This window comes from Lysobacter sp. HA35, from assembly GCF_054061195.1.
The window spans coordinates 3,150,711-3,207,710 of sequence record NZ_JBSSDY010000001.1; the positions used below are offsets into that span (position 1 = coordinate 3,150,711).

The window sequence follows — 57,000 nt, forward strand, 5'->3', positions numbered from 1 at the left end:
GGACCGTGCGGCGCCCTCTGCTAACGTACGGCCGTTGCGGCTTCGACCGGTCCCGCGTGTCCGATTCCGTCCCGAGCACCGCTGCGATCGACCCCACCCGGGCACGCCCGCCGCGGCCGCTCTTGCCGACGGTCGTCCATATCCTCGCGCTGGCCGCGATCTACGCGCCGCTGGCCTTCGTCAGCCTGCGCTGGGGCATGACCCGCGGCGTCGCCTCGCCGATCTGGCCGGCCGCGGGCGTCGCGCTCGCGGTGCTCGTCCTGCGCGGACGGTATCTCTGGCCGGGCGTGATGCTCGGCTACCTCGGCGGCGCGATGCTCAACCACTCACCGAGCGCGTGGTGGGTGTTGCTGATCGTCGCGGGCGGCAACGCGCTGGCGACTTACAGCGGGCAGGTCGCGCTGGAGCGCTCGCGCTTCAATGCATCCTTCGAATCGTTCCGCGACTTCCTTCTGTTCGCGGTGGTCGCGGCATCGATTGCCGCCATCTCATCGACTGTCGGCTCGCTCGCGATAGCCGCGCCGCTGCACCTCGGCGCCGATCGCATCTGGCTGATGTGGAGCCACTGGTACCTGGGCGACGTCACCGGCGTGCTGATCGTCGGCACGATGGTGCTCGCCTGGGCACGTGGCACGTGGCCGCGCACAGCGCGCTGGTGGAGCGAGTTCGCGGCCTGCCTCGTGATATCGGCCGCGATCGCCGCCTTCGTCTTCATGCGCCACGGCGAGCGCATGTACACGTTCATCGCGTACTGCCCACTGATCTGGGCTGCGCTCTCGTTGCGACTGCGCGGTGCGAGCGCCGCCTGCTTCCTGATTTCGATGATCGCGGTCGTCGGCACCACGTTTGGTTACGGCCCGTTCGCCACGCTCGACGTGCACGCACGCTACGTCGACCTGCAGATCTTCCTCGCGGTGATGGCCGCATCGGCACTGGTACTCGCCGTCGTTGCCGACGAGCGACGCGCGCAGCAGGCACTGCGCCTGAGCGAGACACGCCTGCGACTTGCGCTCGAAGCCTCCGACACCGGGCTGTGGAAGATCGACCTGCAGACTGGCGCAATGGCGTTCTCACCCGAATGCGCGCGCATCACCGGCATCGCCGAGAACGCGATCGAGCACACGCGTGCGGGCGCGGCCACGTTGCTGCACGAGGAAGATCTGCCACGCGTTCGCGCCACGCTGGCCTATGCGGTCGAGCATCACACCTTGTTCGAAAGCCAGTTCCGCGTGAATCGCCCGGACGGCAGCGAGCTGTGGGTCGAAGCACGCGGGCGTGCGGTCTACGAGGACGACGTGCCCGTGTCGGTGCTCGGCACCATCAATGACATCACCGAGCAGCGTCGCAACGCGCGTCGCCTCGCCGAACAGGCGAGCCTGCTCGACCTCACCAGCGACGCCATCCTGATCCGCGACCTCGATGGCCGCATCACGTACTGGAACGACAGCTCCGCACGGCTCTACGGTTTTTCGCAGGACGAAGCGATCGGCCGCATTGCACGCGATCTGCTGCGCACCGAGTTCCCGCTAGCGCTTGGCGAGATTGGCCGCATGCTGCTCGAACACGGGCGCTGGGAGGGCGAGGTCGTGCATCACCGCAAGGACGGGGCGCCGAGAATCATCCACGCGCGCTGGGTGCTCACGCGCGATGCGATGGGCCAGCCGCAGTCGGTGATGCAAACGCATACCGACATCACCGATCGCAAGCGTGCCGATGTCACCGCCGCGTTCCTCGCCGAGCTCGACAAGCGCATCGGCCAGACCTTGAACGTCGACGAGGTCGCGGACATCGGCCTGCAGTTGCTCGGCGAACATCTGCGACTCGTTCGCTGCACATTATCGGATATCGATATCGAGCACGGTCGCGTTCGCGTGCTGCACGAGTGGACGCAGGACGTGCCGCGCCTCTCGGAGAGTTACGACGCGCGTGCGTTCTTCACCAGCGAACTCGGCATCACGCTCGCGTCCGGCGATGCGGTCGCCATCTCGGACGTGCGACGCGATCCGATGACCGCGCCGTTCGCCGTGAACTTCGTGCCGCACGGCACCGTCGCGCTTGCGGCCGCGTCGTATGTCATCGAAGGACGCCTGGTCGGCACGCTGATGGTCGCCGCGGCGGACGCACGCGACTGGCGCAGCGACGAGAAGCAGTTGGTGCGCGAAGTCATCGCGCGACTGTGGCCGGCGATCGAACGCGCGAAGGCGCTGTCGGCACTGCGCGAATCGGAGGCGCGCTTCCGCCAGCTCGCCGACACCGCGCCGATCATGATCTGGGTCGCAGAAGCCGATGGCCGCTGCAGTTACGTGAGCCGGCGCTGGACCGAGTTCACCGGTCGCCTCTACGAAGCCGAACTCGACTTCGGCTGGAAGGCGATGATCCATCCCGACGACCTCGAAGGCTATTCCATCGCGTTCGAGGAAGCCGCGCGCGAGCACCGTGCGTTCTCCGACGAATACCGCGCGTTACGCTGGGATGGCGCGTATCGCTGGCTGCACGTCACCGCGCGTCCGCGCTTCGGTGCGGGCAGCGAATTCCTCGGCTACATCGGCGCGGTGATGGACGTGACCGAACGTCGGGAAGCCGAAGAATCGCTGCGCGAGGCCGACCGTCGAAAGGACGAATTCCTCGCCACGCTCGCGCACGAACTGCGCAATCCGCTGTCGCCAATCCGCACCGGCTTGCAGGTGCTCAACCTCACCGACGATGCGGACACCGCGCGTCGCACGCGGCAGATGATGGAGCGCCAGCTCGGGCACATGGTGCGCTTGATCGACGACCTGCTCGACGTCTCGCGCATCACCAGCGGCAAGGTCGTCCTGCAGCGCGATCGCATTTCGCTGCAGGACGCCGCGCTCGCCGCGATCGAATCGGCACGGCCGTTGATCGAAGGCGCACGCCATCGTCTGCATCTCGACCTGCCGGGCACGCCACTGTGGATCGACGCCGACCCCACGCGCATCGCGCAGGTCATGGGCAACCTGCTCACCAACGCCGCGAAGTACACGCCGGACGGCGGCGACATCACGCTGCGCGTCTACGACTGCGACGACACCGCGTGCGTATCGGTATCGGACACCGGCCTCGGCATTCCGCCGGATTCGCTGGGTGCCGTGTTCGGCATGTTCGCGCAGGTGAACCGCACGCTCGAACGCGCGCAGGGTGGACTCGGCATCGGGCTGGCGCTCGCGCGTCGCCTCGTCGACATGCACGGCGGTACGGTCACGGCGCACAGCGATGGCTTGGGTCGCGGCAGTACGTTCACCGTCTGCCTGCCTCTCGCGCCGGATCTGCCGGATTTCGCCGCGCCGCGTGCAACAGCGATCGATGCGCAGCCGAGACGTCGCGTGCTGGTCGTCGACGACAACCAGGACGCCGCGGAAACGCTGGGCATGATGCTCGAGCTCGATGGCCACGCGACCTGCGTCGCGTACTCGGCGATCGACGGCCTGCGACTGGTCGACGAATTCCAGCCGGAGATCGCCTTCCTCGACATCGGCATGCCGGTGATGAACGGCTACGAGCTTGCACGTCGCCTGCGCGGCCGCGCCGATGGCGAGTCGATCACGCTCGTCGCGGTGAGTGGGTGGGGTGGCGAGGCCGACAAGTTGCAGGCCGCGGCCGCGGGGTTCGATCTGCATCTCACCAAGCCGGTCAGCGTGGATGCGGTGCAGGCCGCGGTTGGTCGTGTGCGTCGATTTGCTTCGGACGACGCCTGATTCCCGCCGCTCGCAATGACTTCGAGCGCGAGTCGTCGCGGTCGATACCGTTGCGTATCGTCGTCGGTGCGCCGACTCCGCTGACCCCAACCTCGAGGACGATGACTGCGAGTCCGCGGCGCACCAGGTCATTGAACGCACTCGTGAAGGTCAGCGCCTAGTGCCAGCGCGCATGCGTCGCCGGCCTCAGTGAAGACATGACCCTGCAGTCGGACCGCGACCGGGCGCACTCCGCCGCCCGCGAAACTCGGTATACACTCGGGACTGTGCGCGCCGTCACGGTCCGCGTCGGCATGCGACGAAACAGTCGAACGCGCCGTCATGCGCTTCGCGCCAGCCAGGAGTCGATGTGACGTCCCAACTGCTCCAGACCGCGGTGGATGCGACCGAGGGCAGCGACCAGGACCCGGCGGGTCGGGTCGATCGGGAAATCATTTGTCAGGTCGATCTGGATCGCGCCACGGCGCTGATCGAACGTCGCAGCGCATCGGGACTGCTCGATGAAATCGCCGCGATCGTGCAGGCACTGGAAGTCGCGGATCCACGCACCGTTCCGCGCCGCGGCACGATCGTCGGCCGACTGCTTGGGCGTGACTTGTCCTCGCAGGCGCGTGCACGCCAGGCGCACGAACACATCCGCATCCGCCTGCAACTCGCCGAGCGTCGCGCGCTCGATGTGCTCACCCACGTACGTGAACTCGACGACGCGGCTGCACACATCTCACGCCAACGTGCGCGCCTCGCCGAGATCGCCGAACGTGGCCGTGAGGCCTACGACGCCTTCGCGGTCGAGGCCGGTACGCGGCCCGATGCAATGGGCCGTCGCCTCGATCACCTGACCATGCTGCTGAGTTCGTGGGACGTGGCGATGGCGCACATGCGGCTCGTGCGCCAGTACGACGAACTGCTGCTTGCGCGCTATGCGCACGTGCGCGACGTCGTGGTGCCGCAGTGGCTGCGTCGTGCCGATGCCGCGCTTGCCGCCGACGAGCACGACGGCCCGCCGCCCGGCGAACTGCTGCGCGAGGCGCTCGAAGTCTTGCTGCAGGTGACGGCGCCCGAGCCCGCGGTGTTCCCGCGCGCGGAAGACGTGCGCGTCTGATTCAACGCATCGGGCGGTCGAGTTCGTCGCGTGATTCGCGCGGACCGCGCGGCTGTCGATTGCCTTCCAGCGTCACGTCCGTCGCGACCGGGGGCGGCACGTCCACCGCGCCCGGCGACCCCTTCTTCCACGCCTGCGTTTCGTAAGCACCGAGCCCGACCACGCCCGGCATCAGGTCGAGCAGTGATGGCGCGTCCGCGCTGCGCGGCAACGGCATCGTGCGACTGCCCAGCGCTGCGACCGTCGCCGCCGCGAGCAGGCCCCACATCATCAGCGTTCGCGTATTGCGGACCATGCGGAAGGCCTCGTCGCGCGGGAGCCTGCAGCGTTGCACGCCGCGACTGCACGCGATGTCGACGTGTTCGGGCCGTGGAAGGTCGTGTTTATCGACGATGCGGCTGGATGATGGACGCGTGACCCGGCAACGCCACCGGCGGCGACCGAAGCGGCTGTAACCCCAGCCCGTCCTCGGGTACGTTCTAGCCGGGGACATTCAACGGATTCACGCCATGCGATCGCCCATCGCCGCACTCGTCTGCGCCTTTTTCGCCTTGCCGTGCGCCGTGTACGCGCAGCGCGACCTAACTGCACCGCCGCTGGTGTCGACCGCCGAGCGCGACACGCCGGTGCGGCTGGAACGCGCAGCGATGTCGGTCGACCAGGCTGGCGGCACCGTCCGCACCACGCTCGACATGACCTTCCGCAATCCGTCGTCGCGCGTCCTCGAAGGGAGCCTCGACTTCCCGTTGCAGCCCGGCCAGCAGGTGGTCGGGTTCGCGCTGGATATCGGTGGCCACATGCGCGCGGCGGTGCCGGTCGAAAAGGAGCGGGGCCGCCAGGTGCTGGAGGCAATCGAGCGTCGTGGCGCGGACCCAGGCCTGCTCGAGCAAGCGCAGGGCGAGCATTTCCGGCTGCGCATCTACCCGTTTGCCCCACAGGGCACGCGAAGCGTCCGGATCGTGTTGTCGCAGGCCTTGCCGGCGAATTCGACATCCGTACCGCTGCCGACCGCGTTCGCCGCAGGCCTCGACACGTTGCCACTTGTTGTGCACGCCGCGGGCGTTCCGCATATCGACGGCGCGCTTCATGACCCGGTATTCCAGCGCGGTGCGCATGGGCGTTACCAGACGACGCTGCACACCGGTGACGTCGCCAAGGGCCGCAGCATCCGCCTAGTGTTTCCTGCGGTGGCGACGCCGGTTGCGCAGGTGCAGACCTGGCACGGCGAACGGTACTTCGTCGCGGATGTCCCGGTCGCGCTGAAACCGGAACGCCGTGCCCCGCCGTCCAAGATGGTTCTCCTCTGGGACAGCTCGGCCTCCGGCGCCAAGCGCGCGCACGACCTGGAGTTCGCGTTGCTGGATGCGTATTTCCAGTCGACGCGATCGATCGACGTCGACCTCGTGCGCTTCCGCGACACCACGGAACCTGCGGTGCACTTCAGCATCCGTACCGGCGACTGGAGCGCATTGCGCAAGGCGCTCGAAACCACTGTCTACGACGGTGCCACGACGCTACGTGGCTGGACCCTTCCAACCGATGCCGGCGAGACGCTGCTCTTCGGCGATGGGCTGTTCAACTACGGCGGCGCGACGTTCCCGGCCTTCGACACGCGCCAGCGGCTTTACACCGTGCGTGCGGGCGTCGCAGGCGATTCGGCACGACTCGCTGCGCTAGCCGACGCGCGCAACGGTGCGTCGATCAATCTCGACTCGATGAGCGACCTTGCCGCGGCACGCGACCTTCTGCTGTTCGATCTGCCGAGGATCGTCGGCATCGATGCGGTCGGCGCAAGCGACGTGGTCGCCGAGTCGAACATTGCACGTAACGGTTTCGTACGCGTCGCCGGCCGCATGCTGGATGCCGAGCCGCGCGTCGCGCTGAACGTCGCGCGCGGCACCGAACGCACGCGCATCGACGTGCCGTTGAACGGCGCAGTCGAAAGCGACGCCGCCGCGCCGATGTGGGCGCAGTACAGCGTCGCCCGCCTGATGGACGCGCCGGAGCGCAACCGCGCCGCAATCGCACGCATGGGCAGCGACTTCAGCATCGTCACGCCGGGCAGTTCGCTGATCGTCCTCGAAAACGTCGACGACTACGTCCGCTATTCGATCGCGCCGCCCGATGAATTGCGCGACGAGTACGCGCGACGCGCCGCCGCCGTTGCCGCCGAACGCGACGAAGCGCGCAGCAAGCAGCTCGATGCCGTGCGGTCGCAGTGGAAGGAACGCATCGAGTGGTGGTCGACCGCCTTCCCGAAGGGCGCGCCGCCGAAGCCCAAGAATGAGGACGTGCGCGGCGCTGTCGCCTATGCGCCTCCACCTGCACCCTCACCGATGTCGGTCGAGGAGGCGCCGATGCTGGCCGAACGTGCGGCGGGCGATGCGGCTGCGGCGAGCGCGACGGCCAACGCCGAGCAGGCGCAGCGTCGTGCGCAATCGCTCGACAGCGTGCAGGTGACCGGAAGCCGTATCAGCGATGCCGAACGCGCCGAAGGTGCAGCCGAGATCGGTGTGCAACTGCAGCCGTGGACGCCCGATTCCCCGTTCGCGCGTCGCCTGCGTGGCCTGGACGCGGACGCGGCCTACGCGGCGTATCTCGACGAGCGCGCCCGCGCCGAACCGGGCACTGCGTTCTATCTCGACGTCGCCGACGTGTTGTTCGACCGCAAGCGCGATGACCTCGCTCTGCGTGTGCTGTCGAACGTCGCGGAGATGGATCTCGACAATCGCCACGTGCTGCGCGTGCTCGGCTATCGGCTGATGCAGGCGGGACGCGCGGAGCTCGCGGTGCCCGTGCTCGAGCAGGTGCTCGCGATGAGCGACGACGAGCCGCAGAGCTATCGCGATCTCGCGCTGGCCCACGCTGCGCTCGGTGATCGTCAGAAGGCGGTCGACCTGCTCTACGAAGTCGTGGCCGGCACGTGGGACGATCGCTTCCCAGGCATCGAGGTCACCGCGCTTGCGGAACTGAATGCCCTCGTCGCGACATCGCCGACGCCGCTCGACACGCATCGCATTCCCGCCGACCTCATCCGCAACATGCCGCTCGACCTGCGCGCGGTGCTCAGCTGGGACGCCGACAACAGCGACATGGACCTGTGGGTGACGGACCCCAACGGCGAGAAGGCCTATTACGGGCATCGCCTCACGTACCAGGGCGGGCAAATGTCCCGCGACTTCACGGGCGGCTACGGGCCGGAAGAATTCGCGCTGCGCACGGCGAAGCCGGGCCGCTACAAGGTCGAGGCCAATTACTTCGGCGATCGCCAGCAGATCGTCACCGGCGCCACGACGCTGCAGCTTTGGCTGAGCACGCACTTCGGCACGCCGCGCCAGAAGGACCAGCGGATCACCCTGCGCTTGCGCGACAAGAAGGAAACGATCTTCGTCGGCGAGTTCGAGGTGAAGTAGCGAGTCGGGTGCGGCCGGAATATGTCGCGACGGATCCGAGCGGCTGATCGCTTCGAATCCGTCGCTGCAGGATCGTCAGCGGATCGCAAGCGCGAATGCGCCGACCAGGTTCGCGAGCGCGACCATGATCCCGAGCGTCGTCAGCAGGGCGGTGCGATTGCGGCGAGCACGGTAGCTCGTCATGAGGACTCTCCGACGTCACCCGACGTCGCGTCGCGCGTCGCGACCACTGGCGTCTTTCGGTGTCCGCTATCGCGGCACTGGGTGACAACGATCCTCGCCTTCGCCGGCCACGGCCGCTATCCGGCGACGCCGCGCTGGCGGGTAGGAATAGTCCTAAGCAACGGTCCGCGCGGCGCTTCCTGCCGGGCGATAAGGCGGCACCGCGTGGCCGCGTGGATCGCGACGGCAGATGCCCATCGCGATGGGCACGCATCACGCGGGGCGGGCAGGGCCGTGGCGGGAAATCGCTAGTGATACATCGGATTCTCAAGCAGCAACGACCGTGGCACCCGCTGGCGCTTCACCCACATCAGTGCGTCGACCGAATCCTCGAAGACATGCGTCTGCAGGCCTAGGCGGGTGGCCATGATCTGACCGATGCGATCGGGATCGAGCATTTCCTCGCGTGCGGCGATCGCGAGCGTGAAGGGTTCGGGCGCCGCATCGGCCCATTCGCGCACGATCTCGAAGCGCTCGGCCAGCGTGGGAAGCGGCGAGATCGTTGCGTCGGTGAAGTCCAGCAGCAGGCGCTGCAGTTCGTAGGCGCGTGCCTCGGCAATGGCGTCGAGCGCGATCGCGCGGGCGTTGGTCAGCGGCAGTTCGCCGATCGGGTGCACGATCAGGCAGTTGTCGTCGAGGTGGCGGGCGAGTTCCATGCGTGACCTCACGTGTGCGCAGCGGTGGACGACTTGCGCAGCCAGCGTTCGGCTGACGCGCGGTCGGTGAATGCATGCGCATCCAGGCCAAGTCGCGACGCGACGTATAGTCCGGCGCGGTCGTTATGCAAAAGCTCCTCGCGCGCCGCGAGTGCGAGCGAAAACCCGTCGGGCGCCGCTTCGGCCCATTCCTGCACGATGTCGATGCGTTGCACGAGCGCCGGCACCGGCTCGACGCGGGCATCGAGCAAGTCCAGCAAAAGGCGATGCAGTCCGCTGTCGCGGCAGGCGAGTACCGCGTCCAGCGCCGCGGCGCGCAGTTCCGCAAGCGTCGCCGTGCCGATGACGCGTAGCACGAAGGTAGCGCCGTCGACGCGGACATCCGTATTCATGTCGGCCTCCGACCTCGATCGTAGGAGCCCGATAAATGCGTGGAACGACCGCTGGTCGTGGATTCCCCTTGGGGCAATGCGGCAGTGCGCCTATGCATCGTCACGACGCGCGTTCCGAGTGCAACACATCGGCCGATCAGCCAGACGATCAGCTCAGGTAGCGGCAATTAGCTGCAACGGAGTGCATGCGGCTATAGAAGACCGCGTCGACGGTACCGTGCGCATTCGCCGCTGCGGCGTCACGCGTGCAGCGTCACGTCAAACATAAGCGCTGCTCGCAGCCCACTTCACCTGCGCGATCACTTCCTTCACGCGACCGCGCTCGATGAGTTCGGCCGGCGATTCGTCGCCGCGTCGCGCGCACAACCATCGCGCCAGCGCCGCCTCGTCGTTCTTCCAGAAATCCAGCAGCAAGGCGGCAAGTTCGGGGCAGCGCGCCTGCACCAGCGTCCATACGCGCATCTCGCTTGCGCGGAGCGCACCCTGCGCACGCTGGAGCGACTCCAGCTCGAGGGACAATTCGTCGTGGGCACGCTCGCGACCGGTCATGCCGAATGCTCGCACGGTGATTTGGTCGCGCTGCTGAACTTTCGGCAACAACGAGCGCTGGCGCACGCGAAGCCATTGCCGAGGCCGCTCTCGCGCTTTTTGTCCCGACGAATGGTCGCCTCGCATACCGCGTGGTCGTATTGCATAGCAGCAATTACCGGGCGTTCGATGCGGCCGTTCTCGCGCGTGCCGCGCCGCTACGCATGTGGGGCGACCCATGGGATCTGCGCATGTTCGCCACGCTCGACGACATCGACGCGCGTTACCGCTACCGCCTTCGGCTCTGGATCGCGCGCGCGTTCGCCGTGCAGCTCGTAGTCGTTGGCGCGTTGAACGTGCGCGTGGGGCGCGGCAACGCGGCCATTCTGGACGCCGCATGGATCGCGTGCCTGATCGGCGTCCTTGTCGCGATACACGTGGCCCGCTCGCGCCCGTGGCCCGGCGACGCGCTGGTGCTGGTCAATGCCATCTTCGCGTCCGTCAACATGCACGTGGTCGGACTCAACGGCCTGGGTTGGGTGTTTCCGATCATCGTCACGTCGTTCGCGATCAGTGCGACGCCTGCAGCATTGGTCGTGTCACTCACCATGCTGCTCAACGCATTCGTGTTGACGCCGCGGTTCGCGCCGCTGGATGCGACTGTCGCCTTTGCATTGTCCGGCGCGTTGATCACCCTGTTGTCGTACGTGGTCGCCCGACACGTGGAGCGGCTTCGAAGCCTGCTCGGCCGTCTCGCGTTGCGTGATCCTCTTACCGAGGCCGGCAACCGGCGTGCGATGGACGACGCCGTGCGACGTGCCGCACATTCACACGCGCCGGCGGTGCTCGCGGTGATCGACCTCGATCATTTCAAGAGCATCAACGATGCGTACGGTCACGCGGTCGGCGATCGCGTGCTTCGAGAAACCGCCGCGGTCATTCGCGACCACGTCCTCGATGCGGGCGATCTCTACCGGCTCGGCGGCGAGGAATTCGTCGTGCTGCTCGGCGACGAGAGTCGCAGCGCCGCAAGCGAACGCCTGCACGCGCTCGCCGGCAGCATCCGTCGCGACGTGCGCTTGCGCGAGGTGCAGGTGACGTGTTCGATCGGCTTCGCTGCGAAACGCCATGACGACGATGACGTGACATGGGTGGCGCGTGCCGATCGTGCGATGTATCGCGCGAAGGCAGCGGGTCGCGATCGGGTTGTCGACGCCGATGACGCGAGCGACATGGCGGAGCCGGATGCAATGCAGTTCCCCGTTTGACCGGTCGTCAATCGCTGCGCAGCCGAGGAAGCTGACAGGGCGCTCGATCTGGATGAATAGCTGGCCGGTACAATTGCGCCATCGGCAATGCGCAAAAGACGGTTCGGATGGTCAGGCGGTTGCGGGTGGCGGTGGTGGGCTACGGCACGGCGGGCCAGGCCGTCGCGTTGTTTCTGTCTCGCGATGGGCACGACGTCGAAGTCTTCGAGCGCACGAAGACACTCGGACCGGTCGGCGCAGGGTTTCTGTTGCAACCCGTTGGCCAGCGCGTGCTGTGGGAACTCGAGTTGCTCGATTCAGTGCTCGCGCACGGCGCTGTCGTCTCGCGTCTATACGGCGAGACCGCCAGCGGGCGACCGGTCATGGACATGCGCTACGGCGAACTCGACGCGCGCCTGTTCGGTCTCGGCCTACAGCGCGGTGCGCTGTTTTCGATTCTCGACTCCGCGTGGTCGGAAGGCCGCGTGCTGCATTGCGGCTCGACGATCGTCGACGTGGATGCGGAGGCGGGCGCGATCACCGATGCGGACGGACATCGTCACGACGGGTTCGACCTTGTCGTGGTTGCGGACGGCGCGGCGTCGTCGCTGCGGTCGCGGATCGCACCGGCGAAGCTTGATCGGCCCTATCCCTGGGGCGCGCAGTGGTGCCTGGTGCCTGCGGACGACTGGGCATGGCGCGACGTCCTGCAGCAGCGTTACGTCGGCGCACGACGCATGGTCGGCATGTTGCCGGTCGGCACGCGTCCCGGTGACCCTGTTGCGCGTTTGAGCTTCTTCTGGAGCCTGCCGGCGACGGCGCTCGATGCCGGTATCGCCGACGCCGACGCCGACGCATGGCGGGCGGAAGTAGAGAACGTGTGGCCCGCGGCGATGGAGCGTCTGCGTGATGTTGAAGTTCCCGGCGGGCTCGCGCGTGCGCGTTATCGCGACACGGTGCACCGACGCTGGCATCGCGGTCGCGCCGTACTGCTGGGCGACTCTGCGCATGCGATGAGTCCGCAGCTCGGCCAGGGCGTCAACATGGCGCTGCTCGACGCGCTCGGCCTTCGCGATGCGTTGCGGTCGTGCGCGTCGGTCGAGGCGGCGCTCGAACAGGCGGTGGCGACGCGTCGCCGCCACGTCGGCATTTATCACTTCTGGAGTCGATGGCTGACGCCGTTGTTCCAGTCCGAGCGCGACGGTTGGGCGCGCCTGCGCGATCTCACGTTCCACCCGATGTCGCGGTTGCCTGGCGGTCGCGGCCAGATGCTTCGCGTGCTGTCGGGTACGCGGCAGGGATGGCTTGGCACGGTGCCGCTGCCTGCGGCGTTCCTCGATGCACTGGCTGCGCTGCCCGCACGTGTCGCGAACGCCGCACTGACCGATACGGCGATGCCCCCGTGACCTGGCGCGATCGACGTCCACTGTTCGCGCATCTGCTAGGCCCGACGTTCGACCAGTTGCCCGAAGTAGTGCAACAGCTGCATCTACGCGCGGGAAAGACCACCTACGACGGTCAGGTGGAGGTCGAGCGCGGTACGAGTCTGTTGGCGCGAGTCTGCGCATGGGCGACTCGACTGCCGCCCGCGGGACAAGGGCCGATCCGCGTCGACATCGAAGCAACGAGCAGTGACGAGTGTTGGACTCGCCACGTCGCCGGGCACGCGATGCGTTCGCGACTCTGGGCGTCGAACGGGTTGCTGTGCGAACGACTCGGACTCGTGACGTTCGGCTTCCGGCTCGGCATCGACGACGGCCGGCTGACATGGACCGTGGTGCGTGTGCGAGCGCTCGGGGTTCCGCTTCCTGCCCGATGGTTCGACGGCGTGGCTGCGCTGGAGGGCGAGATGCCCGACGGTCGCTATACCTTCGATGTAAGTGCGCGCCTTCCCGTCGTCGGCCTGCTCGTGCACTACCGGGGATGGCTGCATGTCGAACATTGATCCACCGCAAGTCATCGTCTTCGACGGCGTCTGCGTGCTCTGCAACGGATGGGTGCGTTTCCTGCTGCGACACGACCATAAGCAGCGTTATCGCTTCGCGGCGATGCAGACGCCGGCTGGACGCGCGCTGCTGGAAACGCACGGACTCGATCCGGATGACCCGGTGTCGTTCCTCCTGGTTGCGGGGGACCACGCGTGGACCGATACCAACGCGATCGCGCGCGTGCTTTCCGACCTCGGCGGGATATGGCGTGTGGCGGCCGCTGTCGTGACGCTGGTGCCGCGGTTCGCGCGGGATCCGATCTATCGCGCGATCGCGCGAAATCGCTATCGCTACTTCGGGCAGTACGCGTCATGCCACGTACCGTCGCCGGAACAACGCGAACGTTTCATCAGCTAGTGCACGTGCGTGGTCGCGCTGATCGGAAAGTTCTCGAGCACCTGCATGAACTCGTCGAGCGTGAAGAGATCGACGCAAGAACGCGCGCCACCGTTCGGCAATTCGTTGCGCGCGAGTTTGCGTGCGAGCACGACGGCGGCGGTCGCGGGAATCTGCGGGCCGCTGCCATCCCTAGCGACGATCTGCCACGTGACGTGCTTCGCCTTGCCGTCGTGGCCGAGGCCTCGCATGTCCACCGTCATGATGCCGACGTCGCTTCCCGTCGCCTGCCACCACTCGCTCATTCGAAGCAAAGGCCGCGCCCATCGCGCAAGGCTGCGCACTGCGCCGACGCGCACCAGCCAGCTGGCGAGCCACAGTCCGAAATGCATGCGCCGCAGTTCGAGGCCGGCGCGGAAGTCGCAATGACGCAGCGTCGGATAGCGCGAGGGCAACACGGACAGGTCGGGCACGTCGCAACGTGCGACCCAACGTGGTGACACGCGCGGTACGCGGATTCGCCGGAGCGACTGCCATCCGCGAACCTCCTGCCAGCGTCCATCGATGAGCGCGGGAAACGGCTGGCCGACGTAGCCGAGAATCGCCTGCGTGGTCGCGAGCCCGCGCGCCGTGCGATTGCCGGGGCTGATCGCCGACTCGATCGAACGCAGTTCGGCGAACTCGTGCTGATGCGCCGCGATGACGGCTGCACTGAGCCCGGGCACGCTGCTTGCTCCCGATACGACCCATCGCCCGCCCGCTCTCGCGAGCGCATCGAGTCGAGCGATGCCCATGACGAACTCGCGTCCGTCGGCGAGGTCGATGTAGTGCGCGCCGCATGCGAGCGCGGCCTCGGCGACGCGGTAGTCGCGCTGCTGGAACGGCCCGGCGGTGTGGATTACGACATCCGGCGCGAGCGCTGCGATCTTGCTCTGCAGGTCGGCCGAGTCGACGTCCAGGCTCGCAGCGGTGACGGACGCGTTCGGGTAACGCTTTCGCAGGTCCGAGGCGAATCCCTCCGCTGCGGACGCACTTCGCCCGGCGACGATCACCTGCATCGCGACGTCCTGCACGAGTTCGGAGGCGATCCGCTGTCCGAATTGCCCGTACGCGCCGATGACGAGAATGCGCATGCTGGTTCGCGGGCCGGCGGTTGTCGAAACAGGTGATGCGATTGTCCGGCGTCGATCCGGCGCTGTCACCGACATCGGGCTCGTTCGACCCTTGGCACGAACTCGATGGGTCGATCGCGATCTCCAGAACCCAAACGCCGCCCACAAAAAAACCCGCACATCGGCGGGTTTTTTGCATGGTGGCTATGGGTGGACTCGAACCACCGACCCCAGCATTATGAGTGCTGTGCTCTAACCGGCTGAGCTACATAGCCATGCGGTGAACCGCGAATTCTTCCGGTTCGGCCGCTGGCTGTCAATCGCCGGCGGCCGGGCGCGGCGTTCGCTTGTTGTCGACCGGCCCGCGTGGCAGAGTCGATCGCAATGGCTTCGTGCCTAAGCGATCGAGGTCCGCATCGTGATCGATCCGGACGGCTACCGCCCCAATGTGGGCATCGTGATCATGAATGCCGACGGGCGCGTGTTCTGGGCCCGCCGCGTGCATCGCGATGGCTGGCAGTTCCCGCAGGGCGGCATGAACACCGACGAGACGCCGCTCGAGGCGATGTACCGCGAGCTGCGTGAAGAGACCGGGCTGCTGCCCGAGCACGTCGACGTGCTGGCGGCCACACCCGGCTGGCTGCGTTACCGGCTGCCGCAGCGCGCAATCCGGCGTCGCGACCGGCTGGTTTGCATCGGCCAGAAGCAGGTGTGGTTCCTGCTGCACCTCAAGGGCGACGAGACCGAGGTCCGCCTCGACCTGACCGATAAGCCCGAGTTCGACCACTGGCGCTGGGTCGACTTCTGGTACCCGCTCGACCATGTGGTGACCTTCAAGCGCGGCGTGTATTCGCGTGCGCTGCGGCATCTGGCGCCGTCTGCCCGGCAGATCGCGGGCGCTTCCGCCATCCCGACGCCGATGCCGGATCCGTACGACCCACGCAACGCCCGCCCGCAGAACCGCCAGCGGCCGCGGTCAGGCGGGTACGGGCCGCTGCAGGCCGGGGCGCCTGAGCCCGCTTCCAATTGACAATCATTCTCATTCGTGTTCGACTGGTGGCGTCCCAATAACGCTCCCGGTCCCCATGTACGTGTGCATCTGCAACGGCGTCACCGATCGCGACATCCGCCAAGCGGCCGAAGCCGGTTGCCGGACGCTGCCCGAGCTGACGATGCGCACCGGCGCCGGCGCGACCTGCGGCAGCTGCGTCGAGATGGCGACGGCGATCCTCGAAGAGACCACCGCGCGCCTGCATGCCGTGCCGCTTCCGGTGCTTCGGGCTGCTTGACCCAACGCGGTCGATTCGCATTACCGACGCCGCATCGCGCGCCGGTTTAGAGTTCGCGCTCCGCGTCACGGAGCCGGCCCATGAAGGGTGATGCCAAGGTCATCGAGTTTCTCAATCGCTCGCTCTACAACGAGCTGACCGCGATCAATCAGTACTTCCTGCACGCCAAGATGCTGAAGAACTGGGGCCTGAAGGAACTCGCCGACCACGAGTACCACGAGTCGATCGACGAGATGAAGCATGCGGACAAACTGTCCGAACGCATCCTCTTCCTCGACGGCCTGCCGAATTTCCAAGCGCTCGGCAAACTGAAGATCGGCGAAAACCCGCGCGAAGTGCTGGGTTGCGACCTCGCACTCGAATACGAAGCGCTGCCCGTGTTGCGCGAGGCGATCGCGTACTGCGAGCAGGTCGGCGACTACGTCAGCCGCCAGTTGTTCGCCGACATCCTCGAGTCCGAGGAAGAACACATCGACTGGATCGAGACGCAGCTCGCGCTGATGGATCGCCTCGGCGACGCGCTGTACCTGCAGTCGAAGATGGAAAGCTGATCAGACGACCGCGCGCGATGCCGGCGCCGCGCGGCGCATCATGCTGCGCACGCGTCGCCACAACCAGGCGATCGCGAGCGCGATCAACAAGCTGATCACTGCCACCAAGCCAAGCGCGGCGATCGGATGCGCGACGACCAACGCCAGCAGGCCGACCGTCGCGGTGTCCTCGCCGAGCGACGCACTCCAGTTGGTGACGGGTTCCGGCGACAGGTTGAGCAGGGCGCGCGTGCCCGACTTCAGGCCGTGACTCGCCAGCGCGACGCTCGCGCCCGCTGCGAGTGCGCCCGCGCCGAGATGGCCATCGGGCGACAGCGCCGCGGCGGTCAGGAACGCGCCGACCGGCACGCGCAGCAACGTGTGCACGAGGTCCCAGGCCGAATCGACGCCCGGGATCTTGTCGGCGAAGAATTCGATCAACGCCAGCGCGCCTGAAACGCCGAGCACCCACGGGGACTTCGCGACTTCGAGGGCAGGCGGCAGGTCCATCCAGCCCAGCGCGCCGGCGACACCGATGCCGAACACCGTCAGGTAGACGCGGATTCCGGACAGCCAGGCCAGGACGAGGCCGAGCGCGAACAACGGGGCTGCAGGCATGACGGGCTCTCCGGACGGCCGCTGACATGGAACGTCCGCCCGCGTGCAGGCGGCGTCGGCATACTGCGGGCACTGCCGCTTCGTCGAGGCCGACATGTCGCCACGTCCGACACCGTCCACCGTCGCCCGCACCGGGATCGGGCTGGTCGCCGCCCTGTTCGTCTTCCTGCTCGCGCTGCTGTTCGGCGCTTGGGGCGTCTGGCAGGTGGCGCGGACTACGCGTGCGCCCTGCGATGCCGCGGCGACCGACGCGCTCGCCCAGCGCGTCGCAACGCTGACGCGCTCGGATCAGGTCAGTCGCGACGCGAACGGGCGGCTGCAGTCGACGCTTGCTGATCGCGAGGAGCAGATCGCGCAGCTCAAGGCCGACGTCGACTTCTACGAGCGCTTGGTCGGCGCGACCGGCCAGCGCCACGGCTTGAGCGTCCACGCGCTGCACCTTCAGCGGCAGCCGGGCGGCGCCTGGCATTTCACCGCTGTGCTGACGCAGAACCTCGACCGCGCGGCGGTCAGTACGGGCACGCTGACCCTCGCCGTCGAAGGCAGCCAGCAGGGCCGGCTGCAGACACTGGACTGGGCGACGCTTCGCCAGCAGCCGCAAGCGGTCGGCGAGCCGTACTCGTTCCGCTATTTCCAGCAGATCGAAGGCGACCTCTTCCTGCCGGCGGGCTTCGCACCCGCGCAGGTCACCGTGCGTCTCCAGCCACGCGGCGGGGCGGTGGTCGAGCGCTCGCTGACGTGGGCGGAAGCGACCGGCTCGCCCGACGCCGCGCATTGAACGCAGCGTCGCGGCACGTTCGCCGGGCGTTGCGACGGGCGCTGGTATCCTGACCGCATGGAAATGATCGACCTGCCGACCGCGCCGAATTACCAGTCGCTGGATCGGCCGCTGCTGTTCACCTCGGCCGCGGCCGCGAAAGTGCGTCAGCTGATCGACGAGGAAGGCAATGACGCGTTGAACCTTCGCGTCTACATCCAGGGCGGCGGTTGCTCCGGCTTCCAGTACGGCTTCGAGTTCGACGAGGAGCGCGGCGAGGACGACCTGGCGGTGCAGACCGATGGCGTCACGTTGGTCGTCGACCCGCTGAGCCTGCAGTACCTGATGGGCGCGGAAGTCGACTACACCGAAAGCCTGCACGGCGCGCAGTTCGTGATCCGCAATCCGAACGCGAAGACCACCTGCGGCTGCGGGTCCTCGTTCTCCGCATGACCTCCGCATCCGGCGCGCCGTATTCGCTCGTCGGAGAAAACCCCTGCCTTGCGCCGCTGGATCGCGCCGAGCATTTGCGCGGTGATGCGACAGCGCTCGCGTCGCTCTGGCGTGGCGGTCGCGTTCTGCGCATCGACGGCGAAGGTCGCGCGGCGGCGGATGCATCGGGCGCGGCGGATATCGTTCGCGGCGATGCATTGGATGCGTCGCATGACGGCGCGTATTTCCTCGGCCTCGACGATCACGGCGTCGGCTGGTTCGCGCAGACGCATTCCGACCTTGGCGACGCGCGCATCGACCTGCGCTCCGCCGCGGCCACATGGCCACTCACCGAAGCCAGCGCATTCGCGACCGCGCATGCGCTGCATCACTGGCATCTGCGCCATCGCTATTGCGGCACCTGCGGCGGCGAAGTCGAGTTCGTTCGTGCCGGCTGGCTCGGCCGCTGCCTGCGTTGCACGCGCGAGCACTACCCGCGTACCGATCCCGCGATCATCGTCGCGGTGGGCGAGGGCACGCGCCTGTTGCTCGGTCGACAGGCGAGCTGGCCGGCGAAACGTCATTCATTGATTGCCGGATTCGTCGAGCCCGGCGAAACGCTCGAACAAGCCGTCGTGCGCGAGGTGATGGAAGAGACCGGCGTGCGCGTGCTCGCGTGTCGCTATCTCGGCTCGCAGCCGTGGCCGTTCCCGACCTCGCTGATGATCGGCTTCATCGCCGTCGCGCGGCCGGGCGAAGTGCACGTCAGTGACGAGCTCGAGCATGCGCGCTGGTTCGAGCGCGAGGAGATCGTCGCGGCGCTCGATGCCGAAGCGCGTGGAGACACCGAAAGTTCGTTGCTGATGCCGCCGGCGCGCCTATCGATCGCGCACTGGCTGCTGCGCGAATGGCTCGCCGCGACCGCCTGATCAGCCCGGCGCCAGCGCCGTGAACGGCGCCCACGGCAGGTTGCGCAATACACCGAAGACGAGCGCCGCGATGATCCACAGCGGGCCGTTGAACGCGATGCGTCGTGCGACGCCGTGCAGCAGGCGGCGATGCGTCATCTGTTCGAACGCGAACAGCGCGAGCACCGGAAGCCCGATCAGCGCGAGTACGTTCATCGACGCCGCGCCTGCGATGTCGCCATGCACCAGCGCATGCAGCATGCGGGTCATGCCGCAGCCCGGGCAGTAAAAGCCGGTGAACGCACGGAACAGGCAGCCGGGAAACAGGCTGGACGCCGCGTTCGGATCGAAACGGTAGAGCAGCCCGACGCCCGCGAGCGCCGCCGCGCCGAGCGCGGTGACGGCCGCAGTACGTCGGGCGTCGAGCGTGTTCACCGATGCTGCATGGACTGCAGTTGCTGCAGTTCCTGCGTGTAACGCGCCATGCCGCCGGTGGCGATCATGCCGATGTTGATCAGCAGGCCGAGTGCGCACAGGCCGGTCGTGATCCAGCACCACAGCTTGGCGGTGTCGGACGAACGCTTGGCCTCGGCGAAATCACCGCGATCCAGCGCGCTGTTGACCTTCGACGAGAACACGATCGCGACGATGCCCGGAATCGTGCCGACGATGCAGCAGACGCACAGCGACACGATGGTGATGATGATCGACCACACCATGTAATTCGGAACGGGAACGCCGCCGGCGTGCGGCGGCATCGGCGACGGTGGCGGCGTGATGGGTGGCGGTGTGCTCATGGCGGGTCGTCCTGTCGGGTCGGAGTTTGAAACGTCGGGGTCGATGCTAGCAGGGCGGGTCGATCAGGCCGCGTCGCCGCGAAGGGCGCGCACCTTGGCTTCCAGCGAATCGGCCGTGGCGGTGGTACCGTCGACCGGCGCATCGGCGATCACGTCCACATGCGCGCGCACGCGGCGCGGCAGGCGGGCGCGGCCGAGGCGATCGTCGCGACGGCTCCACATGCTCGACCACATGCCGCGCAGCGCCATCGGCACCACCGGCACCGCGCGGCGTTCGAGGATCTTCTCGACGCCCGACTTGAACGCCGCGATGTCGCCGTCCTTGGTCAGGCCGCCTTCCGGGAAGATGCCGACCAGCTCGCCTTCGGCAAGCGCGGCATCGATCTCGTCGAATGCCTTCTGCATGAGCGCGGGATCTTCGCGTGCGCCGGCGATCGGGATCGCCTTCGCGGTGCGGAAGATCCAGCGCAGCAGCGGCGCGTTGAAGATGCGGTAGTACATGACGAAACGCACCGGCCGCGGAATGCTGCCGGCGAGGATCAGCGCGTCCATGAAGCTGACGTGGTTGCAGACGATGAGCGCCGCGCCTTCGTCGGGAATGTTCTCGATGCCGCGCGAGCGCAGTCGGTACAGCGAGCGCACCAGCACCCAGCTGAGGAAGCGCATCGCGAATTCGGGAACGATCGTGAGGATCCAGATCATCACCAATGCGTTCGCGATCGCGAGCGCGAGGAACAGCTGCGGGATCGTCCAGTGCAGCCACCGCTGCAATGCGATCGCACTTAATGCCGCGATGACAATGAACACCGAGTTCTGGATGTTCATCGCCGCGATCACGCGCGACAGCTCGCCCTTCGGCGTGCGGCTCTGGATCAGTGCGAACAGCGGCACCACGAAGATGCCGGCCGAGAGGCCGACGCCCGCAAGAGCGATCGCGATGCGAACGCCGCCCGGCGCATGCAGGAAGTCGCCCAGGGCGAGCCCCGTCAACGCTGGTGCCCCCGTGCGTGCGAAGTACAGGTCGAGCAGGAACGCCGTGATGCCGAACGCACCGACGGGCACTAACCCGATTTCCACCGTGCGCGCCGACAGCTTCTCGCAGAGCACCGAGCCGATGCCGGTACCGACAGAGAAAAGCGCCAGCGCGAATAGATAGAGCGAGCCGTTGCCGAGATTGACGTCGGCATACGCGGGCAATTGCGACGTCAGCATCGTGCCGACGAACCAGAACCACGAGACACCGAGGATGGAGTTGCGCACCGCGAGCTGCTTGCGCGCCATGCGGATGATGCGCAGCGATTCGGGGAACGGATTGAAGCTGATGCGCAGGTCGGGCGCGTTCGCATCCGAACGTGGAATCGATCGGCTGGTGATGTAGCCCAGCACCGCGAGCAGCACCACCGCGCCCGCAGCGATCATCGGCGCATCCGCATGACCCATCGCGAAGATGCCGCCGCCCGCGAGCATGCCGAGCAGGATCGCCACCGACGTTCCCATCTCGACGAGGCCATTGCCGCCGGTGAGTTCCTGCGGTTCGAGCACCGCGGGCAGGATCGAATACTTCACCGGCCCGAACAGCGTGGCGTGCACACCGGTGAGGAACAGCGCGACCATCAGCACGGGCAGGCTCTTGAGCGCGAAGCCCGTTGCGGCAACGGCCATCACCGCGATGCCGAACAGGTTCACCGCGCGGATCAGTCGCGACTTCTCGTACTTCTCGGCGATCTGCCCGGCCAACGCGGAGAACATGAAGAAGGGGACAATGAAGATCGCCGGCGCGAGGTTGGCGTAGAGCGTCGTTTCCGCCGTGCCGACCGCGAGGAACGCGAGCAGGCCGATGATGGCCTGTCGATACACGTTGTCGTTGAACGCGCCGATCGCCTGCGTGGCGAAGAACGGCGCGAAGCGGCGCTGGCCGAGCAATTGGAACTGGTTGTGCGCCATGCGCTGGTCTCCCCCGGGACGGGCCGGAGCCTAGCAGAGCGCCGCGTCTTTCCGCCGCACGGCGCGCATCACTGCATCGACCAGCCGCCGCCCATGGCCTGGAACAGCGCGACGCGCGCATTGAGTTCGTCGGCACGTGCCTGCACCAGCGCGAGCTGCGCGTTGAGCAGCGCGCGCTGCGCGTCGAGCTGTTCGAGGTAGGACGTATAGCCCGCCTGGTAGCGATTGGTCGCGTGACGCAGCGCGTCGGTGAGTGCGTCGACTTCGGCCTGCAATGCGGATCGCTGCTGTGCGAGCGACACCGTGGCGGCGAGCGCGTCGTCAACTTCGCGGAACGCGTTGAGCACCGTGCGCTGGTAGGCGAACGCCGCCTGGTCGCGACGGGAGGCGGCGACATCGGCCTGCGCGCGTAGTCGCCCGCCGTTGAACAACGGCGCGAGGATGCTGCCGCCGATCGACCAGATGGCGATGGGGTCGGGCAGGGCGCGCGTGAACAGGCCGCCGGCGGTCGCCGCGAGCCGCACCTGCGGCAGGAACTGCGCACGCGCGACGGCGAGGTTCGCGTCGCTCGCGGCTAGCGTGTACTCGGCTTGCGCGATGTCCGGCCGGCGTCGCAGCAGGTCCGACGGCAGGCCTTCGGGCACCGGGGGTGGCAACAGTTGCGACGGCGGCAGACCGCGCGGCACCGGCCCCGGTGGCGCGCCGGCGAGAACGTGCAATGCGTTCTCCTGACGCGCGATTGCCAGTTGCACCTGTGGAACGATCTGCGCCGCCGCCTCGAACTCCGCCTGCGCCTGCCGCAGTTCCAGCTGCGACGTGTAGCCGGCCTGCGCACGCGAACGTGCGATGCGCAGTGCCTCCGCGCGGGTCTTCAGCGTGGTGCGCGCGACGTCGAGCCGCGCGTCGAGCGAGCGCAACGTGATGTATCCGCTCGCGGTCGCCGCCGCGACCGACAGCATCGTCGCTTCGCGCGCGGCGTCGGTCGCGAGCGTCGTCTCACGCGAGGCTTCGACCTGGTCGCGCAATCGACCCGACAGGTCGACTTCATACGACGCCTGGAACACCGGTTGCGCCACCGTGCTTTCGGTCGCGCGTCCCAGCGCACTCAGGCTGCGCGAACGCGATGCCGACACGCCGAGATCGAGCGACGGCAGCAACTGCGAACGCGCCACGCGTTCCTGCGCGCGCGCTTCCGCCACGCGTGCCGCCGCGATCGCCACGTCGGGATTGTTCGCCAGCGCCTGCTCGACGAGCTGCGTCAGCACGGGATCGCCGAAATGCGTCCACCACGTCGTCGTCGCCGGGATTGTCGGGCCGACCGACGTGCGCCACGCGATCGGCGGTTGCACGCGCGCCGCATCAGGCGCACGCGGCATCCGGCCGACGCAACCGGCAAGCAGCGTCGCAAGCATCGCGGCTGCGGCGACCTTCAACGACCGCTCCCGTTAGTACGCGTGTCGACGCTGGCCTCCACCGACATACCCGGCCGCAGGCGCGCGGCGAGCGGCTGGCCCGGATCGATCGCGATGCGTACCGCGATGCGCTGCGGCACCTTCACGAAGTTGCCGGTCGCGTTGTCGGGGCGAATCACCGCGAACTCGCTGCCGGCGGCAGGCGCAAGGTGCTGCACGCGCCCGTTGAGCATCGCACCACCAAGCGCATCGACACGGAACGTCGCACGTTGCCCCGGCGCCATGCGCGCGGTCTGCGCTTCCTTGTAGTTCGCCACCACCCACACGTTGGACGGCACGAGGAACAACAACTGCGAACCCGCGGTGACGTACTGCCCGAGCCGCACGCCGACCTCGCTCACCTGGCCTGCCTGCGGCGCACGCACCACCGTGTTTTCCAGATCGATCTGCGCGAGCCGCAACGCCGCCTGCGCGCTCGCCACCGCCGCCTCGAGGCTGCCGCGTCCCACTTCGACGGTGCGCACCTGCTCGCTGGCCACGCTGCGTTGTGCCTGCGCCTGTCGCACCGCCGCTTCGGCCTGCCGCAATGCGGCAAGCGTCTGGTCGCGCTCGCGCAGCGACACCGAACCTTCGGCGACAAGATCATCGACACGGCGCATGTCGGCCTGCGCGCGCTGCAGCTGCGCCTGCGCGCTCGCGACGGCTGCCGACTGCCCGCTCACCGTCGCCTCGCTCGCGCGCCGGCTCTGCAACGAGTTCGCCAGTGCCGCGCGTTGTGATGCGAGATTCGCTTCGGCCTGCTGCACGCGCTGCCGGTAGATGCGGTCATCGATGCGCACCAGCGGCTGCCCGCGTTTGACCTGCACGAAATCCTGCACCAGCACTTCGGTGACGTAACCGTTGACCTGCGGCGCGATGATCGTGGTCTGCCCGCGCACGTAGGCGTTGTCGGTGACCTGCGCGTTGTGGCGGAACGGAGGCAGGTCCCACGCGTACAGCACCACGCACGCGCCGGCGACCAGCAATGCGGCGAACAGCACCGTCAGCCACGGGCCGTTGCGCGGTGGCGACCAGCCGCGCGAGTCGGACGAGGGCACGGCGCCGGTCTCGATCGGGTCGTCGAGTCGCGGTTTCGACGGGGCGTCGTGCGCCGGCTCGCGGCCTTCGGTCATTGCTGGCTGGCCCTCATCTTCTGCAGTGCGCTCAATTCCTCGGCCAGCGGATTGATGCCGTGCGTGCGCAGGTAGACCCAGCGCCCGCCGAGCCAGACGAGCACGACGCAGGCAATCACTCCGATCAGCAGGAACATGTCGTTGAACGCGAGGATGTTCGCCTCGCGCGTGACCTGCTGTGAAAGCAGCACGCTGCCTTCGGCCTGCCGTAGGGTCGGGTCACCGAGCACGCGCCCGTACGCCGCGCCCAGTGTCTGCAGCCGGCTGCTCACCAGCGGGTCGGTGGGCAGCAGGCCCTGCACGAGTTCGTTCGAATGGAATCGCTCGCGCATGATCTGGAACGTGCCCAGCAGCGCGCCGCCGCCCAGGCCGCCCAGCGTCTGCGAAATGCCGAACACAGCCGAATAGCTGACCATGTGGTTCGGCCCGCGCGCCAGCGCACGCAGCACGCCGGTCATCATCATCGGGCCGATGAAGTAGATGGCCGCAAACGACATCACCGCCTGCGTGATGTAGAGGTTGGCCGGTCGCGTGAGATTGCTGGCGTGCGCGTCGAATAAAGCGACCAGCCCGATCAATGCGGTCGACGTCACCACCGGGCGCAACAGGTCGCGCGTGTCGAGGTTCTTGATGCTGGCGGCCAGCCCGAACAGCGTGGCCAGCGCGACCACTGACCAGAACTTCACCAGCTGGTCCTGGCCCATGCCGACCGTGGTGAGCAGACCGACGGAACCGTAGTTCTGCTCGGAAAGCAGCACGCGCATGACGGCCGCCGCGGCCGCGAAACGCAGGATGTTGCGGCTGCCGATCCACCGCGTGTTGAGCATCGGATTGGCGCGGTGATGCTCGACCAGCAACGCTGCGCCGATCAGCACCACCGATGCCGCGAGCGCGTAGCCGATCCACGACGTCGTCCACCAGACGATGCGCCCTTGCACCAGCACCGCCGTGAGCAACGCGATGCCCGGCGCGAACAACGCAATAGTCAGCGCATCGAGCGGCTCGAACACGCGCACCGTGTCGCTCGGCGGCAGTCGCAACAACGCGACACAGCCGAGGCACAGCAGGCTCAGGCCGAATTCGAACATGTAGAGCGTTTCGATGCTGCCGTTGGCGAGCAGCATCGGCGAGATCGCGCGCGCCAGCGGCAATGCGACCTGCCCGAGCCCGACGCCGATGATCATTCCCGACATGCGCGCGGCCGCCGGCATCGACTGCATGATGTAGAAGAAGCCGAGCGGCGTGAATCCGCTGGCGATCACGCCGGCCGCGAGTCGCATCGCCATCTCGCCGCCGTAGGTATGCACGATGAGTTGCAGGCCGCTGAGTGCGACGAAGCCGGTGAGGAACACGCGCGTCAGGCGCTGCAGTCCGTACTGCTGACGGAACTTGATCAGCACGAAACTCGTGCAGACATTCGTCATCGAGTACGCCGCGCTCAACCAGCCGCCTTCGACGGACGTCAGCCCGAGCGCGCCCTGGATCTGCGGGAGGTTCGCGACCAAGAGACCGTTGCTGAAGCCCGCAGTGACCGCGATGAGCACGCCGATCGCGGCGTACGCGATGCGGCGCGGCATCGGATGCTCAGGCGTGGCGGGCGAACCCGGCAGCAGCGGGCGCTCGTGCGGTTTGAAGACGTAGGTTTGTCGCGCGTCCGGTCCGGGCATCGAAAGCCGCGATGGTGCGGAGGCCGCGACAGTAGGTCGGGGTGCGACGCCACATCGTGAAAGCAAGCGGCGAAGCGCGACGTTGCAGCGACGCGCTAAGGCATCGTCGTCGAGCAATGCGAACTGCAAGCGCGACAGCCACGCATGTCGCGCGGCGCATCGAAGCAAGCGGCAGTTGTCGCCGCCGAATCAAGCTGCCGTCACAGCGGCGCTCCTAGCCTGCGCGTCGCGGCGCCGTGCCGCACAGGAGCGACACGATGGCGACGAAGAAGACGAGCGGCCGCAAGATGGCGTCCACCAGCGCGAGCAAGGCAAGTAAGACCGCCGGCAAGGCCGCTGCGCGCAAGACCGATAGCGGCAGTGCGAAGGGCCCGCCGAGCGGGACCGGCGATGCAGCCGCCGAGAAGATGGCGCAGACGCAGCAGGTCGCGGCCGCGATGCCCGTCAACACGGCCAAGCCCGCCGAGTTCGCCAAGCGCGGCGCGATTCCGATCGCGCCCGAAGGCGACCACGTCGACATCGAACCCATCGTCGGCGCCAGCACGCTCACCGAGGTCAACGTCAACGACAAGGCCGGTGCACCGGCCGGTATCGGCGAGAACCCGACGGTGGATCCGCTCGATCGCGTGCGCGTCGATTCGACCGGGCAGGCGCTCACCACCAACCAGGGCGTGCCGATTTCTGACAACCAGAACTCGTTGAAGGCCGGGCTGCGCGGTCCCGCGCTGCTGAAGGACTTCATCCTGCGCGAGAAGATCACGCACTTCGACCATGAGCGCATTCCTGAGCGCATCGTGCATGCGCGTGGCTCGGGCGCGCACGGCTTCTTCGAAGCGTACGAGCCGATCAGCGACATCACGATGGCCGCGCCGTTCCAGGCCGCAGGCAAGCGCACGCCGGTGTTCGTGCGTTTCTCCACCGTCGCCGGCGAGCGCGGCAGCAAGGACACCGCGCGCGACGTGCGCGGCTTCGCGGTGAAGTTCTACACCGAGCAGGGCAACTGGGATCTGGTCGGCAACAACATCCCGGTGTTCTTCATCCAGGACGCGATGAAGTTCCCGGACCTCGTGCACGCCGTCAAACCCGAACCGCATCACCAGATGCCGCAGGCTGCGAGTGCGCACGACACGTTCTGGGATTTCGTGTCGCTGATGCCCGAGTCCACGCACATGCTGCTGTGGCAGATGAGCGACCGTGCGATCCCGCGCAGCTATCGCACCATGCAGGGCTTCGGCGTGCACACCTTCCGCATGGTCAATGCGAAGGGTCGCGCCGTCTTCGTCAAGTTCCACTGGACGCCGGTGCTCGGCACGCATTCGTTGGTGTGGGACGAGGCGGTGAAAATCTCCGGCGCCGATCCCGACTATCACCGTCGTGACCTTTGGGAAGCGATCGAAGCCGGCCAGTACCCGGAGTACGAACTCGGCCTGCAGGTGTTCACCGAGGAACAGGCCGAGCAATTCAGCTTCGACGTGCTCGACGCGACCAAGATCGTTCCCGAAGAACTGGTGCCGGTGCGCGCGGTCGGGCGCATGGTGCTTGATCGCAATCCCGACAACTTCTTCGCCGAGACCGAGCAGGTCGCGTTCTGCACCGCGCACGTCATTCCCGGTATCGACTTCACCAACGATCCGCTGCTCGCCGGGCGCATCCATTCCTACGTCGATACGCAGCTCACGCGCCTGGGCGGGCCGAACTTCCACGAGATCCCGATCAACGCGCCGATCGCGCCGATCCACAACAACCAGCGCGACGGTTTCCATCGCCAGGCGATCAATCGCGGCCGCGTGTCATACGAACCCAACAGCCTTGCGGGCGGCTGCCCGTTCCAGGCCGGCGGCGCGGGCTTCGTCGCGTTCCCCGAACCGGTCGAAGGCAACGAAGTGCGCGGCAAGCCCGAGAAATTCGCCGAACACTTCAACCAGGCGCGCCTGTTCTTCGACAGCCAGACGCCGATCGAACAGGCGCACATCATCGCGGCGTTCCGCTTCGAACTCTCGAAGGTAACGGTGCCGGCCGTGCGCGAACGCGTGGTGTCGATGCTCGCCAACGTGTCGGACATGCTCGCCGAAGGTGTTGCTGCAGGCCTCGGCATGGACGTGCCGGAAGCGATGCCGCCGGTGCTCGCGAAAGCGCCGAAGCCGGAAGTCACGTCATCCGATGCCTTGTCGCTGCTCGCGCGTCCCGGCGACGGCAGCATCCGCACGCGACAGATCGCGCTGGTCGTCGCCGATGGCGTGGACGGCGCATCGGTCACCGCGATGCAGGCGGCGTTGCTCGACGAAGGCGCGGTGCCGCGCCTGGTCGGCCCGCGCATCGGTCCGGTGCGCACGTCCGATGGCGGCGTGCTCGATGCCGATGCGTCGCTCGAGAACGAACCGGCCTTCCTGTTCGACGCGATCGTGCTGCCCGATGGCGCGGGCGCGGTCGACACGCTGCTCGCGAACGGCCGCACGCTGGAAGGTCTCAAGGATCAGTACCGCCACTGCAAGACCATCCTCGCGCTCGGGGAATCGCAGCGGCTCGTCGCCGCCGCCGGCCTGCCGACCGATCTGCCCGACGGCTCGCCGGACCCCGGCCTGCTGTTGATGGACGGTGGCGACATCGACGCCGCGCTCGAAGCCTTCGTCGCGGCGGTCGCCATGCATCGCCATTGGGACCGCGAGACCGATCCGCCGCGCGTGTGAGTCGAGCCGCGTCCGTCGCAGCGGCGGGCGCGGTCGGATGGCGGAGGTGCGTGCCGATGGACGGCCTCCGCAGCCGTCGCCGCCATCGGATGATTCCGGCGCGCCATCCGGCGCGTCAGGGGAATCGCCATGAAGGGCACGCTGTTCCTGCGCACCGGCATCCTGCTCCTGCTGGGCGGCATCGTGATGGGCATGGTCATGGGCGCAAGTCAGAACTTCACTTACGCGCCGGTGCATGCGCATCTCAACCTTGTCGGCGGGGTGCTGATGATGGTCGCGGGCGTCTTCTACAACTCGCGGCCCGACCTCGCCGGGCGCATGGTCACCGCGCACTACGTCACCCACACGCTGGGCGCGGTGCTGTTGCCGATCGGCATCTACGGTTCGATCGCCGGCCGCTCCTGGGCCGGCCCGGTGGTCGGCCCGGGCTCGGTGCTGGTGCTGCTCGCGCTGCTGCTGTTCGCGGTGAACCTGTTCAGGCGGGCCCCGCAGGCCGGCGCCGAACTGCTCGCTGCGTCGCGAAACCCTTGAGCCGCATGGCGTTGCGCCCGCCGGCTCACCCGGGCGTAACGTTATCTACACCGACGTCGGGGTATCGATAGCGTCATGCGCTTTCTCGATGCCGAAATCCGACCGATCGCCGCGACCGACGCCGTGTCGCCGCTGATCACCGCCACCGCCATCAGCGGCATGACCGCGCTGGTCAGCCTGCTCGTAGGCGGCAGCTGGGCGATCGCGATGAACCTGTTCCCGGGCGTGTTCATCGGCGCGCTGCTCGCGCAGGCCGGTGTGTCGCCCATGCGCACGCCGCGCGCGATGCTCGCCTGCCTGCCGGTGATCGGCCTGCTGATCGCGGGCAGCGGACAACTCGCGCAGTTCGTCGCCGCCTGACGCGGCCCTGCGCGACGTCCGTCAGCGACGCCGCGCCAACCACCGATCGATACCCGCCGCGAATGCCTGGCGGTCGCGCGCATGGAACGGCGCCGGCCCGCCGGTGCGAACACCCGCGCCGCGCAACTCGTCCATGAAGTTCCGCATCGACAGTCGCTCGGCGATCGTGTCTTTCGTAAACACCACGCCGTGCGGATTGATCGCCGTTGCGCCGGCTTCGATCGCACGCGCGGCCAGCGGAATGTCTTGCGTCACCACCAGATCGCCGGCGCGCACATGCGATGCGATTTCGGTATCGGCGACGTCCGGCCCCTGCGGCACCTGGATCGCACGCAGCCACGGCGATGTCGGCAGGCGGATCCACTGGTTCGCGACGAACACCACATGCACCTGCGCGCGATTCGCCGCACGCACCAGGATGTCGCGCACCGGCGCGGGGCAGGCGTCCGCGTCGACCCAGATGCGCGGCGCGTCGTCGCTCACATGCGGCGCACGCGGAAGCGCTTGGCCTTGATGCGGCCTTCCTGCAGGCGCGACAGCGCACGCGATGCGTGCTCGCGCTTCACCGCCACGTAGCTGCGCGTGGGGAACACGTCGATCTTGCCGATCGCATCGCCGGGCAGGCCCGCTTCGCCGGTGAGCGCACCGACGATGTCGCCGGGGCGCAGTTTGTCGGTGCGGCCGCCGTCGATGCGGAGCGTATTCATCAGTGCACGACGACCGACGCCATTGCGCAACGGCGCCAGCGACGGCTTGCGCAGCACCGCGTCGATGCCCAATGCGGTTTCGATCGCCGCAAGCCGCGAACGCTCGCGGCCCGTGCACAGCGTGAGTGCGACACCACCACGCCCCGCGCGACCGGTGCGGCCGATGCGATGCACGTAGGTGTCGGGGTCGCTCGGCACGTCGTAATTCACCACCAGGCCGAGATCGTCGATGTCCAGCCCGCGCGCGGCCACGTCGCTGGCCACCAGCACGTCGCAACTGCCGTTGGCGAAACGCACCAGCACTTCCTCGCGATCGCGCTGTTCGATGTCGCCGTGCAATGCGAGCGCGTCGAACCCGAGGTGCGCGAGTGACGACGCCACTTCATCCGCGTCGCGCCGCATGTTGCAGAACACCACCGCGCGGCCGTCGGACTGCGCGAGCAATGCGCCCGCAAGCGCGGCGACCTTCTGCGCCGGCTCCACCTCGACGAAGCGCTGCTCGATCGCCGGCGCATCGCTCTCGCCCTGCACATGCACTTCGACGGGCTCGCGCATCGACGCCTGCGCGACCTCGCGGATCGCATCAGGGAACGTGGCCGAGAACAGCAGCGTCTGCCGCGTGCGCGGCGTGGCCTTCACGATCTCGCGGATCTGTTCCTCGAAACCCATGTCGAGCATGCGGTCGGCTTCATCCAGCACCAGCACGCCCACGTCGCGCAGGTTCAGCGCCTTCTTGCGCAGCAGCTCCTGCACGCGGCCCGGCGTGCCGACCACCACATGTGGCGCATGACCCAGCGATGCCAGCTGCGGCGCCAGCGCCACGCCGCCGGTGAGCGTGAGCAGCTTGAGGTTGGGCATGCCGGTGCCGAGCTTGCGCAGCGAGCGCGCCACCTGGTCGGCCAGCTCGCGCGTGGGGCAGAGCACCAGCGCCTGCAGCGCGATGCGCGACACGTCGAGCCGATGCAGCAGCCCCAACCCGAACGCGACCGTCTTGCCACTGCCGGTGGGCGCCTGCGCGATCACGTCGCGGCCTTCCAGCAACGCCGGCAGGCTGCGCGCCTGCACCGGCGTCATGCGCGTATGGCCCGCCGCGTCGAGCCCGGCAAACAGCGTGGGGTCGAGGGGGAGATCGGAGAATTCGACGGCTTCGGTCATGCGACATGTTAGCGGGTCGGTGTCGCAGCCCCGGCAGTGCCATGCGTGCGTGCGGCCGGTTCGCTACAGCCAACGCCGAGTGGCCCCAGCGGCTCGCCGGACTTCCACTGCGACGGAACCAGCGGCTTCCGGACGCAAGTTTCGTTGATCTAGATGTTCTAAATAGCCGGAATTCCGAGTGCCCGCAGGTAGTCGTAAGTCGGGGCGTAGAAGTCGGGTAGCCGAGTCGAATCCCCAGGGTGGCCGGGAGGTACGAAGATCACCATGCCTTGCCGCGCCCGGGTAAGAAGTACGCGGTAAGCATTAATGAGGTAGCGGATGCGCGCCTCGTTCTGGAGCGCTTTCCACTTGGTGCCCGCAAACAAATGATGGGTCCAGCCAGTGGATGTTTTGCGCAGGTCGGCATCCCAGTTGACGCAGACCCAGTCGAGCTCTAGACCTTGCACTTGAAACTCCGTAGCAGCGTCTTCGAGGAAGCTACTGGCGCGGATGTCATCAGGTTCGTTGAGGAACCAATGAATAGGATTAATCGGAGCCCGAACGTCGATCGCGTGCGGCTTTAGCCGCATGGCGCCTGAAGTCGCAACAAGGCCGGCGCGCTCGCTTCCCCTTCCGTGAGCGCGAAGCCAGCGGCGCGCCGTTTCAAGGTCTTGAGTCAGAGCGATGGGATATTTGCCGATCAGGTTGCGCAGCACGTCGCGTGCCCTGGCTTCTTCACTGTCGAGTAGAGCCTTCACGAAGCGGGACACATGCTCGGCGCGGAATGAGCGCATCGACACCGAAAGATGTAGGCGTCGATCGTTGACTACCGTCACATCGGAGCCGAGTCGCTCTAGCGCCTTGCCAGCGGCGTACTCAGAGTCGTGGAGTTCGGGCGAAATGTGGACGTCCCAGTCTGTGAATCGGGTCCGCACGGCGTCGATCCATCCGCTGATGCCGGCCTCGCCACGGTTGATCTCCTGCCCACCGCCAACGAGGCATACGACGACCGCCCAGTCGCGGTGTCGGTCCATGTATGAGAGCAGCAGCTCCGGCTCCGATTCTTCGAAGCCGGGCAATCCCTTCTTGCGGCGCATGAAGTCTGACGTCATCGCGCAGTCCCAAGCTCGCTGCGCCTCGTCGAAGATCACCACATGCTCGCTAGGTGGTGTCGTCGCTCTGATCCCCGCGTCGCGAAAGTGGTGGATCAGGTGAATGAAGGCCTTGATGCTCTGGCGTACTTCGCCCTTTTTCGCGGGAATCCCAGACGCCCGTCGTCGGCGCACCTCATCGCGGGTCAACGCCTCCGTCAGCACGGCGACGAGTGGCCCGTTTCCGGATAGAAAGACGGCATGTGTGTCGCTGGACTGGTCATGACGGCGCGTTGCCGTGTCTAGGCCCACAAGCGTCTTGCCGGCGCCCGGCACTCCTGTGACGAAGATGACTTTTTTGCGTCCGTCCTGACGCGCGGCGTCCACCAGCTCATCGACTGCTCGGGCAGTGCACGCAAGATTCTCACCGGCCTCGTTGCATGCAAGCGCCTGGACAGAATGGCTTGCGTACAGAACGCGCGCGGCTTCGATAATCGTAGGCGTCGGTGAATAAGGTGACGCCACCCACGCCGCCGGGTCAAGACGCGCTGTAGTGGCTCGCGCCAGAACACTGTCCATCATCGCGGACAGGTCATCGCCGTTGGTGAGAAGCGGGGAGTAGACGAGGTCTGCGTATGGTTCCGACACGCGGTTCGCTTTCAGCTGAGCGCCTGTGGCGACGAGAACTGGAATGATTTGCGCCGCGCGGCTTGCGAGGTGGAAATTTTTTAGGTCTAGGGCGTAATCCCACGCCTGATTGACGTCGGCCGTGTTGAATCGCGACGCTCCGACCTTGAATTCTATCGGCACGATGACATCGCCCGAGAGCACCACTGCGTCGATTCGGTCGCCGAGGCGTGGGACCGTAAACTCCATGAACACGTGGCCCGAGTGGCCTCGGAGCGCGTCCTTGAGCAACGCAATCTGGGTCTGCCAGGCGTTCTTCTGTTCGAGAGTGTCATCTCCACTGCTCATCGCGAGGCGCCCGAGGACAGCGTCGGGATCTGCATCGATGAACTCGGCGATATCGGCTGCGTAGTAGGCCGTGCCGAACGTAGGCATAGAGCGCTCCCGAATTCGCGCCAGGATAGCCGCTACGCCCAGTAGAAGAGCGCATTAATCCAGGGTGCTTTCATCCGCCCAGGCAGGGCAGCGGCCAAGGTCAAACGGGGAGCCGACAGCTGGCTTGATAGGGTGCTGCGATGACGCCCGAAACCGACCCCCGCGTCACCGCGCTCGACCGCCGAAAGCGCATCGCCGCCGCGCTGCTCATCTTCGCCGCGTTCGTCCTTCTCGCAGCCCGCATCGCCCAGCAGCACACGCCGCACTGGTCGCTAAACCTCCTCGCCGCCATGGCCGAGGCCGCGCTGGTCGGTGGCCTCGCCGACTGGTTCGCCGTCGTCGCGTTGTTCCGTCATCCGCTCGGGCAGCGTTGGATTCCGCACACGGCGATCATTCCCACGCGCAAGGACGCCATTGGCGAGAGCCTGGCGGATTTCGTCTGCAACCATTTCCTCGGGCGCGAGCAGGTGGCGGAGAAGTTGCGCGAGGTGGATATCGGCGGCGCGCTGGCGCGTCGGCTTGCGGATCCGCTGACGGCGCAGAAGGTGGGGCGCGTGGTGGCGCGTGGTGCGTCGCGGTTTCTGGATGTGCTGTCGGACGAGCGCCTGCTGCGCTTCGTGCACGATCTTTCGCGCGACAAGTTGCGCACGCTCGATCTGTCGGGGCTCGCGGCGCTCGGCATCGAGCGCTTCACCGCGGACGGCCGACACCAGGCGCTGGTGACGGACCTGCTGCGCTTCGTGTCGGACAAGCTGCAATCCCCAGAGGTGCAGGACGAGGTGAAGCGTCGCGTCGGGCGCGAAGTGGGACGGGTGATGAGTTGGCTCGGCGCGGATGCCTATGCGGCGAACCGCTTGATCTCCGCGGGCATCGACCTGATCGGCGAGATGGCCGAAGACCCGGACCACGAGATGCGCCAGTACGTCGAGCGGCAGGTGCAGGGCCTGGTCGTGCGCCTGCGCAGCGACGAGCGCCTGCGCGACGACATCGCCGAGTACCGCGATCGCCTGCTCGACGGCGACGAGTTCGCGACCTACGTGCGCGCGCTGCTGATGGACGTGGTGCAGTGGGTGCACGAGGACGCGGCCAAGCCTGATTCGGTGATCGCCGATCGCGTGGCGCGCGGCATCGCGGAGGTCGGTGCGCGCCTGCTCGACGACGCGGACATGCGCGCGTGGATCAGCAGCGGCGTGCGCGAGACGATCGAGCCGCTGATCGACGAGCATCGCGACAGCATCCGCACGTTCATCGTCGAGCGCATCCATCGCTGGAATGCGGAGGAGATGACGCGCGAGATGGAACTGGCCGTCGGCAGCGACCTGCAGTTCATCCGCTACAACGGCACGGCAGTGGGTGCGCTGATCGGTGGGTTGATCTTTGCGGTCGTGCAGGTGGCCGGGTTGGGCGGCTGAGCGGGCGCGCGCAGCGGCGGTTGTGCGGTTCGTTCTTGCTGCCGGCTGTCGCGCGGTAGCGCGTCGCTGAAAGCTTCGGGTTCGCGCGGGAACGTACCCGCGACCCGATCGTTTGTCCGAGGGTTGCAGTCGCGCCGGGTAGGCCGCGTCACCACACCGCCACGGCACGACGCCGGTCTCGGCACGCATGCATCCGTCCGTCTACGCTTGGCCGATCGATCACCGAGGCCTCCGCCATGCGACGCACGCTTCCTGCACTCGCCCTGATGCTCGCCACCCCGGCCTTCGCCGCCGAGGCGCCGCAACCACCGGCCGGTAACCCCAGGCTCTACGACATCGGCACCGCGCCGTCCGCGGCGCGCATCGAGGCCGACGTGCGCAAGCTGGTGTCGTTCGGTACGCGGCACACGCTGTCGGACCAGACGTCGGATACGCGCGGGATCGGTGCGGCGACGCGGTGGATCTATGCGGAGTTCCAGCGCATCTCGAAGGACTGCGGCGGCTGCCTGGACGTGCGCTATGTCGAAGGCACGGTGCAGGGCGAGCCGCGCATTCCCGGGCCGCTCAAGGTGATCAGCGTGATCGCGATCCAGCGCGGCACGTCGGACCCGAACCGTTACGTGATGATGAGCGGCGACATCGATTCGCGCGTGTCGGACGTGATGAATTCAACGTTGGACGCGCCGGGCGCGAACGACAACGCGTCGGGCATGGCGGGCACGATCGAAGCCGCGCGCGTGCTGACGAAATACAAGTTCCCGGCGTCGATCGTCTATGGCGCCCTATCGGGCGAGGAACAGGGCCTGTTCGGCGGCAAGTTCGTCGCAGCCGAGGCGAAGAAGAACGGCTGGCGCCTCGAGGCCGAACTCAACAACGACATGATCGGCAACAGCGCCGGCATCAACGGCGTGGTCGACAACACCACGGCGCGCGTGTTCTCCGAAGGCGTGCGCATCGTCGAGACGGCGGATGAAGCCAAGCAGCGCCGCTTCGAAGGCGGCGAGGACGATTCGCCGTCGCGCAACCTCGGCCGTTACATCGACCGCATGGCCGACTACGTGCCCAACCTCGACGTGATGATGGTCTACCGGCTCGACCGCTTCGGCCGCGGCGGCCACCACCGCCCGTTCAACGAGGCGGGTTATCCGGGCGTGCGCGTCATGGAGACGAACGAGAACTACGACCGCCAGCACCAGGACGTGCGCGTCGAGAACGGCAAGCCCTACGGCGACGTGATCGAAGGCGTGGACTTCGGCTACGCGGCGAAGCTGACTGCGCTCGATGCCGTCAGCCTGGCCTCGATGGCATGGGCGCCGCCGCCGCCGGCGGGCGTCAAGGTGGAAGGCGCGGTCACCGCCGACACCAAACTTATGTGGACGCGACCGAGTGCTGCGGAGGCGCCGAACCTCGCCGGCTACAAGGTCTACTGGCGCCTCACCACCGACCCGCAGTGGACGCACAGCCGCTGGGTGGGCGACGTCACTGCGTACACGCTGAAGAACATCGTCATCGACAACTACTTCTTCGGCGTGGCGGCCGTGGCGAAGGACGGCACCGAAAGCCCAGTGGTGTTCCCCGGCGCGGCCGGCAGCTTCGGCGGCTACTGAACGGCTGAGTCCGCTAGGTGAACGGTTCGGCGCGCCTGTTGCGACCGGACCGTTCCATACTGGGCGCCTCTCCCCCCGGAGGCGCCCTTGCCCATCCGTTTCGACGCGCTGTTCCGGAGCTCGCCCAACGCCTACATGGTGCTGGACCGTGACCTGCGCTACCTCGACGCCAACCACGCCTACGAATTGCTGACGGGACTTTCCCGCGAGCATCTCGTGGGTCGCGGCGTGTTCGAGATGTTTCCCGGCACGGTCAACGACGACGGCACCTCGCAGTCGACCATCCTGCGTCGCTCGTTCGAACGTGCATTCGAAACCGGCGAGCGCGACACGCTGGCGCTCATCCCGTACACGATCAGCACCGAGACGCCGGACGGTGTCGAGGTCGACGTGCGCTACTGGAGCGCGACGCATACACCGATTCTCGATGACGACGGCCACGTGGTCGCCGTCATGCAGCACACCACCGACGTCACCGAAGTACAGCGGCTTCGCGAGGAGCTCGAGCATTCGCGCAGCGCGACCGGGCTGACGCGCGCGCAGGTCGAAAGCGGGGTGCTATCGCGCGCAGCCGCCGTGCAGCGCGACAACGACCGGCTCAGCGCACGCGATGCATTCCTCACCGACCTGTTCGCGCAGGCGCCCGGTTTCATGGCGGTGCTGCGCGGGCCGGACTTCGTGTTCGAACTCGCGAACGAAGCCTACGAACTGCTCGTCGGCCGCACCAATTTCCTCGGCCGCGCACTGCGCGATGTGTTGCCGGAAGTCGCCGGCCAGGGCTTCGTGCAATTGCTCGACCAGGTGCGCACGTCGGGCGAGCCCTTCGTCGGCCGTGGCGTGCCGGTCGCGTTGCGCGCGGGCGAGGGCATCGAACACACGCGCTACGTCGATTTCGTCTACCAGCCCGTGCGCGATGCGAGCGGCGTGGTCGACGCGATCTTCGTGCAGGGCGCGGACGTTACCGATCGCGAAACCGCGCTGATCGCACTGCGCGACAGCGAAGCGCGCTTCCGCACGATCGCCGACCTCGTGCCGCAGATGATCTGGTCGACGCAGCCTGACGGCTTCCACGACTACTACAACCGCCGCTGGTACGACTTCACCGGCGTGCCGGTGGGATCGACCGATGGCGAAGCCTGGGCCGGCATGTTCCACGCCGACGACCAGCCGCATGCATGGGCGCGCTGGCGGCACAGCCTGGAAACGGGCGAGCCCTACGAAGTCGAATACCGGCTGCGCGACCGCAACGGCGAATACCAGTGGGTGCTCGGCCGCGCGCTGCCGGTGCGCGATGGCAGCGGGGCGATCGTGCGCTGGATGGGCACCTGCACCGAGATCGACGACATCAAGCGCACGCAGCAGATGCTCGAGCGCAGCGAGAACGCATTGCGCGCAGCGGACCGCCAGAAGGACCTGTTCCTCGCGACGCTCGCGCACGAGATGCGCAACCCGCTCGCACCCATCGTCACCGCCGTGCAGCTGCTGCGCATGGCGCCCGATCGCGAAGCCACGGTGCGGCAGGCGGCGGAGATCATCGATCGCCAGGCCGGCCACATGCGCAACCTCGTCGAGGACCTGATCGACGTCTCGCGCGTAACGCGTGGCTTGACCACGTTGCAGACGCGTCGCGTGCAGCTGTCGGACATCGTCGCCGGTGCGGTCGAGCAGACGCAGTCGATCATTGCGCGCCATCACCACAGCCTGCACGTCGAGGACAGCACCGACGGCATCACGCTCGACGCCGATCCGGTGCGTTTGACGCAGATCCTCACCAACGTGCTCAACAACGCGGCGAAGTACACGCCGCCGGGCGGAACCATCACCCTCACCGTTGGCATCGATGGCGGCGATGTGGTGGTGCGCCTGCACGACACCGGCGTGGGAATGGACGACGCGCTGCTCGCGCGTGTGTTCGGGCTGTTCGAGCAGGCGGAAGAAACCCCCGAGCGCGGGCACGGCGGGCTGGGTATCGGTCTCGCACTCGCGCGCAGCCTGGCGCAGCTGCATGGCGGTTCGCTGACCGCGACGAGCCCCGGCCTGGGCCTCGGGTCGACGTTCGAGCTGCGCCTGCCGCTGGACCGGGAAGCCGTCGCGGCCCACTAACCGGGCTGTCACGCCGGCGAAACTGCCGCTTCATGGCCGCTACACACGGCCGCCCGGAAGGTGACTGCTGGTCTTCCGCGCGTACCGAACATGCCGCTTCCCTTGCCGAGTTCCGCGCCGACCGGTCCACTCGAAGTGCGCCTTGCGCGTACGCCGGCCGAGGTCCGCGCCGCACAGCAGCTGCGTCATGTGGTGTTCCGGGCGTCAGACGGCACCGGTTCCGATGTGCCGCTCGATCGCGACGAGTTCGACGCGCGCATGGAGCACATCGTGGTCATCGACCCGGCCTACGGCGGCAACGACGCGGGCGTGGTCGGCACCTACCGCGTGGTGGCGCATGCCGATGCCGCAGCCGCACTACGCGGTTACGCCGCGCAGGAGTTCGACCTCGCGCCCCTGGCGAGCGTCGACGGGCCGCTCATGGAGCTCGGCCGCTCCTGCGTGCTGCCGCCGTATCGAACGCGCGGCGTGCTCGCACTTTTGTGGCGCGCGATCGGCGACTACGTCGCGGCGAACCGCATCGCGCTCATGTTCGGCTGCGCGAGCATTCCGGGCACGGATCCGGATGCCGCGCGGCTGCAGCTCGCCTACCTGCAACGTCACCACCTCGCGCCCGCAACCATCCGGCCGCGCGCTCGCGGCGACGGCGCGATTCCGCTGCCGGTCGGGCCGGTGCGTCCGCTGGACGACCATCGCGCGCTGTTCTCGCTCGAGCCGCTGATCAAGGGTTACATCCGCCTCGGCGCGCGCATCGGCGACGGCGCCTACGTCGACCACGACTTCGGCACGATTGACGTCTGCATCGTGCTGCCGACCGAAGCGCTGTCCGCGCGATCGGTGCGTCGCTACCGCCCGGTACGCGCCGAGCCCGCACGCGTCGCCTTTGCCAACGACCATTGAGCCATGCGACGTGCCTGGCGCTTGGTCGCGCTGCTGGCCTGCGCGCTGACACTCGGCGTCGCGCAGGCGCTGCTGCTGTGCGTGCTGCGTCGCGGGCATCCGCTGGTCTCGCGGTTACCGATGCTGTTCCATCGCGCCGCGACCCGTCTGCTGGGGCTGCGTGTGCACATCGACGGCGCACCTAGCACCGCGCCACGAACCGCGTGGGTTTCCAACCACCTCTCGTATCTCGACGTGCCGGTGCTGGGCGCGTATCTGCCGGCGCGCTTCGTCGCCAAGAATGAAGTGCGCGGCTGGCCACTGTTCGGCCTGCTGTCGCGACTGCAGCGCACCGTGTTCATCGGCCGCCGGAGCGCGGATGCGACCGCGGCGCTGGACTCGATGTCGCGTGCACTTACCGACGGCGCGAACATCGTGTTGTTCGCGGAAGGCACGACCAGCGACGGCCGCACGGTGCGCGCATTCCGATCGCCGGCATTCGCTGCGCTTGCGGTCGATGGAACGACCGTGCAGCCGGTGACGATCGAAGTCACCGGGCCGGACGCTGAAGCACGGCGTGCGTACGCCTACATCGACGACGATACGCTGGCGTCGCACCTATGGCGCTTCCTCGCGCGTCGAAATACCGATGTGCGGGTGACGTTGCATCCGTCGGTTGCGGCGAGTGACCTGGGTATCGATCGAAAGATCGCGGCATCGACGGTGCGCGCTACCGTTGCGTCCGTGCTCCCGGCAGCGGGCGCATGAGATCGCGTGCGATGCGAGCGGTTGCGGTGCTTGCGGCAGTCGCGACGATCGTATGGGCGGGCGTCGAGCTATTCGTCCAGCTGCGTACGTTCGACCTGCATGCTGTCGCTCGCGCAGTCGCGGCGATTCCGGTTGCCAGGCTGATCGCAAGTGCAGCCTTCACCGCGCTCAGCTTCATCGCCCTTGGCGTGATCGAGGTGTTCGCGTGCCGCATCGCGGGCGCGCCCAGGATTCCGGCGAGCCGCGCATTCGCTCGCGGTGCGATGGCGCATGCGCTCTGCAACACGCTCGGCTTCCATGCCGTGCTCGCACCGTCGCTCCGGCTTGCGTTCTATCGGGCCTATCGCATCACCGCCGCGGAGGTCGCGCGCATCGTGATCGTGGTCGGCGCTGCGGTCGTAATCGGCACGGTCGTGCTGGCCGCGCTTGCAGTGACAGCGAAGTGGGTCGGCGTGGTCGCCACGCTAATGCTCGCCGCGCTCATCGGCGTCGCCATGTATGCGCTGCCGCGACTACCAACCGCCGTCGCGTCGCGTTTGCCAGGCCCGCTGCTGCAGACCACGCCGCGCATCCTGATCGTCGCGTTCGCCGAGGCACTGTGCGCGATCGCCGCGATGTACGTCCTAATGCCCGGCGCCGTGCAGCGTGATCCGGCGCACTTCGCCCTTGCGTTCATCGCGTCCGCCGCGATCGGCGTGGTGAGCCACTCGCCCGGCGGTGTCGGCGTTTTCGAAGCCGGCATGCTCGCCGCGCTGCCCGGCGACCGAGCCGACGTACTCGCCGCGCTGCTGGTGTTCCGCGTCGTCTACAACCTGCTGCCTGCGGCGATCGCCGGCTTCGCACTCGCCGCAGGCGCGACGCGCCGCCTCGTCAGTTCGACGGCGGATACGCACGGATCGCTCGACGTTGCGCGAGGTACAACCGCGCCAGTGCGATCGCACCGATCGGACGATGTCCACGCCGGCGCATCGCGTCGCTGATGCGGAACAGCAGCCGCTGCTTCGCGAACACGATGCGGTAGACGTCGCGGATCGAATACTTCGGGTCCCAGGCATGCACCGCTTCCGAGCCTGCACCGTTGACCTCCATGATCGTGAATTCGCCCGCGCGCAGCGCGTCGATCGATTCGTAGCGCACGTCGAAACGGCCGACGTGGAAGTCGCCCATGTCCTGCGCGATCGCATCGACGCGCTCGGTCAGCGCCGACGTCGCATGCAAGGTGCCGTCTTCGTACGCGCCGCCCACACGCGTCGACGCGACGGTCGACAGGCGCACGCGTTCGCCGGCGCGTGGCACGTGGGCCGGATCGAATGCAAGTTCGTGACCCGGTGCATGCAGTGCGCGCTGCAGCCGCGCGTCACGTTCGACCAGCGTGGCGATCGTGTCGCGACCGTTGCCGATCACCGCGGGATAGTGGCGCAGCAGGATGCCGAGCAGCCGCCCGCGCGCCTCCCCCGGCTCACGGACGTAGAACAGGCCGGCTTCGCCCGGTGCGGGCAGGTAGCGCTGCAACAGGAAGCGATGGCCGGACGGGAAGCGCGCGAGGTAGTCGTCGAGATCCGATGCATCGCGCAGCAAGCGAACCCCATAACCGCACCAGCCGACGTCAGGCTTGGCGACGATCGGAAAGTCGAGTCCCGATGCGGTCATGCGTCCGAGCGCATCGTCGCGCGTGCACTGCCCCGCCACGATGTCGATGTAGTCGGCGGTCGCACCCCGCGCCAACGCGCCCATCGCATCGAAGTATTCCAGCTTGCCTTCGCCGACCAATCCGCCCGACGTGATGCCCGGGTTCGCGCACGAGGGCAGGGTGACGCTGCGATAGCGCAGGCCCAGCCACAGCCACTGCAGCACCATCGGCACCAGGTTCAGCGATTTCGGGAGGCGCTCGAAGCGCCCGGTCGGCAGTGGCGCCGCGCGCGCGGTCGATGCAGCGACGGCAGTCGCGTCAAGCGTGTCCACGCTCGATCCGGTAATCGATGGGTTTGTAGTGGAAATTGTTCGACTGCCCGGCCGAACACGCCGTCATACCGACGACGAGCGGCATGCGCGCGCGCAGGCGCACATGGTCGCCGGCACGGCTCAGCGGTGGCAGCACGCGAATCACGCCGCTGTCGCCGTCCACGGCGACGTTCATGAAAACGTTGAACGCGATCGGGATTCGGTCGACCTCGATGCCGTACGGCTCCAGCGCACGCACCAGGTTGCCTTCGCAGCCGGGGCGGTTTTCGGTCTCGCCGTAGATGATCGAGAACGTGTCTTTCGAGCAGGGCGTCAGCGTGAAATCGTGGCGGCCGCAGGTGTCTTCGATGATGTCGAACATCGGCCGGCTGCGGTTGGAATACAGCACGTCGCCGGTTGTCAGGAACAGTTTCGACGCGTAGTCGATCGTGCGGCCTGACGACAGGTATTCGCGCAGGTCGTGGCGATTGAATGCGGTGAGGTCGCTGACCTGCTGGCCTTCCGGGTCGATGACGATGAGTTCGTCGCCTTCCTCGAGTTCGAATGCCTGTGCCGAGCACGGTTCGATGCGATGGACCTGCGTCATCAGTGCAGTCCTCCGGTGCGCACGTGCAGCGGGCATCGCCACTCGGCTTCGACCGCGCGACCGCTGTACTGCCGCGTTTCCGATGCGGTGCCGAAGTCGGCGAGGTTCGGATTGATCGAGCCCTGCAGTGCGGTGTCGCGCCCGCGCGTCGCCGCCTGCATCTTGGCGTAGCGGCCGTCAGCGCGCAGGCGATCGAACTGGCGATGCGAATTGAACACCAGCGCCGGGCGCTCGAAACGACGCGCGATGCGCGATGCATTCGGATGCAGGCCGATCACGAAGAACGGATGGCCGGCGAGGCTGAGGCTGAAAAGCGGATGATCGGGGTCGCTGGCGACGTCGCCGGCCCACGCGTTGCCGCGCGCACGGTCGATGTCGTGCAGATGCTGCAGCTGCAGCCACAGCAGTCGTTCGAATTCGGCTTCGTTCGCGGGAATGGGGGCGTCGAATACGGCGACGAAACTGTGCACCGTGCTGTCGTCATCGCCCAGCGCGTCGATGCTCTCGCCGAACTCGGCCAACGCATCGAGCAGGCGTTCGGCGCCGCGTGGGCAGCCCAGCGCTGGGTATTCGCGAACCTGGATCGCACCGCGGCTCAGCGCCGCCTTCGCGCCGACGCACGGAAAGCGGGCATCGGCGACATGGTCGAGGAAGCGGGCCGCGAGGCCGTCGCCGGCGTCCGGCGCAAACGCCTCGGCCGGTTCGATGAAGCGGGTGGAATTGAAGTCCATGCGGGCCCAGGCGGCAGTGCGACCACCACCCTACGGCCGGCCCTGCATGGGGACCGTGGACAGCGGCCGTTCTGGAGCCGCCGGGCTGAAGAACCGTTCAGCCGGCGACGGCGCGCTGGCGTTCGATCGCACGCCAGCCGATGTCGTGGCGATGGAATTCGCCATCCCACGAGATACCGGCGACCAGCGAATACGCGCGACTCTGCGCTTCGGCCACCGTGTCGCCCAGCGCACACGCACACAGCACGCGGCCGCCCGCGGTTTCGACATGCTCGCCGACGAGCTTCGTGCCCGCGTGGAAGACCTTCGCGCCCGGCTCTTCGTCGGGCACGTCCCACTGGTTGATGACGTCGCCAGTGCGCGGCGTGTCGGGATAGTTCGCCGCGGCCATCACCACGCCGAGCGACGCGCGCGGATCCCAGTCGGCCTGCACCGCGTCGAGCTTGCCCGCAATCGCCGCTTCGACGAGGTCCACCAGATCCGACTGCAGGCGCAGCATCACCGGCTGCGTTTCCGGATCGCCGAAGCGCACGTTGAATTCGATGACCTTCGGCGCGCCGCTGGCGTCGATCATCAGGCCGGCGTAGAGGAAGCCGCTGAAGGGCACGCCATCGCGTTCCATACCGCGCACGGTAGGCTCGACGATCTCGCGCATGACGCGCGCATGCACGTCGGGCGTCACCACCGGCGCGGGCGAATACGCGCCCATGCCGCCGGTGTTCGGGCCGGTGTCGCCGTCGCCGACGCGCTTGTGGTCCTGGCTGGTCGCCATCGGCAGCGCGGTGCGGCCATCGACCATCGAGATGAAGCTGGCCTCCTCGCCATCGAGGAACTCTTCGATCACCACGCGCGAACCCGCATCGCCGAACGCATTGCCGGCGAGCATGTCGCGCAAGGCGTCTTCCGCTTCGCCAAGCGTCATCGCCACGATCACGCCCTTGCCCGCGGCGAGACCATCGGCCTTGATGACGATGGGTGCGCCTTTCTCGCGCACGTAGGCGAGCGCTGCGTCGACGTCGGTATGCACGGCGTAATGCGCGGTCGGGATGCCGTGGCGCGCGAGGAACTCCTTCGCGAACGCCTTGCTGCCTTCCAGCTGCGCGGCGGCCGCGGTCGGCCCGAATATGCGGTGGTTCGCCGCACGGAAGCGATCGACCACGCCGGCCACCAGCGGGCCTTCCGGGCCGACGATGGTGATCGAAATGCCTTCGCGCTCGACCAGCCCGAGCAGCGCATCGATATCGGTGGCGCGCACGTCGACGTTGCGGCATTTGGCCTCGCGCGCGGTGCCGGCATTGCCCGGGGCGACCAGCACTTCGGACACGCGCGCGGACTGCGCGACCTTCCAGGCCAGCGCGTGCTCGCGGCCGCCGGAACCGATAACGAGGATCTTCATGCGTGCGCGTCGATCAATGCGGGGACGCGGCATTTTACGGGACGCATGGGGCCGGGCGGCCCGCCGGTGTCACTCGCTGGTGTCGCAACCGCGCGATTTCAGGTCGCGCGCCGATATGCGGTAGCCGTAGGCGTCGCGTGGAATGTCGATGGTGCGTTCGACGATGTCGCCGCGTCGCGTGCCGGCCACCTGCAGCTGCAACAGGTAATAGCCGTTGTCGATGTGCGAGGCATTGGCCTGCAGCGTGCACTCGAGTTCGAGGAGGCGCTTGCTGCAGTGACGCGAGGTCATCGGCGTGCACGCACCGCGATTGGTGACGACCGACGTCACCGCGAGCATCTGCCGCAGCTCGCCGGCGATTTCCGCGTACAGCGATTCGTACGCGCGCTGCGGCATCGCGGCGGTGTCGTGGCGGGTGATCACGAAGCCCGTATCCGCCGGGCCGAGCGCAAGAAAGCCGACATCGCCAGACGCCGCATCCACGCCGCGTGCGTCGATGCCGCGGAAGCGCGTGCGCAGTTGCGCAGGATCGCGACGCGTCGCGCCGGCGCGGATTACGAACAGGTCGATGCGCGGTGCGCTGGTGCTCGACGCGGATGTCGTCGTGCAGACCGCGATACGACGTTCGCGTGGCTGTACGCCGGAGTCCGCGCAGATGCGTCGCGACGACGTGGCGTCGTTCGCCACCTTCCAGTCGCCCTTGATGCGCGCCGTCTCGTGCTCGTATTCCGACGACAGCACGCGCACCGCTTCGCGGTCGGACACGACGACGTCCGTCGGCACCGGCGCGGGCGCCGGCTGCGGCGTGCGGGCCGACGCCGCGGAGGCGACGGCCAGGAGGAGGAGAGGCGCTCGAAGCATGCGCGCAGTGTCCGGGGACCGCGCGAAGCCGGCGTCAGTGGCGGAAGTGGCGGATGCCGGTGAACACCATGGCGAGGCCGTGCTCGTCGGCTGCGGCGATCACTTCCGCGTCGCGCATGGAGCCGCCCGGCTGGATCACTGCCTTGATGCCCGCGGCCGCGGCGGCGTCGATGCCGTCGCGGAAGGGGAAGAACGCATCCGACGCCATCACCGAGCCCGGCACGACGAGCCCGGCTTCCTCGGCCTTGAGCGCGGCGATCTTCGCGCTGACCACGCGGCTCATCTGCCCGGCGCCGACGCCGACGGTGCGGTGGTCCTTCGCGTAGACGATCGCGTTGGACTTCACGAACTTGGCGACGCGCCATGCGAACAGCAGGTCGGCCATCTGCGCATCGTTCGGCGCGAGTTTGGTGACGACCTTCAACTCGTCGCGCGTGACTTCCCGGATGTCGGCGGTTTGCATCAGCAGGCCCGAGCCGACGCGCTTGACGTCGACATTGTTGCGGCCGTCGCCATGCGGGATGCGCAGCACACGCACGTTCGCCTTCTTCTTGGCGTAGGCGAGGGCTTCGTCGTCGTAATCCGGCGCGATCAGCACTTCGACGAACTGGCGGTCGAGGATCGCTTTCGCAGTTGCACCATCGAGCGTGCGATTGAACGCGAGGATGCCGCCGAATGCCGACGTCGGATCGGTTGCATACGCGAGCTCGTACGCATCGCCGCAGGCCACGCCTTCGGCCACGCCGCACGGATTCGCATGCTTGACGATCACGCAGGCCGGGCGCTCGAACTGGCGCACGCATTCCCATGCGGCATCGGCGTCGGCGAGGTTGTTGTAGCTGAGTTCCTTGCCCTGCAATTGCGTGAACGTCGCGAGCGTGCCCGGCACCGGCCACAGGTCACGATAGAACGCGCCCTGCTGGTGGGGGTTCTCGCCGTAGCGCAGGTCCATCACCTTGATGAAGTTGCTGTTCTGCTGCGCCGGGAATACGGCGCGCGTGCCGTCGTCCTGCAGCGACGAAAGATGATTGCCGATCGCCGCGTCGTACTGCGCGACGCGATCGAACGCGGCCACGGCGAGGCGAAAACGCGTCCCGCCCGAGAGCGCGCCATCGCTGCCGTCGAGTTCGGTGACCAGCGCGTCGTACTGCGCGGGATCGGTCGCCACTGCGACGCGCGCGAAGTTCTTCGCGGCCGAACGCAGCATCGCCGGGCCGCCGATGTCGATGTTCTCGATCACGTCGTCGAACGAACTGGACCGATCGGCCGACACTTTTTCGAACGGATAGAGATTCAGTACCAGCAGGTCGATCGCGCCGATGCCGTGCTGCTGCATCACCGCGTCGTCGGTGCCGGCGCGGCCGAGCAGGCCACCGTGCACGATCGGGTGCAGCGTCTTGACGCGGCCGTCCATCATTTCCGGGAAGCCGGTGAGTTCGCTGACGTCGCGAACCGCGAGGCCGGCGTCGCGCAGCGCCTTCGCGGTGCCGCCGGTCGACACCAGCTCGACGCCATGGCGCGCCAGCGCCTGTGCGAGCGGCAGCAGCCCGGTCTTGTCGGAGACGGACAACAGGGCGCGGCGGAGCTTCACCGACGGGCCGTTCAGGGCTGCAGTCATGGCGTTGGGAGCGACGTGGGGAAGCGCGAATTATACCGGCGCACCGCCGCCCGCCCGGACTGCGCTACCGTTCCTATCGACGCCGCGTATCGTCGCGGCCGGCCCCGACCGCGGTCGACGATGGCGACATCGCAAAGGAACGCCCGATGATCTTCCGCCAGCTGTTCGATCCGGTGTCGTCGACCTACACCTATCTCGTCGGCTGCGCGGAAACCGGCGAGGCGGTGCTGATCGATCCGGTGCTGCCGCAGTGGCAGCGCGATCTGCAGTTGCTGCGCTCGCTCGGCCTGCGGTTGGCGATGACGATCGACACGCACATCCACGCCGACCACATCACCTCGGCGTTGACGCTCAAGCACGAGACTGGCAGCCGCATGGCGTTTCCGGAGATGGACACGCTGCCGCTGACCGACGTCCCGCTGGTCGATGGCGAGCCGCTGCAGATCGGTTCGTTGCGACTGCAACCGATCCATACGCCCGGCCATACCGACAGCCATTTCGCGATCGCGAGCGGCGATCGCGTATTCACCGGTGACGCGTTGCTGATCGACGGTTGCGGCCGCACCGATTTCCAGAATGGCGATGCGCACGTGCTGTATGCGAGCGTGCACAACAAACTCTTCCCGCTCGGCGACGACGTGCTGGTGTATCCCGCACATGATTACCAGGGACGCCGCGTGTCCAGCATCGGACAGGAACGCGCGCGCAATCCGCGGCTCGGTGGCGAGCGCAGTGTGGACGAGTTCGTCGCGATCATGGCGGGGCTCAACCTGCCGTATCCGAAATTCATTGATTACGCGGTTCCGGGCAATCGCGCCTGTGGCGTTTGTCCGCCGGACATTCCGGATGAGTTGAGTGCGTACTGGCGCGTCGCGGAACCCGCGCCAGTCATCTAACGAGCGACGCGATCAGCCCTGCGCTAGGCCGTATTCGCGCAGCTTCTTGCGCAACGTCGCGCGATGGATGCCGAGCAGCTGCGCGGCGCGGCTCTGGTTGCCGTCGCAATGGCGCAGCACTTCCTGGAACAGCGGAATCTCGAGTTCGCGCAGCGCGACTTCGTACAGATCGCAGGTATCGCAGCCGTCCAGGTCACGCAGGAAGCGGCGGATCGAAACGGCGACGTGCTCGCGCAGCGGCGTGCGCGCGCCGGGGCGAATGTCGGTAACGTTCGGGGCGAGGTCGGATGCAGCAGCGCTCATGGCAGTTCGACAACCCGCAGTCTGCGCGGGCGGACGCGGAGTCTAGCCCGACCACGTCGCGCACAACGGGGCGACGGAACGCCGCCGGTCGCCGCGCGACGAACGGTGGCGAACATCACGCATGAACCGGGATTACTGCAGCTGGAAGTCGTACGACTCGACGCGTGCGCCGGGCTCGCGCACGTCGAATGCGATGTCGAGACTGTCGCCGGGCGCGATGAGTGCGCCGACGCGCTCGCCGTAGTCGTGCGGCGTGACCTGGCGCGCGCCGACGAGGCGGCCGTCGAGGTCGGACAGGCTCAGCACGATCGTTGGCGCCGGCTGCGGCCACTGTGCATCGTTGCGCACGGTGGCAGTGACGTGCAGCACGCCGCGCTTGGCCGGGTTCGGTCGCACGTTGCGCGTGACCATGCGGTAGGCCTGCGGTTCGTGCCACGCGGGTACGTTGCAGCCGAGCACGCCACAGGCGTTCATGACCAGCGGTCGCCAGCGTGCGTCGGCGGCAAGCGCGGTGCGTTGTGCGAGCAGCAACTGCAGCGCGAACAGCAGGGCGAGCGCGCCGATAACGGTGGCGAGCGGCCAGCGGCGACCTGCGGGACGGGCTTCGCGGCGGCGGACGAAGCTGGGGCCGTCGTGGGTCGCGCGCGGCATCGTGTCGGGCGTTGGAGCGACATCCGCGGGCACGTCGTTGCGCGCAGCTTCGACGTCGTCGACGACTGCCTCGATCGCGGCAACCGGTTCTTGCGTGGGCGCCGGCTCGGCAGGCGCGCGCAATTCGGCTTCAGCGCGTTCGCGCACCGGTGCTTCTGCAGGCGCGCGCTCAGTGTCCAGGCGACGACGCTGCGGCACGTCCTGATCCGGATCGAGCACCTCGTTCTCGCCGACGAGCGCGCTGCCGCAGCGCGGACAGCGCTGGCTGGCTTCGCGCCCGGCAATCAGGGCGACCAGGAATCCGCAGTTGGGGCAGGGCTTGAACATGGGCGCTATTCCACCATGCCTCGCGCCCGGAATGCGACGTGGTTCACAGGCGGCGCCGTCAGCGGCGTCGACCGCTCACCCGCATCCAGTCTTCGAGCTGCTCGACCTGCACGTCGTCCAGCACGTCGGCATACGCATCGGCGACCTCGCCTTCCTGCCCGGCGAGGATGCCCGACATGGCGAGCAATGCGCCCGGCGCACAGCGCGCGGCGACGACATCACGCAGTTCGATCAGCGCGGACGCAAGGATGTTTGCGACGACGACCCGATACGTCGCAACGGGTTCGTCCTGCGGCAGATACACGGACAAACGATCCGCGACGCCGTTGCGTTCCGCGTTGTCGAGCGTCGCCGTCACCGCCTGCGGATCGTTGTCGACCCCGATCGCCGACGCCGCGCCGAGCTTGAGCGCGGCGAGCGCGAGGATGCCTGAGCCGCAGCCGAAATCGAGGATGCGCGCGCCGTCGAGCACGCCATCATCGGCGAGCGCATCGAGCCACTGCAGGCAGAGCGCCGTGGTGGGATGCGTGCCACTGCCGAATGCGAGGCCGGGGTCGAGCCGCACCACCGCCGCATCCGGTGCGTCCGCGCCTTCAGGCAGTTCGTGGTTCCACGGCACGATCCACGTACGACGCCCGAATTGCAGCGGCTCGTACTGGTCCATCCATGCGCGTTCCCAGTCCTGGTCCTCGACGTCGCGGAACTCACCGCGTGACCAGTCGAGGCCTTCGTCCTGCGCGGCCAGCGCCTGCAGCAACGGCTCGCGCGGCGTGCCGGCTTCGAACAACGCGGTGAGCACCATCTCGTGCCACAGCGGGGTTTCGCCGACGCCGGGCTCGAAGATCGCCTGTTCGTCCGGCGCATCGGCGTGCGCATCGACCAGCGTGACCGCCAGCGCGCCGACATTCTCTAGCGCTCGTTCGTAGCGCGGTTGCAGCGCTTCCGTGCACGGCAGCGAGAGCTCGAGGAAGGGCATGGCTTACTTGCCGACCAGCTGCACGGCGTCGACCGTCTTGTAGCCGGACGACACGTTGTTGGCGAAGGTCAGCTTGACCGACTTCACCGGGTACGGCGTCCCGTCGAACTTGCGCACGAACCAGGTGCGCGAGCCGCGCTCGTCGCGACCGGTGTCGCTGATGCCGCTCCACACGGTGTGCGCGGCGCCGTCGACGCCGATCAGTTCGACCTTGGTGATCGACTTCACCGCGTCTTCGTCAAGCACCGCGCGGACTTCGGTTGCCGACACCGGGCGCTCGTAGTCGAGCTGCAGCCAGTCGAAGCCGATGTCCTGGTTGTTGTTGGTCCACTCGTCACCGTTGACTGCGCCGGTGGCCTGCCACGCCGTGTTCTGGTCGTGCGACTCCGACGGCAGTTTGTTGGCATCGCCGAACGCCGAGCTGGCCTTCGCTGCGACCGCCCACTGCGCGTTCGCGTCGTTGATGTAGCTGTCTTCCATCGTCGAGTAATCGAGCTTAGCCTGCGCCTCGGACTTCGCCGGATCCGCTGCGGCCGGTGCGGGCGTTTCGGCGGGCGCCGCTGCGGGTGCAGGTGCCGGCGTAGTCGCAGCGGCATCGGCGGGTGCTTCGGCATCGTGCTTCTTGCAGCCGGCGAGTGTGGCAAGCGCAATCAGCGACGCGGTCGCAATTCCCTTGTGCATCGTGGACTCCTGTAGTGAAACCGTTGGCGACGCACGATGAGGCGATCGGATGACCGCCGTGCGTCGCGATGTGATCGCCGCGATCAACCGATCGCGATCGCCTTTTCCTTCTGCTCTTTCAGGCGCTTTTCCAGGTAGTGGATGTTCTGTCCACCCTGCTGGAAACCCGCGTCGGCGAGGATGCGCTGCTGCAGCGGAATGTTGGTCTTGATGCCGTCGACCACCATCTCGTTGAGCGCCACGCGCATGCGCGCGATCGCGATCTCGCGCGTCGGGCCATGCACGATCAGCTTGCCGATCATCGAGTCGTAGTTCGGCGGCACGCGATAGCCCTCGTAGATGTGGCTGTCGACGCGCACGCCCGGGCCGCCCGGCGCGTGGAAATGCGCGATCAGGCCGGGGCAGGGCATGAACGTGTCCGGATCTTCCGCATTGATGCGGCATTCGATCGCGTGGCCTTCGAGGACGATGTCCTCCTGCTTTAGGCGCAGCTTCTCGCCCGATGCGATGCGCAGCTGTTCGGTCACCAGGTCGATGCCGGTCACCAGTTCCGTCACCGGATGCTCGACCTGGATGCGCGTATTCATTTCGATGAAATAGAAGCGTCCGTTCTCGAACAGGAATTCGAACGTGCCGGCGCCGCGATAACCGATGCGCACGCAGGCTTCGACGCAGACCTTGCCGATCTCCGCGCGCAGCTCGGGCGTGATGCCCGGCGCCGGCGCTTCCTCGACGACCTTCTGATGACGACGCTGCATCGAGCAGTCGCGCTCGCCGAGGTGGATCGCATTGCCCTGGCCGTCGGCGAGCACCTGGATCTCCACGTGGCGCGGGTTCTCCAGGAATTTCTCCATGTAGACCATGTCGTTGCCGAACGCGGCCTTGGCTTCCTGCTTGGTCGTCTGGATTGCGGTGACCAGCGCGGCTTCGGTATGCACCACGCGCATGCCGCGACCGCCGCCGCCGCCCGCGGCTTTCACGATGATCGGATAGCCGATCTCGCGCGCGATCTTCACGTTCTCGGTCGGGTCGTCGCCCAGCGGGCCGCCGCTGCCGGGCACGCAGGGAACGCCCGCCGCCTTCATCGCGCGGATCGCTTCGACCTTGTCGCCCATCAGGCGGATCGTGTCGGCCTTCGGGCCGATGAAGATGAAACCGGACTGCTCGACGCGCTCGGCGAAGTCCGCGTTCTCGCTGAGGAAGCCATAGCCCGGATGGATGGCCTGCGCGTCGGTCACCTCGGCGGCCGCGATGATCTGCGCCATGTTGAGGTAGCTCTGCGCGCTCGGCGCCGGGCCGATGCAGACGGACTCGTCCGCCATCGCGACGTGCTTGAGGTTGCGGTCGACGGTGGAATGCACGGCGACCGTGCGGATGCCGAGCGCGTGGCACGCGCGCAGGATGCGCAGCGCGATTTCGCCGCGGTTGGCGATGACTACTTTATCGAGCATGGGTTATGTCCAATGCGGCTTGGAGCTCGGGAACGTCCTGCCCATCGGCCGCGCGGCCGACGGGCGTTCGCAGGCCGGCGGCAGTGCCGCCGGACAGCTCCTGCTCACCCAATCACAAACAACGGCTGGTCGAACTCGATCGGTTGGCCGTTCTCGACGAGCACCTTGAGCACGGTGCCGGAGACGTCCGCTTCGATCGGGTTGAACATCTTCATGGCCTCGATGATCGCGAGCGTCTCGCCCGCCTTCACCGACTGGCCGACGCTGACGAACGAGGGCTTGTCCGGCGACGGCGACGCATAGAACGTGCCGACCATCGGGGCGCGCACGACGTGCCCGTCGGGCAGGTCGTTGCCGGGCTTGGCCGAACCGCCGGTCGCGGCTTCGCTCGGGCTCTGCATCGGCATCGGGCGCTCGGCCTGCTGCTGCGGCGGCGGCATCGCGTAGGTCGGCGCCGGCGCGTAGGTGACTTCACGCGTCGGCGTGCGCGCCAGGCGCACGGTTTCCTCGCCTTCCTTGATCTCGATCTCGGAGAGATTGCTCGCCTCGAGCAGGTCGATCAGCTTCTTGATTTTCCGCAGGTCCATGTCGGGCCTCGTGTGTGGATTCGGAGTCGATCGACACGCATCGCGCGCCGATCGCGGAGGTATCAGGAGCGGTTGGCGTGCGCCGCCGCGCGCTTGTCCAGCCAGGTCACCGCGGCGTCCATCGCGAAGCGGTAGCTGTCGGCGCCGAACCCGCAGATCACGCCCATCGCGAGGTCGCTGAAATAGCTCTGCTTGCGGAACGGCTCGCGCGCATGCGGGTTCGACAGGTGCACTTCGATGAAGGGCAGGTCGGCCGCGGCCACGGCGTCGCGCAGCGACACGCTGGTATGCGTGAGGCCGGCGGGATTGATGATCAGGAACTCGGTGCCGTCCGAACGCGCCGCGTGCAGGCGGTCGATGAGCTCGTGCTCGGCGTTGGACTGCACCGACTCGAGCGTATGGCCGTGCGATTCGGCGTCGAGCTTGAGTGCGCGGTCGATCGCAGCGAGCGACGTGCGTCCGTAGACGGTGGGCTCGCGCTCGCCCAGCAGGTTGAGGTTCGGGCCATGCAGGACCAGCAGCTTCGCCATGGCTCACCCGTTCCGACGTCGTGGCCGGGCAGTCTGCGCCTCGCGATAAAACCTGTCCAGACGTTCGCTACCGTATCGCCGACGTTGGGCGAAATTCAATCGCGCGTTCGAAGCGCCTGCGCCGCCCAGTCGTCGAGGTCAGCGGGATTGAGCGGGCCTGCGGACGTGCGAAGGATCCGGCCGTCCGCGGCGATCAGCACGCTGTAGGGCAGTACGCCGCGCGTGTTGCCGAGCCGCGTGCCCGTATCGGCGGGACCCGGGGTGTCGATCAGGATCGGATACGCCACCGGGTGGGCGCGCAGGAAGGTCTGAACCGCTGCGGCGTCATCCAGTGCGATGCCGACCACTTGCACGCCGTTCGCGTCCTGTTTCTGGGCGAATCGGTCGAGTGCCGGCATTTCTTCGAGACAGGGGCCGCACCAGCTGGCCCAGAGATTCACCAGCACGGGTCCGCCATGGGCGAGTTCGACGACGGTGTGGCGTTTGCCGTCGAGACCGGGCAGTTCGATCTGTGGGGCGTGCGTGCCGGGCGATGGCGCTGTCGCTGCGTTGCGTTCCACGAGCTGGCCCAGTCGCGTTCCCTCGAGCCACCTGCCATCCGTTGCGAGACTCGCCGCCACGCCGAGCATCCCCGCGAGTACCGCGACGATGACGACAGTTCGCGTCCTCATCGTGCCGCTTCGGTGAGCGCGGTCGCGACGATGTCGGGCGTGAGCAGCGTCGGCAATACCTTCGGCTCGCCGTGGCGCGGGTAGACGACGTAGAGCGGGACACCCACGGCACCGTGGCTCTGCAGGAAGGCGGTTAGCGCCGGGTCGACGTCCGTGTAATCACCGACGAGATAGGTGGCGTTCGCCGCGCGCAGCGCGTCGGTGAAGCCCGGGCGGCCGAACACGGCACGTTCGTTGGCCTTGCAGCTCACGCACCAGTCTGCGGTGATGTTGACGAAGACGACGCGGCCTTCGGTGCGCAGTGCGGCCAATCGCGCATCGGTAAACGGTTCGCGCGACGAATCAACCACCGGCGTCGCGTTCGGGCGCGGCAGGCGATGCACGGTCGTCAGCGCCATGCCTGCGCCGACGAGTGCGACCACCAAAGCGACCACGCCCCAGGCGCGGCCGCGATGATGCGTGCGGTTCCACGCCCACGCGGCGAACGCGATCGCGACGGCGGCCGCGAGCGTCCAGGCGATCGCATCCGGCCCGCGCTGGCGGCCGAGTACCCACAGCAACCACGCGCACGTCAGGTACAGCGGGAACGCGAGCGCCTGCTTCAGCGTCTCCATCCATGCACCGGGACGCGGCAGCATCGCGGCGAGCCGCGGCACGAGCCCGATCAGGATGAAGGGCAGGGCGAGCCCGAACCCCAGCGCGACGAACACGGCGAGCGCGAGCACAGTCGGCGCGAGGAAGGCCCACGCCAGCGCGGCACCCATGAACGGCGCGGTGCAGGGCGTCGCGACGACGACGGCGAGCACGCCCGTAAAGAAGTCTCCGGCGAGGCCGCTTCGCTCCGTCAGCGAATGGCCCGCACCCGTCCAACGACCGCCGACATGCCAGACGCCCGACAGGCTCAGCCCTAGCGCGAACATCACCAGTGCCAGCACGGCGACCACGACGGGTTCCTGCAGCTGGAATCCCCAGCCAAGCGCGTGCCCTGCGTGTCGCAACGCAAGCGCGAGACCGCCGAGCGCGACGAAGCTCAGCACGACGCCCGCGGTGTACGCGAATGCATGGCGACGCGCGGCCGTCGGCGAATGGCTTTCGGCGAGCGACAACGCTTTCAGCGAGAGCACCGGCAGCACGCACGGCATCAGGTTGAGCACGAGCCCGCCGAGCAGCGCGAGCAGTAGCGCGGATAGCGCGTCGCCGGCTTGGACGCTGCGTGGCGCGGGCGGTGCCTGGCGTGCGGGCATCGCGAGCGGGGTGCTCGCCGCGACGGGTGCGTCGTTGTTCGTCGTCGCGATGCTCGCTGCGTCGTTTGCTGCGGACGACGCGACATCGTTCGACGACGCAGTCGGTGTCGCGCTCGCCGCAGTCGTCGCAATCGCACCCGCCGGCAACTCCACATCGACCGTCCGCGTCATCGGCGGATAGCAGATGCCGTCGTTCTGGCAGCCCTGGAAGCGTGCGGTGAGCTTGAGCGTTCGCGCGGTCGTCGCGGTGCGCGTCACCGGCAACGTCAGGTCGACCGGGTCGAAATACACCGCGACGTCGCCGAAATGTTCGTCGCGATGCATGCGCGCCTGCGGCCAGCGCGGCGCGGCGAGCGCGAAGCCCGCAGCGCGCGACGCGGCATCGAGCTGGAACGTGGTGCGATCGCGATACAGGTAGTAGCCCGGCGCCGGCGAGAAGCGCACCAGCACGGCGTTCGACGTGCCGGGAATCGCTTCGAAACGGAACGCGTCTTCGGCCGGCAGCGGTGCGGCGTCGACGCCGCCGGTCGCGCCGCGTGCGAGCGCGAAAGGCGAGCGGCCGAGTGCGGACGCAGGCGCCATGTTCGCGAGAGGCAGGTCGACAGTCAGTCGTCGCGTCTGCGGCGGATAGCAGACGCCCGCATCCGCGCAGCCCTGGTACTTGATCGTCACGACAGTGGTGGCGGCCGACGGCGTGCCCGGCAGCGTGGCGACGAGCGCATCGCGATAGGTCTCGACGTCGCCGAAGAATTCGTCGTGATGCGCGTTCCCCTTGGGCAGCCGCACTGCGCCCGCGTCGAAGCCGGCGTCGGCCTGCACGCCGATGCGATGTCGATACAGGTAGTAGCCCTTCGCGATCGTCCAGCGCACTTCGATCGCGCCGTCGGTGTAACGCGCGCTCGGCACAAACACGCTGTCGACCGGCGGCAGCTGATCGGGCGTGATCGCGT

53 protein-coding genes and 1 tRNA gene (1 of these 54 cut by a window edge) are annotated in these 57,000 nt (G+C 67.6%); 23 read left to right on the top strand and 31 right to left on the bottom strand.

Annotation, left to right across the window (positions count from 1 at the left end; genetic code table 11):
• The first annotated feature begins 56 nt into the window (after positions 1-56).
• Both ACVWZN_RS15385 and ACVWZN_RS15390 read left to right on the top strand, forming a co-directional pair.
• The gene (locus ACVWZN_RS15385; RefSeq protein ID WP_456954577.1) at positions 57-3,716 is read left to right on the top strand and encodes a PAS domain S-box protein; all 3,660 of its coding nucleotides are present in this window, start codon (positions 57-59) and stop codon (positions 3,714-3,716) included.
• A 349-nt stretch (positions 3,717-4,065) separates the two neighbouring features.
• The gene (locus ACVWZN_RS15390) at positions 4,066-4,818 is read left to right on the top strand and encodes a hypothetical protein (protein ID WP_027083825.1); all 753 of its coding nucleotides are present in this window, start codon (positions 4,066-4,068) and stop codon (positions 4,816-4,818) included.
• A 1-nt stretch (position 4,819) separates the two neighbouring features.
• Here ACVWZN_RS15390 and ACVWZN_RS15395 read toward each other — a convergent pair whose 3' ends face one another.
• Positions 4,820-5,113 carry a hypothetical protein gene (locus tag ACVWZN_RS15395; protein ID WP_456954578.1) on the bottom strand — a complete coding sequence of 98 codons (294 nt, stop codon included), beginning with the start codon at positions 5,111-5,113 and terminating at the stop codon, positions 4,820-4,822.
• Positions 5,114-5,327: 214 nt separating this feature from the next.
• Between ACVWZN_RS15395 and ACVWZN_RS15400 the strand changes: the two genes are divergently transcribed.
• Positions 5,328-8,231: a VIT domain-containing protein gene (locus ACVWZN_RS15400; protein WP_456954579.1), complete on the top strand. Its 2,904-nt coding sequence runs from the start codon at positions 5,328-5,330 to the stop codon at positions 8,229-8,231.
• Positions 8,232-8,701: 470 nt separating this feature from the next.
• Here the strand turns inward: ACVWZN_RS15400 and ACVWZN_RS15405 are convergent, their stop codons facing one another.
• The 3 genes from ACVWZN_RS15405 to ACVWZN_RS15415 form a co-directional block, all read right to left on the bottom strand.
• The gene (locus tag ACVWZN_RS15405) at positions 8,702-9,109 is read right to left on the bottom strand and encodes a hypothetical protein (RefSeq protein ID WP_027083822.1); all 408 of its coding nucleotides are present in this window, start codon (positions 9,107-9,109) and stop codon (positions 8,702-8,704) included.
• Between the two features lie 8 nt (positions 9,110-9,117).
• Positions 9,118-9,501, bottom strand: coding sequence for a hypothetical protein (locus ACVWZN_RS15410; RefSeq protein WP_456954580.1), 384 nt, complete (start codon positions 9,499-9,501; stop codon positions 9,118-9,120).
• 258 nt (positions 9,502-9,759) lie between these two features.
• Positions 9,760-10,065: a hypothetical protein gene (locus ACVWZN_RS15415; protein WP_456954581.1), complete on the bottom strand. Its 306-nt coding sequence runs from the start codon at positions 10,063-10,065 to the stop codon at positions 9,760-9,762.
• Between the two features lie 116 nt (positions 10,066-10,181).
• On the opposite strand from ACVWZN_RS15415, the gene ACVWZN_RS15420 reads away from it, so the two are divergent.
• From ACVWZN_RS15420 to ACVWZN_RS15435, 4 genes are all read left to right on the top strand, one after another.
• Entirely contained in the window at positions 10,182-11,297 is a 1,116-nt protein-coding gene (locus ACVWZN_RS15420; RefSeq protein ID WP_456954582.1) for a diguanylate cyclase, read from the top strand.
• A 107-nt stretch (positions 11,298-11,404) separates the two neighbouring features.
• Positions 11,405-12,682: an FAD-dependent oxidoreductase gene (locus ACVWZN_RS15425; RefSeq protein ID WP_456954583.1), complete on the top strand. Its 1,278-nt coding sequence runs from the start codon at positions 11,405-11,407 to the stop codon at positions 12,680-12,682.
• The gene (locus ACVWZN_RS15430) at positions 12,679-13,221 is read left to right on the top strand and encodes a DUF4166 domain-containing protein (protein WP_456954584.1); all 543 of its coding nucleotides are present in this window, start codon (positions 12,679-12,681) and stop codon (positions 13,219-13,221) included. Before ACVWZN_RS15425 ends, ACVWZN_RS15430 begins: the two co-directional genes overlap by 4 nt.
• A complete protein-coding gene (locus tag ACVWZN_RS15435) occupies positions 13,208-13,621 on the top strand; it encodes a thiol-disulfide oxidoreductase DCC family protein (protein WP_456954585.1) in 414 nt (137 codons plus the stop codon). The genes ACVWZN_RS15430 and ACVWZN_RS15435 overlap by 14 nt, the downstream gene beginning before the upstream one ends.
• Here the strand turns inward: ACVWZN_RS15435 and ACVWZN_RS15440 are convergent.
• Both ACVWZN_RS15440 and ACVWZN_RS15445 read right to left on the bottom strand, forming a co-directional pair.
• Positions 13,618-14,733, bottom strand: a complete 1,116-nt coding sequence (locus tag ACVWZN_RS15440) for a saccharopine dehydrogenase family protein (protein WP_456954586.1) — start codon at positions 14,731-14,733, stop codon at positions 13,618-13,620. The two genes, ACVWZN_RS15435 and ACVWZN_RS15440, sit on opposite strands and share 4 nt — an antisense overlap.
• Before the next feature lie 177 nt (positions 14,734-14,910).
• Positions 14,911-14,987, bottom strand: a tRNA-Met gene (locus ACVWZN_RS15445).
• Positions 14,988-15,130: 143 nt separating this feature from the next.
• On the opposite strand from ACVWZN_RS15445, the gene ACVWZN_RS15450 reads away from it, so the two are divergent.
• The 3 genes from ACVWZN_RS15450 to bfr all read left to right on the top strand — a co-directional run bounded on the left by ACVWZN_RS15450 (position 15,131) and on the right by bfr (position 16,552).
• Complete coding sequence (locus ACVWZN_RS15450) at positions 15,131-15,742, top strand: RNA pyrophosphohydrolase (protein WP_456954587.1); 612 nt, start codon at positions 15,131-15,133, stop codon at positions 15,740-15,742.
• A 55-nt stretch (positions 15,743-15,797) separates the two neighbouring features.
• Complete coding sequence (locus ACVWZN_RS15455; protein ID WP_456954588.1) at positions 15,798-16,001, top strand: bacterioferritin-associated ferredoxin; 204 nt, start codon at positions 15,798-15,800, stop codon at positions 15,999-16,001.
• An 80-nt stretch (positions 16,002-16,081) separates the two neighbouring features.
• Positions 16,082-16,552: a bacterioferritin gene (bfr, locus tag ACVWZN_RS15460; protein WP_027083813.1), complete on the top strand. Its 471-nt coding sequence runs from the start codon at positions 16,082-16,084 to the stop codon at positions 16,550-16,552.
• On the opposite strand, the gene ACVWZN_RS15465 is transcribed toward bfr, so the two are convergent.
• A complete protein-coding gene (locus ACVWZN_RS15465; RefSeq protein ID WP_456954589.1) occupies positions 16,553-17,149 on the bottom strand; it encodes a DUF4126 domain-containing protein in 597 nt (198 codons plus the stop codon).
• Positions 17,150-17,243: 94 nt separating this feature from the next.
• Here ACVWZN_RS15465 and ACVWZN_RS15470 point away from each other — a divergent pair, with 94 nt between their 5' ends.
• From ACVWZN_RS15470 to nudC, 3 genes are all read left to right on the top strand, one after another.
• On the top strand, positions 17,244-17,927 hold the full coding sequence (locus ACVWZN_RS15470; protein WP_456954590.1) for a DUF6776 family protein: 684 nt from the start codon (positions 17,244-17,246) through the stop codon (positions 17,925-17,927).
• A gap of 63 nt (positions 17,928-17,990) precedes the next feature.
• Complete coding sequence (gene erpA / locus ACVWZN_RS15475; protein ID WP_027083811.1) at positions 17,991-18,359, top strand: iron-sulfur cluster insertion protein ErpA; 369 nt, start codon at positions 17,991-17,993, stop codon at positions 18,357-18,359.
• Positions 18,356-19,267: an NAD(+) diphosphatase gene (gene nudC / locus ACVWZN_RS15480; RefSeq protein WP_456954591.1), complete on the top strand. Its 912-nt coding sequence runs from the start codon at positions 18,356-18,358 to the stop codon at positions 19,265-19,267. The genes erpA and nudC overlap by 4 nt, the downstream gene beginning before the upstream one ends.
• Here the strand turns inward: nudC and ACVWZN_RS15485 are convergent, their stop codons facing one another.
• The 6 genes from ACVWZN_RS15485 to ACVWZN_RS15510 form a co-directional block, all read right to left on the bottom strand.
• Positions 19,268-19,681, bottom strand: a complete 414-nt coding sequence (locus ACVWZN_RS15485) for a DUF2752 domain-containing protein (protein ID WP_456954592.1) — start codon at positions 19,679-19,681, stop codon at positions 19,268-19,270.
• Positions 19,678-20,043 carry a CD225/dispanin family protein gene (locus ACVWZN_RS15490; protein ID WP_456954593.1) on the bottom strand — a complete coding sequence of 122 codons (366 nt, stop codon included), beginning with the start codon at positions 20,041-20,043 and terminating at the stop codon, positions 19,678-19,680. Before ACVWZN_RS15490 ends, ACVWZN_RS15485 begins: the two co-directional genes overlap by 4 nt.
• Before the next feature lie 63 nt (positions 20,044-20,106).
• Entirely contained in the window at positions 20,107-21,987 is a 1,881-nt protein-coding gene (locus ACVWZN_RS15495) for an MFS transporter (protein ID WP_456954594.1), read from the bottom strand.
• Positions 21,988-22,055: 68 nt separating this feature from the next.
• Positions 22,056-23,420 (bottom strand): efflux transporter outer membrane subunit, encoded by a 1,365-nt coding sequence (locus ACVWZN_RS15500; protein WP_456954595.1) that lies wholly within the window; start codon positions 23,418-23,420, stop codon positions 22,056-22,058.
• Positions 23,417-24,571 (bottom strand): HlyD family secretion protein, encoded by a 1,155-nt coding sequence (locus ACVWZN_RS15505; RefSeq protein WP_456954596.1) that lies wholly within the window; start codon positions 24,569-24,571, stop codon positions 23,417-23,419. The genes ACVWZN_RS15500 and ACVWZN_RS15505 overlap by 4 nt, the downstream gene beginning before the upstream one ends.
• On the bottom strand, positions 24,568-26,238 hold the full coding sequence (locus tag ACVWZN_RS15510) for an MFS transporter (RefSeq protein WP_456954597.1): 1,671 nt from the start codon (positions 26,236-26,238) through the stop codon (positions 24,568-24,570). Before ACVWZN_RS15510 ends, ACVWZN_RS15505 begins: the two co-directional genes overlap by 4 nt.
• Before the next feature lie 257 nt (positions 26,239-26,495).
• On the opposite strand from ACVWZN_RS15510, the gene ACVWZN_RS15515 reads away from it, so the two are divergent.
• The 3 genes from ACVWZN_RS15515 (at position 26,496) to ACVWZN_RS15525 (ending at position 29,816) form a co-directional block, all read left to right on the top strand.
• Positions 26,496-28,925, top strand: coding sequence for a catalase (locus ACVWZN_RS15515; protein WP_456954598.1), 2,430 nt, complete (start codon positions 26,496-26,498; stop codon positions 28,923-28,925).
• 129 nt (positions 28,926-29,054) lie between these two features.
• Positions 29,055-29,456: a hypothetical protein gene (locus ACVWZN_RS15520; RefSeq protein WP_456954599.1), complete on the top strand. Its 402-nt coding sequence runs from the start codon at positions 29,055-29,057 to the stop codon at positions 29,454-29,456.
• A 75-nt stretch (positions 29,457-29,531) separates the two neighbouring features.
• Positions 29,532-29,816 (top strand): hypothetical protein, encoded by a 285-nt coding sequence (locus ACVWZN_RS15525; protein WP_456954600.1) that lies wholly within the window; start codon positions 29,532-29,534, stop codon positions 29,814-29,816.
• A gap of 21 nt (positions 29,817-29,837) precedes the next feature.
• Here the strand turns inward: ACVWZN_RS15525 and ACVWZN_RS15530 are convergent, their stop codons facing one another.
• From ACVWZN_RS15530 to ACVWZN_RS15540, 3 genes are all read right to left on the bottom strand, one after another.
• Positions 29,838-30,299: a YaiI/YqxD family protein gene (locus ACVWZN_RS15530; RefSeq protein ID WP_456954601.1), complete on the bottom strand. Its 462-nt coding sequence runs from the start codon at positions 30,297-30,299 to the stop codon at positions 29,838-29,840.
• A complete protein-coding gene (gene dbpA, locus ACVWZN_RS15535) occupies positions 30,296-31,678 on the bottom strand; it encodes an ATP-dependent RNA helicase DbpA (RefSeq protein ID WP_456954602.1) in 1,383 nt (460 codons plus the stop codon). Before dbpA ends, ACVWZN_RS15530 begins: the two co-directional genes overlap by 4 nt.
• A gap of 158 nt (positions 31,679-31,836) precedes the next feature.
• Positions 31,837-33,810 (bottom strand): DUF2075 domain-containing protein, encoded by a 1,974-nt coding sequence (locus ACVWZN_RS15540; RefSeq protein ID WP_456954603.1) that lies wholly within the window; start codon positions 33,808-33,810, stop codon positions 31,837-31,839.
• A gap of 140 nt (positions 33,811-33,950) precedes the next feature.
• Here ACVWZN_RS15540 and ACVWZN_RS15545 point away from each other — a divergent pair, with 140 nt between their 5' ends.
• The 6 genes from ACVWZN_RS15545 (at position 33,951) to ACVWZN_RS15570 (ending at position 41,559) form a co-directional block, all read left to right on the top strand.
• Positions 33,951-35,222 carry a DUF445 domain-containing protein gene (locus ACVWZN_RS15545; RefSeq protein ID WP_456954604.1) on the top strand — a complete coding sequence of 424 codons (1,272 nt, stop codon included), beginning with the start codon at positions 33,951-33,953 and terminating at the stop codon, positions 35,220-35,222.
• A gap of 236 nt (positions 35,223-35,458) precedes the next feature.
• Positions 35,459-36,829, top strand: a complete 1,371-nt coding sequence (locus ACVWZN_RS15550; protein ID WP_456954605.1) for a M28 family metallopeptidase — start codon at positions 35,459-35,461, stop codon at positions 36,827-36,829.
• 87 nt (positions 36,830-36,916) lie between these two features.
• Complete coding sequence (locus ACVWZN_RS15555; RefSeq protein WP_456954606.1) at positions 36,917-38,932, top strand: PAS domain-containing protein; 2,016 nt, start codon at positions 36,917-36,919, stop codon at positions 38,930-38,932.
• Between the two features lie 90 nt (positions 38,933-39,022).
• Complete coding sequence (locus tag ACVWZN_RS15560) at positions 39,023-39,832, top strand: GNAT family N-acetyltransferase (protein WP_456954607.1); 810 nt, start codon at positions 39,023-39,025, stop codon at positions 39,830-39,832.
• Between the two features lie 3 nt (positions 39,833-39,835).
• On the top strand, positions 39,836-40,579 hold the full coding sequence (locus tag ACVWZN_RS15565; RefSeq protein ID WP_456954608.1) for a lysophospholipid acyltransferase family protein: 744 nt from the start codon (positions 39,836-39,838) through the stop codon (positions 40,577-40,579).
• Positions 40,580-40,590: 11 nt separating this feature from the next.
• On the top strand, positions 40,591-41,559 hold the full coding sequence (locus tag ACVWZN_RS15570) for a hypothetical protein (RefSeq protein WP_456954609.1): 969 nt from the start codon (positions 40,591-40,593) through the stop codon (positions 41,557-41,559).
• Here ACVWZN_RS15570 and ACVWZN_RS15575 read toward each other — a convergent pair.
• The 6 genes from ACVWZN_RS15575 to purH form a co-directional block, all read right to left on the bottom strand.
• Positions 41,450-42,541 (bottom strand): hypothetical protein, encoded by a 1,092-nt coding sequence (locus tag ACVWZN_RS15575; protein WP_456954610.1) that lies wholly within the window; start codon positions 42,539-42,541, stop codon positions 41,450-41,452. The two genes, ACVWZN_RS15570 and ACVWZN_RS15575, sit on opposite strands and share 110 nt — an antisense overlap.
• Complete coding sequence (locus ACVWZN_RS15580) at positions 42,528-43,127, bottom strand: DUF1989 domain-containing protein (protein WP_456954611.1); 600 nt, start codon at positions 43,125-43,127, stop codon at positions 42,528-42,530. Before ACVWZN_RS15580 ends, ACVWZN_RS15575 begins: the two co-directional genes overlap by 14 nt.
• Positions 43,127-43,858, bottom strand: coding sequence for a guanitoxin biosynthesis heme-dependent pre-guanitoxin N-hydroxylase GntA (gntA, locus tag ACVWZN_RS15585; RefSeq protein ID WP_456954612.1), 732 nt, complete (start codon positions 43,856-43,858; stop codon positions 43,127-43,129). The genes ACVWZN_RS15580 and gntA overlap by 1 nt, the downstream gene beginning before the upstream one ends.
• 97 nt (positions 43,859-43,955) lie before the next feature.
• Positions 43,956-45,254, bottom strand: a complete 1,299-nt coding sequence (purD, locus tag ACVWZN_RS15590; protein ID WP_456954613.1) for a phosphoribosylamine--glycine ligase — start codon at positions 45,252-45,254, stop codon at positions 43,956-43,958.
• Positions 45,255-45,323: 69 nt separating this feature from the next.
• Complete coding sequence (locus ACVWZN_RS15595) at positions 45,324-46,019, bottom strand: hypothetical protein (protein ID WP_456954614.1); 696 nt, start codon at positions 46,017-46,019, stop codon at positions 45,324-45,326.
• 130 nt (positions 46,020-46,149) lie between these two features.
• On the bottom strand, positions 46,150-47,733 hold the full coding sequence (gene purH / locus ACVWZN_RS15600) for a bifunctional phosphoribosylaminoimidazolecarboxamide formyltransferase/IMP cyclohydrolase (protein ID WP_456954615.1): 1,584 nt from the start codon (positions 47,731-47,733) through the stop codon (positions 46,150-46,152).
• 146 nt (positions 47,734-47,879) lie between these two features.
• Here purH and ACVWZN_RS15605 point away from each other — a divergent pair, with 146 nt between their 5' ends.
• Complete coding sequence (locus ACVWZN_RS15605) at positions 47,880-48,629, top strand: MBL fold metallo-hydrolase (RefSeq protein WP_456954616.1); 750 nt, start codon at positions 47,880-47,882, stop codon at positions 48,627-48,629.
• Between the two features lie 12 nt (positions 48,630-48,641).
• Here the strand turns inward: ACVWZN_RS15605 and fis are convergent, their stop codons facing one another.
• The 9 genes from fis to ACVWZN_RS15650 form a co-directional block, all read right to left on the bottom strand.
• The gene (gene fis, locus ACVWZN_RS15610) at positions 48,642-48,932 is read right to left on the bottom strand and encodes a DNA-binding transcriptional regulator Fis (protein ID WP_027083783.1); all 291 of its coding nucleotides are present in this window, start codon (positions 48,930-48,932) and stop codon (positions 48,642-48,644) included.
• 132 nt (positions 48,933-49,064) lie between these two features.
• On the bottom strand, positions 49,065-49,910 hold the full coding sequence (locus ACVWZN_RS15615) for a DUF3426 domain-containing protein (RefSeq protein ID WP_456954617.1): 846 nt from the start codon (positions 49,908-49,910) through the stop codon (positions 49,065-49,067).
• Between the two features lie 58 nt (positions 49,911-49,968).
• Complete coding sequence (gene prmA, locus ACVWZN_RS15620) at positions 49,969-50,886, bottom strand: 50S ribosomal protein L11 methyltransferase (protein WP_456954618.1); 918 nt, start codon at positions 50,884-50,886, stop codon at positions 49,969-49,971.
• A 3-nt stretch (positions 50,887-50,889) separates the two neighbouring features.
• Positions 50,890-51,567 carry a hypothetical protein gene (locus ACVWZN_RS15625; protein WP_456954619.1) on the bottom strand — a complete coding sequence of 226 codons (678 nt, stop codon included), beginning with the start codon at positions 51,565-51,567 and terminating at the stop codon, positions 50,890-50,892.
• Positions 51,568-51,650: 83 nt separating this feature from the next.
• The gene (gene accC / locus ACVWZN_RS15630) at positions 51,651-53,018 is read right to left on the bottom strand and encodes an acetyl-CoA carboxylase biotin carboxylase subunit (protein ID WP_027083780.1); all 1,368 of its coding nucleotides are present in this window, start codon (positions 53,016-53,018) and stop codon (positions 51,651-51,653) included.
• A gap of 104 nt (positions 53,019-53,122) precedes the next feature.
• Positions 53,123-53,605: an acetyl-CoA carboxylase biotin carboxyl carrier protein gene (gene accB, locus ACVWZN_RS15635; protein WP_027083779.1), complete on the bottom strand. Its 483-nt coding sequence runs from the start codon at positions 53,603-53,605 to the stop codon at positions 53,123-53,125.
• A 62-nt stretch (positions 53,606-53,667) separates the two neighbouring features.
• Positions 53,668-54,135, bottom strand: coding sequence for a type II 3-dehydroquinate dehydratase (gene aroQ, locus ACVWZN_RS15640; protein WP_456954620.1), 468 nt, complete (start codon positions 54,133-54,135; stop codon positions 53,668-53,670).
• Between the two features lie 95 nt (positions 54,136-54,230).
• Positions 54,231-54,806 carry a TlpA family protein disulfide reductase gene (locus tag ACVWZN_RS15645; protein ID WP_456954621.1) on the bottom strand — a complete coding sequence of 192 codons (576 nt, stop codon included), beginning with the start codon at positions 54,804-54,806 and terminating at the stop codon, positions 54,231-54,233.
• Positions 54,803-57,000 carry the 3' portion of a protein-disulfide reductase DsbD domain-containing protein gene (locus tag ACVWZN_RS15650; RefSeq protein ID WP_456954622.1) on the bottom strand. It continues 70 nt past the right edge of the window, so 2,198 of the gene's 2,268 nt are visible here — the last part of the coding sequence; its start codon lies beyond the right edge, outside the window — the gene reads right to left on this strand; it ends in the stop codon at positions 54,803-54,805. The genes ACVWZN_RS15645 and ACVWZN_RS15650 overlap by 4 nt, the downstream gene beginning before the upstream one ends.

Coding starts and splice junctions, on each gene's coding strand:
- ACVWZN_RS15645 (WP_456954621.1), bottom strand. CDS start 54,806: ATGAGGACGCGAACTGTCGTCATCGTCGCGGTACTCGCGGGGATGCTC.
- nudC (WP_456954591.1), top strand. CDS start 18,356: ATGACCTCCGCATCCGGCGCGCCGTATTCGCTCGTCGGAGAAAACCCC.
- ACVWZN_RS15410 (WP_456954580.1), bottom strand. CDS start 9,501: ATGAATACGGATGTCCGCGTCGACGGCGCTACCTTCGTGCTACGCGTC.
- accC (WP_027083780.1), bottom strand. CDS start 53,018: ATGCTCGATAAAGTAGTCATCGCCAACCGCGGCGAAATCGCGCTGCGC.
- fis (WP_027083783.1), bottom strand. CDS start 48,932: ATGAGCGCTGCTGCATCCGACCTCGCCCCGAACGTTACCGACATTCGC.
- ACVWZN_RS15520 (WP_456954599.1), top strand. CDS start 29,055: ATGAAGGGCACGCTGTTCCTGCGCACCGGCATCCTGCTCCTGCTGGGC.
- ACVWZN_RS15615 (WP_456954617.1), bottom strand. CDS start 49,910: ATGTTCAAGCCCTGCCCCAACTGCGGATTCCTGGTCGCCCTGATTGCC.
- ACVWZN_RS15515 (WP_456954598.1), top strand. CDS start 26,496: ATGGCGACGAAGAAGACGAGCGGCCGCAAGATGGCGTCCACCAGCGCG.
- ACVWZN_RS15405 (WP_027083822.1), bottom strand. CDS start 9,109: ATGGAACTCGCCCGCCACCTCGACGACAACTGCCTGATCGTGCACCCG.
- ACVWZN_RS15525 (WP_456954600.1), top strand. CDS start 29,532: ATGCGCTTTCTCGATGCCGAAATCCGACCGATCGCCGCGACCGACGCC.
- erpA (WP_027083811.1), top strand. CDS start 17,991: ATGATCGACCTGCCGACCGCGCCGAATTACCAGTCGCTGGATCGGCCG.
- ACVWZN_RS15395 (WP_456954578.1), bottom strand. CDS start 5,113: ATGGTCCGCAATACGCGAACGCTGATGATGTGGGGCCTGCTCGCGGCG.
- gntA (WP_456954612.1), bottom strand. CDS start 43,858: ATGGACTTCAATTCCACCCGCTTCATCGAACCGGCCGAGGCGTTTGCG.
- ACVWZN_RS15425 (WP_456954583.1), top strand. CDS start 11,405: ATGGTCAGGCGGTTGCGGGTGGCGGTGGTGGGCTACGGCACGGCGGGC.
- aroQ (WP_456954620.1), bottom strand. CDS start 54,135: ATGGCGAAGCTGCTGGTCCTGCATGGCCCGAACCTCAACCTGCTGGGC.
- ACVWZN_RS15465 (WP_456954589.1), bottom strand. CDS start 17,149: ATGCCTGCAGCCCCGTTGTTCGCGCTCGGCCTCGTCCTGGCCTGGCTG.
- purH (WP_456954615.1), bottom strand. CDS start 47,733: ATGACTGCAGCCCTGAACGGCCCGTCGGTGAAGCTCCGCCGCGCCCTG.
- ACVWZN_RS15510 (WP_456954597.1), bottom strand. CDS start 26,238: ATGCCCGGACCGGACGCGCGACAAACCTACGTCTTCAAACCGCACGAG.
- ACVWZN_RS15625 (WP_456954619.1), bottom strand. CDS start 51,567: ATGCACAAGGGAATTGCGACCGCGTCGCTGATTGCGCTTGCCACACTC.
- ACVWZN_RS15435 (WP_456954585.1), top strand. CDS start 13,208: ATGTCGAACATTGATCCACCGCAAGTCATCGTCTTCGACGGCGTCTGC.
- ACVWZN_RS15505 (WP_456954596.1), bottom strand. CDS start 24,571: ATGACCGAAGGCCGCGAGCCGGCGCACGACGCCCCGTCGAAACCGCGA.
- ACVWZN_RS15570 (WP_456954609.1), top strand. CDS start 40,591: ATGCGAGCGGTTGCGGTGCTTGCGGCAGTCGCGACGATCGTATGGGCG.
- ACVWZN_RS15495 (WP_456954594.1), bottom strand. CDS start 21,987: ATGGCGCACAACCAGTTCCAATTGCTCGGCCAGCGCCGCTTCGCGCCG.
- ACVWZN_RS15565 (WP_456954608.1), top strand. CDS start 39,836: ATGCGACGTGCCTGGCGCTTGGTCGCGCTGCTGGCCTGCGCGCTGACA.
- ACVWZN_RS15580 (WP_456954611.1), bottom strand. CDS start 43,127: ATGACGCAGGTCCATCGCATCGAACCGTGCTCGGCACAGGCATTCGAA.
- ACVWZN_RS15400 (WP_456954579.1), top strand. CDS start 5,328: ATGCGATCGCCCATCGCCGCACTCGTCTGCGCCTTTTTCGCCTTGCCG.
- ACVWZN_RS15470 (WP_456954590.1), top strand. CDS start 17,244: ATGTCGCCACGTCCGACACCGTCCACCGTCGCCCGCACCGGGATCGGG.
- ACVWZN_RS15540 (WP_456954603.1), bottom strand. CDS start 33,810: ATGCCTACGTTCGGCACGGCCTACTACGCAGCCGATATCGCCGAGTTC.
- purD (WP_456954613.1), bottom strand. CDS start 45,254: ATGAAGATCCTCGTTATCGGTTCCGGCGGCCGCGAGCACGCGCTGGCC.
- dbpA (WP_456954602.1), bottom strand. CDS start 31,678: ATGACCGAAGCCGTCGAATTCTCCGATCTCCCCCTCGACCCCACGCTG.
- ACVWZN_RS15545 (WP_456954604.1), top strand. CDS start 33,951: ATGACGCCCGAAACCGACCCCCGCGTCACCGCGCTCGACCGCCGAAAG.
- accB (WP_027083779.1), bottom strand. CDS start 53,605: ATGGACCTGCGGAAAATCAAGAAGCTGATCGACCTGCTCGAGGCGAGC.
- ACVWZN_RS15490 (WP_456954593.1), bottom strand. CDS start 20,043: ATGAGCACACCGCCACCCATCACGCCGCCACCGTCGCCGATGCCGCCG.
- ACVWZN_RS15455 (WP_456954588.1), top strand. CDS start 15,798: ATGTACGTGTGCATCTGCAACGGCGTCACCGATCGCGACATCCGCCAA.
- ACVWZN_RS15605 (WP_456954616.1), top strand. CDS start 47,880: ATGATCTTCCGCCAGCTGTTCGATCCGGTGTCGTCGACCTACACCTAT.
- prmA (WP_456954618.1), bottom strand. CDS start 50,886: ATGCCCTTCCTCGAGCTCTCGCTGCCGTGCACGGAAGCGCTGCAACCG.
- bfr (WP_027083813.1), top strand. CDS start 16,082: ATGAAGGGTGATGCCAAGGTCATCGAGTTTCTCAATCGCTCGCTCTAC.
- ACVWZN_RS15560 (WP_456954607.1), top strand. CDS start 39,023: ATGCCGCTTCCCTTGCCGAGTTCCGCGCCGACCGGTCCACTCGAAGTG.
- ACVWZN_RS15550 (WP_456954605.1), top strand. CDS start 35,459: ATGCGACGCACGCTTCCTGCACTCGCCCTGATGCTCGCCACCCCGGCC.
- ACVWZN_RS15440 (WP_456954586.1), bottom strand. CDS start 14,733: ATGCGCATTCTCGTCATCGGCGCGTACGGGCAATTCGGACAGCGGATC.